The 57671-nt window shown below is 53.7% G+C and carries 49 protein-coding genes, 1 tRNA gene, 1 other RNA gene and 3 pseudogenes (2 of these 54 only partly in view); 31 read left to right on the top strand and 23 right to left on the bottom strand.

What is annotated here, in order from left to right:
- On the top strand, positions 1-495 hold the final stretch of the coding sequence (gene rpoD, locus NR195_RS09975; protein ID WP_010699749.1) for an RNA polymerase sigma factor RpoD. Its footprint begins 1347 nt before the window's first position; only the last 495 of its 1842 coding nucleotides appear in the window; its start codon lies off the left edge, out of view; it ends in the stop codon at positions 493-495.
- Positions 496-569: 74 nt separating this feature from the next.
- Here the strand turns inward: rpoD and mug are convergent, their stop codons facing one another.
- Both mug and NR195_RS09965 read right to left on the bottom strand, forming a co-directional pair.
- On the bottom strand, positions 570-1088 hold the full coding sequence (gene mug / locus NR195_RS09970) for a G/U mismatch-specific DNA glycosylase (protein WP_033758840.1): 519 nt from the start codon (positions 1086-1088) through the stop codon (positions 570-572).
- Complete coding sequence (locus tag NR195_RS09965) at positions 1085-1669, bottom strand: TetR/AcrR family transcriptional regulator (RefSeq protein WP_256844476.1); 585 nt, start codon at positions 1667-1669, stop codon at positions 1085-1087. The genes mug and NR195_RS09965 overlap by 4 nt, the downstream gene beginning before the upstream one ends.
- Before the next feature lie 138 nt (positions 1670-1807).
- Here NR195_RS09965 and NR195_RS09960 point away from each other — a divergent pair, with 138 nt between their 5' ends.
- Positions 1808-2599: an SDR family oxidoreductase gene (locus NR195_RS09960; protein WP_256844475.1), complete on the top strand. Its 792-nt coding sequence runs from the start codon at positions 1808-1810 to the stop codon at positions 2597-2599.
- A gap of 202 nt (positions 2600-2801) precedes the next feature.
- A tRNA-Ile gene (locus NR195_RS09955) sits at positions 2802-2877 on the top strand.
- A 152-nt stretch (positions 2878-3029) separates the two neighbouring features.
- On the opposite strand, the gene NR195_RS09950 is transcribed toward NR195_RS09955, so the two are convergent.
- The gene (locus tag NR195_RS09950; protein ID WP_256844474.1) at positions 3030-3341 is read right to left on the bottom strand and encodes a hypothetical protein; all 312 of its coding nucleotides are present in this window, start codon (positions 3339-3341) and stop codon (positions 3030-3032) included.
- Between the two features lie 395 nt (positions 3342-3736).
- Here NR195_RS09950 and NR195_RS09945 point away from each other — a divergent pair, with 395 nt between their 5' ends.
- Entirely contained in the window at positions 3737-4096 is a 360-nt protein-coding gene (locus NR195_RS09945; RefSeq protein WP_256844473.1) for a hypothetical protein, read from the top strand.
- A gap of 38 nt (positions 4097-4134) precedes the next feature.
- On the opposite strand, the gene NR195_RS09940 is transcribed toward NR195_RS09945, so the two are convergent.
- Together NR195_RS09940 and NR195_RS09935 are read right to left on the bottom strand one after the other, a co-directional pair.
- Positions 4135-4413 carry a hypothetical protein gene (locus NR195_RS09940; protein WP_256844472.1) on the bottom strand — a complete coding sequence of 93 codons (279 nt, stop codon included), beginning with the start codon at positions 4411-4413 and terminating at the stop codon, positions 4135-4137.
- Positions 4414-4978: 565 nt separating this feature from the next.
- Positions 4979-6103, bottom strand: a pseudogene (locus NR195_RS09935) (hypothetical protein); the annotation flags it as partial.
- 5 nt (positions 6104-6108) lie between these two features.
- On the opposite strand from NR195_RS09935, the pseudogene NR195_RS09930 reads away from it, so the two are divergent.
- Together NR195_RS09930 and NR195_RS09925 are read left to right on the top strand one after the other, a co-directional pair.
- Positions 6109-6744 (top strand): annotated as a pseudogene (locus tag NR195_RS09930) (tyrosine-type recombinase/integrase); the annotation flags it as partial.
- A gap of 2 nt (positions 6745-6746) precedes the next feature.
- Positions 6747-8525: a KAP family NTPase gene (locus NR195_RS09925; protein WP_256844471.1), complete on the top strand. Its 1779-nt coding sequence runs from the start codon at positions 6747-6749 to the stop codon at positions 8523-8525.
- A gap of 1357 nt (positions 8526-9882) precedes the next feature.
- On the opposite strand, the gene NR195_RS09920 is transcribed toward NR195_RS09925, so the two are convergent.
- The 4 genes and pseudogenes from NR195_RS09920 to NR195_RS09905 all read right to left on the bottom strand — a co-directional run bounded on the left by NR195_RS09920 (position 9883) and on the right by NR195_RS09905 (position 11595).
- On the bottom strand, positions 9883-10194 hold the full coding sequence (locus NR195_RS09920) for a DUF1493 family protein (RefSeq protein ID WP_115758046.1): 312 nt from the start codon (positions 10192-10194) through the stop codon (positions 9883-9885).
- A gap of 8 nt (positions 10195-10202) precedes the next feature.
- Positions 10203-10439 (bottom strand): annotated as a pseudogene (locus NR195_RS09915) (STM2901 family protein); the annotation flags it as partial.
- 327 nt (positions 10440-10766) lie between these two features.
- Complete coding sequence (locus tag NR195_RS09910; RefSeq protein WP_050541948.1) at positions 10767-10988, bottom strand: hypothetical protein; 222 nt, start codon at positions 10986-10988, stop codon at positions 10767-10769.
- Positions 10960-11595: a hypothetical protein gene (locus tag NR195_RS09905; protein WP_163799464.1), complete on the bottom strand. Its 636-nt coding sequence runs from the start codon at positions 11593-11595 to the stop codon at positions 10960-10962. Before NR195_RS09905 ends, NR195_RS09910 begins: the two co-directional genes overlap by 29 nt.
- A 530-nt stretch (positions 11596-12125) precedes the next feature.
- Between NR195_RS09905 and NR195_RS09900 the strand changes: the two genes are divergently transcribed.
- Entirely contained in the window at positions 12126-12353 is a 228-nt protein-coding gene (locus NR195_RS09900; RefSeq protein ID WP_134161569.1) for a hypothetical protein, read from the top strand.
- Positions 12354-12519: 166 nt separating this feature from the next.
- Here the strand turns inward: NR195_RS09900 and NR195_RS09895 are convergent, their stop codons facing one another.
- Positions 12520-12678 carry a hypothetical protein gene (locus tag NR195_RS09895; protein ID WP_256844470.1) on the bottom strand — a complete coding sequence of 53 codons (159 nt, stop codon included), beginning with the start codon at positions 12676-12678 and terminating at the stop codon, positions 12520-12522.
- A gap of 297 nt (positions 12679-12975) precedes the next feature.
- On the opposite strand from NR195_RS09895, the gene NR195_RS09890 reads away from it, so the two are divergent.
- Positions 12976-13248 (top strand): hypothetical protein, encoded by a 273-nt coding sequence (locus NR195_RS09890; protein WP_256844469.1) that lies wholly within the window; start codon positions 12976-12978, stop codon positions 13246-13248.
- 118 nt (positions 13249-13366) lie between these two features.
- On the opposite strand, the gene NR195_RS09885 is transcribed toward NR195_RS09890, so the two are convergent.
- Entirely contained in the window at positions 13367-13522 is a 156-nt protein-coding gene (locus NR195_RS09885; protein ID WP_216844881.1) for a YnfU family zinc-binding protein, read from the bottom strand.
- Between the two features lie 307 nt (positions 13523-13829).
- Between NR195_RS09885 and NR195_RS09880 the strand changes: the two genes are divergently transcribed.
- The gene (locus tag NR195_RS09880) at positions 13830-22415 is read left to right on the top strand and encodes a GH36-type glycosyl hydrolase domain-containing protein (protein ID WP_256844468.1); all 8586 of its coding nucleotides are present in this window, start codon (positions 13830-13832) and stop codon (positions 22413-22415) included.
- Positions 22416-22640: 225 nt separating this feature from the next.
- Positions 22641-23738 (top strand): D-alanine--D-alanine ligase, encoded by a 1098-nt coding sequence (gene ddlA, locus NR195_RS09875; RefSeq protein WP_033785579.1) that lies wholly within the window; start codon positions 22641-22643, stop codon positions 23736-23738.
- Positions 23739-23758: 20 nt separating this feature from the next.
- Here ddlA and NR195_RS09870 read toward each other — a convergent pair whose 3' ends face one another.
- The 4 genes from NR195_RS09870 to NR195_RS09855 form a co-directional block, all read right to left on the bottom strand.
- Complete coding sequence (locus NR195_RS09870) at positions 23759-25180, bottom strand: GGDEF domain-containing protein (protein ID WP_022623912.1); 1422 nt, start codon at positions 25178-25180, stop codon at positions 23759-23761.
- Positions 25181-25449: 269 nt separating this feature from the next.
- Positions 25450-26925 (bottom strand): SulP family inorganic anion transporter, encoded by a 1476-nt coding sequence (locus tag NR195_RS09865; RefSeq protein WP_115387158.1) that lies wholly within the window; start codon positions 26923-26925, stop codon positions 25450-25452.
- Positions 26922-27557 carry a carbonic anhydrase gene (locus tag NR195_RS09860; RefSeq protein WP_029519418.1) on the bottom strand — a complete coding sequence of 212 codons (636 nt, stop codon included), beginning with the start codon at positions 27555-27557 and terminating at the stop codon, positions 26922-26924. Before NR195_RS09860 ends, NR195_RS09865 begins: the two co-directional genes overlap by 4 nt.
- A 580-nt stretch (positions 27558-28137) precedes the next feature.
- Positions 28138-28947, bottom strand: coding sequence for a 5'-nucleotidase, lipoprotein e(P4) family (locus tag NR195_RS09855; protein ID WP_010699771.1), 810 nt, complete (start codon positions 28945-28947; stop codon positions 28138-28140).
- 106 nt (positions 28948-29053) lie between these two features.
- Here NR195_RS09855 and NR195_RS09850 point away from each other — a divergent pair, with 106 nt between their 5' ends.
- Both NR195_RS09850 and NR195_RS09845 read left to right on the top strand, forming a co-directional pair.
- On the top strand, positions 29054-29761 hold the full coding sequence (locus NR195_RS09850) for a polyphenol oxidase family protein (RefSeq protein ID WP_124890346.1): 708 nt from the start codon (positions 29054-29056) through the stop codon (positions 29759-29761).
- A gap of 267 nt (positions 29762-30028) precedes the next feature.
- Positions 30029-32047: an NADPH-dependent 2,4-dienoyl-CoA reductase gene (locus tag NR195_RS09845; RefSeq protein ID WP_256844467.1), complete on the top strand. Its 2019-nt coding sequence runs from the start codon at positions 30029-30031 to the stop codon at positions 32045-32047.
- Here NR195_RS09845 and rlmG read toward each other — a convergent pair whose 3' ends face one another.
- Positions 32048-33166: a 23S rRNA (guanine(1835)-N(2))-methyltransferase RlmG gene (rlmG, locus tag NR195_RS09840; RefSeq protein ID WP_256844466.1), complete on the bottom strand. Its 1119-nt coding sequence runs from the start codon at positions 33164-33166 to the stop codon at positions 32048-32050.
- Positions 33167-33249: 83 nt separating this feature from the next.
- Here rlmG and NR195_RS09835 point away from each other — a divergent pair, with 83 nt between their 5' ends.
- Positions 33250-33753 carry a M48 family metallopeptidase gene (locus tag NR195_RS09835; RefSeq protein ID WP_010256568.1) on the top strand — a complete coding sequence of 168 codons (504 nt, stop codon included), beginning with the start codon at positions 33250-33252 and terminating at the stop codon, positions 33751-33753.
- On the opposite strand, the gene NR195_RS09830 is transcribed toward NR195_RS09835, so the two are convergent.
- Positions 33750-35438: a chloride channel protein gene (locus tag NR195_RS09830; RefSeq protein WP_256844465.1), complete on the bottom strand. Its 1689-nt coding sequence runs from the start codon at positions 35436-35438 to the stop codon at positions 33750-33752. The two genes, NR195_RS09835 and NR195_RS09830, sit on opposite strands and share 4 nt — an antisense overlap.
- A 146-nt stretch (positions 35439-35584) precedes the next feature.
- Here NR195_RS09830 and NR195_RS09825 point away from each other — a divergent pair, with 146 nt between their 5' ends.
- The 3 genes from NR195_RS09825 to sstT all read left to right on the top strand — a co-directional run bounded on the left by NR195_RS09825 (position 35585) and on the right by sstT (position 39264).
- Positions 35585-36571: a Gfo/Idh/MocA family oxidoreductase gene (locus NR195_RS09825; protein ID WP_250488776.1), complete on the top strand. Its 987-nt coding sequence runs from the start codon at positions 35585-35587 to the stop codon at positions 36569-36571.
- Positions 36572-36827: 256 nt separating this feature from the next.
- Entirely contained in the window at positions 36828-37796 is a 969-nt protein-coding gene (locus NR195_RS09820) for a TerC family protein (protein ID WP_033785572.1), read from the top strand.
- Between the two features lie 235 nt (positions 37797-38031).
- On the top strand, positions 38032-39264 hold the full coding sequence (sstT, locus tag NR195_RS09815) for a serine/threonine transporter SstT (RefSeq protein ID WP_033785571.1): 1233 nt from the start codon (positions 38032-38034) through the stop codon (positions 39262-39264).
- A 196-nt stretch (positions 39265-39460) separates the two neighbouring features.
- Here the strand turns inward: sstT and NR195_RS09810 are convergent, their stop codons facing one another.
- From NR195_RS09810 to uxaC, 3 genes are read right to left on the bottom strand one after another with little or no spacing between them, the layout of a single operon-like run.
- Positions 39461-40951: a UxaA family hydrolase gene (locus NR195_RS09810; RefSeq protein WP_010256556.1), complete on the bottom strand. Its 1491-nt coding sequence runs from the start codon at positions 40949-40951 to the stop codon at positions 39461-39463.
- Positions 40952-40955: 4 nt separating this feature from the next.
- Positions 40956-42404 (bottom strand): tagaturonate reductase, encoded by a 1449-nt coding sequence (locus tag NR195_RS09805; RefSeq protein WP_256844464.1) that lies wholly within the window; start codon positions 42402-42404, stop codon positions 40956-40958.
- A 2-nt stretch (positions 42405-42406) separates the two neighbouring features.
- Positions 42407-43822, bottom strand: a complete 1416-nt coding sequence (gene uxaC, locus NR195_RS09800) for a glucuronate isomerase (RefSeq protein ID WP_010256553.1) — start codon at positions 43820-43822, stop codon at positions 42407-42409.
- 399 nt (positions 43823-44221) lie between these two features.
- Here uxaC and NR195_RS09795 point away from each other — a divergent pair, with 399 nt between their 5' ends.
- From NR195_RS09795 to NR195_RS09750, 10 genes are all read left to right on the top strand, one after another.
- Entirely contained in the window at positions 44222-45526 is a 1305-nt protein-coding gene (locus NR195_RS09795; RefSeq protein WP_010699779.1) for an MFS transporter, read from the top strand.
- An 86-nt stretch (positions 45527-45612) separates the two neighbouring features.
- Positions 45613-46389 carry a transcriptional regulator ExuR gene (exuR, locus tag NR195_RS09790; protein ID WP_022623920.1) on the top strand — a complete coding sequence of 259 codons (777 nt, stop codon included), beginning with the start codon at positions 45613-45615 and terminating at the stop codon, positions 46387-46389.
- A 324-nt stretch (positions 46390-46713) separates the two neighbouring features.
- Entirely contained in the window at positions 46714-47388 is a 675-nt protein-coding gene (locus NR195_RS09785; protein ID WP_010699781.1) for a DedA family protein, read from the top strand.
- Positions 47388-47735 carry an EnvZ/OmpR regulon moderator MzrA gene (gene mzrA, locus NR195_RS09780; protein ID WP_010256540.1) on the top strand — a complete coding sequence of 116 codons (348 nt, stop codon included), beginning with the start codon at positions 47388-47390 and terminating at the stop codon, positions 47733-47735. Before NR195_RS09785 ends, mzrA begins: the two co-directional genes overlap by 1 nt.
- Before the next feature lie 194 nt (positions 47736-47929).
- On the top strand, positions 47930-48304 hold the full coding sequence (locus NR195_RS09775; RefSeq protein WP_010256536.1) for a DUF1090 domain-containing protein: 375 nt from the start codon (positions 47930-47932) through the stop codon (positions 48302-48304).
- 35 nt (positions 48305-48339) lie between these two features.
- Positions 48340-48645: a YqjD family protein gene (locus tag NR195_RS09770; protein ID WP_010256532.1), complete on the top strand. Its 306-nt coding sequence runs from the start codon at positions 48340-48342 to the stop codon at positions 48643-48645.
- A 2-nt stretch (positions 48646-48647) separates the two neighbouring features.
- On the top strand, positions 48648-49043 hold the full coding sequence (locus NR195_RS09765) for a phage holin family protein (protein ID WP_010256529.1): 396 nt from the start codon (positions 48648-48650) through the stop codon (positions 49041-49043).
- On the top strand, positions 49043-49327 hold the full coding sequence (locus NR195_RS09760; protein WP_010256526.1) for a YqjK-like family protein: 285 nt from the start codon (positions 49043-49045) through the stop codon (positions 49325-49327). Before NR195_RS09765 ends, NR195_RS09760 begins: the two co-directional genes overlap by 1 nt.
- Positions 49328-49529: 202 nt before the next feature.
- Positions 49530-49943 carry a DoxX family protein gene (locus NR195_RS09755; RefSeq protein ID WP_010256522.1) on the top strand — a complete coding sequence of 138 codons (414 nt, stop codon included), beginning with the start codon at positions 49530-49532 and terminating at the stop codon, positions 49941-49943.
- Between the two features lie 76 nt (positions 49944-50019).
- On the top strand, positions 50020-50994 hold the full coding sequence (locus tag NR195_RS09750) for a glutathione S-transferase family protein (protein ID WP_010256519.1): 975 nt from the start codon (positions 50020-50022) through the stop codon (positions 50992-50994).
- A 294-nt stretch (positions 50995-51288) separates the two neighbouring features.
- Here NR195_RS09750 and rnpB read toward each other — a convergent pair.
- Both rnpB and rsmI read right to left on the bottom strand, forming a co-directional pair.
- An RNA gene (gene rnpB, locus NR195_RS09745) (RNase P RNA component class A) lies at positions 51289-51667 on the bottom strand.
- A gap of 33 nt (positions 51668-51700) precedes the next feature.
- Positions 51701-52567, bottom strand: coding sequence for a 16S rRNA (cytidine(1402)-2'-O)-methyltransferase (gene rsmI / locus NR195_RS09740; RefSeq protein WP_045139595.1), 867 nt, complete (start codon positions 52565-52567; stop codon positions 51701-51703).
- Between the two features lie 62 nt (positions 52568-52629).
- On the opposite strand from rsmI, the gene NR195_RS09735 reads away from it, so the two are divergent.
- From NR195_RS09735 to dolP, 4 genes are read left to right on the top strand one after another with little or no spacing between them, the layout of a single operon-like run.
- Positions 52630-54654, top strand: a complete 2025-nt coding sequence (locus NR195_RS09735) for a penicillin-binding protein activator (RefSeq protein WP_045139594.1) — start codon at positions 52630-52632, stop codon at positions 54652-54654.
- Positions 54612-55007, top strand: coding sequence for a YraN family protein (locus NR195_RS09730; RefSeq protein ID WP_010256511.1), 396 nt, complete (start codon positions 54612-54614; stop codon positions 55005-55007). The genes NR195_RS09735 and NR195_RS09730 overlap by 43 nt, the downstream gene beginning before the upstream one ends.
- Positions 55008-55021: 14 nt before the next feature.
- The gene (diaA, locus tag NR195_RS09725) at positions 55022-55609 is read left to right on the top strand and encodes a DnaA initiator-associating protein DiaA (protein ID WP_010256507.1); all 588 of its coding nucleotides are present in this window, start codon (positions 55022-55024) and stop codon (positions 55607-55609) included.
- 14 nt (positions 55610-55623) lie between these two features.
- Positions 55624-56196 carry a division/outer membrane stress-associated lipid-binding lipoprotein gene (gene dolP, locus NR195_RS09720; protein ID WP_022623923.1) on the top strand — a complete coding sequence of 191 codons (573 nt, stop codon included), beginning with the start codon at positions 55624-55626 and terminating at the stop codon, positions 56194-56196.
- 52 nt (positions 56197-56248) lie between these two features.
- Here dolP and NR195_RS09715 read toward each other — a convergent pair whose 3' ends face one another.
- Positions 56249-56953 carry a pirin family protein gene (locus NR195_RS09715; protein ID WP_060681136.1) on the bottom strand — a complete coding sequence of 235 codons (705 nt, stop codon included), beginning with the start codon at positions 56951-56953 and terminating at the stop codon, positions 56249-56251.
- A gap of 129 nt (positions 56954-57082) precedes the next feature.
- Between NR195_RS09715 and NR195_RS09710 the strand changes: the two genes are divergently transcribed.
- Positions 57083-57671 carry the 5' portion of a LysR family transcriptional regulator gene (locus NR195_RS09710; RefSeq protein WP_010256496.1) on the top strand. The gene runs 311 nt beyond the window's last position, so only the first 589 of its 900 coding nucleotides appear in the window; the start codon lies at positions 57083-57085; the stop codon falls past the right edge of the window.

The following is a 57671-nucleotide window of genomic DNA, read 5'->3' as shown; positions in this document are numbered from 1 at the left end:
ATCCGTATTCCGGTGCATATGATTGAGACCATCAACAAGCTCAACCGTATTTCACGCCAGATGCTGCAGGAGATGGGCCGCGAACCTACGCCGGAAGAGCTGGCTGAACGTATGCTGATGCCAGAAGATAAAATCCGCAAAGTGCTGAAAATCGCTAAAGAGCCGATCTCTATGGAGACGCCGATTGGTGATGATGAAGATTCACATCTGGGCGATTTTATCGAAGACACCACTCTGGAGCTGCCGCTGGATTCTGCTACCTCAGAGAGCCTGCGTTCTGCGACCCATGACGTGCTGGCTGGCCTGACCGCGCGCGAAGCGAAAGTGCTGCGCATGCGTTTCGGTATCGATATGAACACTGACCATACGCTGGAAGAAGTGGGCAAACAGTTCGACGTTACGCGTGAGCGTATTCGTCAGATTGAAGCCAAAGCTCTGCGTAAACTGCGCCATCCGAGCCGTTCGGAAGTGCTGCGCAGCTTCCTCGACGATTAAGTCAGACAAAAACCCCGGTTCGCCGGGGTTTTTTATGCCTGCCTGTTACCGCCTCTCCCCTGCCCTGCGCAGATTCATTCGTTCCCCGCATGCAGTTCCACATAGAGCTGACGATAAGCCTCTACCATCTCGTCCAGGGATGCGCGATTAAGGCCGCTGGGATTCGGCAACACCCACACCTGCGTTTTTCCCATACATATCGGCTGTTTGCCCCATTCGACTTTACTCTGCTTAAAAGCACGACGAAACGCATCCTTACCCAGGATAGCCAGCGCAGCCGGCTGGTAATCCAGTACCTTTTCCATCAGCCGTTTGCCGCCATCGCGCAGCTCATCAGGCGCTAATTCACTCGCCTGCACCGTGGGCCGCTCAACCAGCATGGTGATGCCGCAGCCGGTCTCCGTTAAGCGCTGCTCCTCTTCCGGCTTCAGTTGCTGCTGGGTGAATCCCGCCAGATGGATCACTTTCCAGAACCGGTTGCCGGGATGCGCAAAGTGAAACCCCTGATGGGCGGTTGACTGACCCGGATTAATGCCACAGAACAGCACATCAAGACCGGAGGTGATGATGTCGCGGATCGCGTGTTCACTCATGCCGCCACCTCCAGCGTGCGCTGCTTCAGCGCATCGCGACTGCGTTGCAGCATCTGGCTGGCCTGCTCTGCATCCGGACAGGCTCGCGCCAGCGCCAGCGCGCCAACCATCTCTGCGAGCATGCTGGAGGCCAGCGCTTCCGCATCGGGCAACTTCAACTCACGTAATATCTGCGTCAGACTGCCGTGCATCGCATTAAAGCCCTGTGCGAAGATCTGCCGTGTCGGCTGTGGAAGATGAGCTACTTCACTCACCAGAGCGGCTAATGGACAGCCCTGCGCTGGTGCATTGCGATGCGCCTCGGAAAGATAGCTATCAATAAAATCTGCCAGCTGCTGCGCTGGCTGGGTCACGGACTCCGCGGGCTTTAAGGTATCGGCTTCAGCAAACATATGCTTCAGCACCTCCTCAACCAGCTCCTCGCGTGAGGTAAAATGCGCATAAAAACCGCCGTGTGTCAGCCCGACCCGCTTCATCAGCGCCGCTACACCAATTCCTTCGGTGCCGGTTTCACGCATCACGCGCGCCGCCTCATCAAGGATACGTTGCCGCGTATGCGCTTTGCTGCTCTGCTTCTCCATCTCATCTCCTGCGGTGTCTGCTACGTAGCGTCTGGCTATTATAGTAATTATTACGGTCATCATATTCCAGCTTGACGACAGATATGATGATCGTCATATTGATGGCTATTATGACGACCATCATACGAGGAAAAAGAGATGTCACAATCAGGCACAGCTTTAATCACCGGCGCATCCAGCGGTATCGGTGCGACCTATGCAAAACGACTGGCAGCACGTAGTTATGATTTGATTCTGGTCGCACGCGATCAGGGGCGGCTCACCACCCTGGCTGACACACTGGCAAAGCAGCACGATATTCGGGTGACGGTTATGGCGGCTGACTTAACGCATGAGCAGGATCTGCAACGCGTGGAGTCGGAGCTCGCGAACAACGCACAGATTACGCTGCTGCTGAACAACGCGGGCATGGGTGTTGAGGGAGAGTTTCTTGAGGCGGACATCACACGCATTAACAGTATGCTGGCGTTGAATATTCTGGCACCCACCCGTCTGGCACAGGCGGCTGGCCGGGCTTTCAAAGCGCGCGGTAATGGCATCATTATCAATATCGCGTCGGTGCTGTCGCTGGTGCACGAGATGTTCAACGGCGCTTATAACGCCACTAAGTCTTACGTACTGACTCTGACGCGTGCGATGCAGCGTGAACTCGCAGAGAGCGGCGTGCAGGTACAGGCGGTGTTGCCCGGTGCGACCCGTACGGAGATTTTCGACCGCGCAGGCCAGTCTATTAATGACATTCCGGCTGAAATGCTGATGGACGTTGATGAGATGGTGGACGCCGCGCTTGCCGGACTCGACAGCAAGGAGACGGTAACCATTCCGTCGCTGGAAGATCTGCAGATGTGGCACGACTACGATCAGGCTCGTGGCACGATGGTTCCTCATCTTTCGCGGAATCAATCAGCATCCCGTTATCGTCAGCGCTGAGTCAGCTATCAGCCATAATGACTGAAGTCCGGTTTCACTAAAGGCACGGAGAAGCATTATCCGTGCCTGTTTGCGACTTAGGGATCGCGGTTCGCCAGATTTGTTATAGAAATCAGCAGGTAAATCACTGCTGCTTATTTCAGCAACCGGTGGCTGAGTGCTGGATTGCCCTGAAGAGATACTTTATAATCCCCGCTCCGCTGGCCCCTTAGCTCAGTGGTTAGAGCAGGCGACTCATAATCGCTTGGTCGCTGGTTCAAGCCCAGCAGGGGCCACCAAATTTAGTGATGTAAATCATGCATTTAAGCCGCTTAATCAAAGCGGCCTTTTTGTTTCTGACTTGCAACTGTCCCCTTTTCGTCCCCCCTAGCAAAGCCTAACAGCAGTGTGATGGTGGTATTACATAAAGCTGAGGGCTATCATCAGAAGATCACATACCCTTAATGAGCAATTTTTTTATGTGCTTTCTACCTGCATCAACCTGCATTTCCTTCCAACTGCTATAAGAGGTGTTTTGCGTTATGAAATCTTCCCATGCCTGATCCGGTATGGCGGCAAAATCCTCCTTTGTTTCAACGCTGAATCCCGATTTATGAAACATATCTTCAAGAGAAGTAAATGAGGAGCATTCAGCCAAAAACTGCTTATTAAAAAGCTCGCTAAAAGGGATGGATTGCGTTCCTGAAACTGCTTCTAAGTTCTTTTTGAGTTGGTCAATCTGGTCACTAAATTTTTTAACCATATAGCCCCCTGAATCACAGCCACGTTTACCGTAAATAATTTTTTAGCATGTCGGTATTTAATGTGTCTATTTATTTTTCAGATAACTTATAACTCAATCAACTCAGTTCTCATTTTACATATTAAAAACCACCCAACTAGAAAAAAACATAAACGAAATCAATTGATTATTTAATAATTTATTAATTTACACTAGCAAAATTGCGATAGCGATTTTGCTAGTGTTTTATTAGAATTTTACTCATAATCGCTTTGTAGCTGGTTTAGTCCCAGCGGGAGCGCAAAAGTGTCTCACTGATTTTTTTATGCCTTAGCCAGCTTCGTTTTCGCAGGCGGGGATGTAAGTGATAGAACTCCTTTGACTTTGTTCAACTGTTGAGAATTTTTGGGGTAGTTATGAGTGAAGCTGTATACATGTGGATGATTGGTGGATACATAGCACTCATGGCCATATTCACAAAAGTTGCATATTCTGACCCAAACTTTTATTTAGGATTCCTTGAAAAATTAATTTCCAAATTATCTGTTTACTTATCCATTATTACAGGTTCAATTTGGATTGGCTTATATATAAGTTACAAGTATGCAAAGGATAAATTAAACCTTACACCTGAGCAATCAAAACTCTATTTAACTGATTACAATGGATTTATCCTTCCACTATCATTGTTATTTTTTGCTTTCTGCTTTGCTAGTATGTATGGTTCCTTTCTAATCATTGTCGCTGAAAATAAAAAAAGGCCCACACCGCGATAATATGTTTTGTTCTATCAAAGATCACATCAATATAAATATCACTTATACGATTCTAATTGCTTAAGTTTGTGCTCCCAGTCAGCATAAGCGGCCTGCCATGCCTCATTTTCATTATCAAATGGCTTGTCTGCCACAGGAAGCCACTCCAGTTTGTTGTTTTTTATATGCTTGAATCGCACATCCCAATACTCTCCACGTGGCCATAGAACGTATCTGCTACCCGGTCCCCAGCGGACATTCCAGATCGCATCGTCAGTTAGCTTTTCTCCACGCTCCATGAACATAAATAGCGCACCATTGATGGAAAAACGTCGCATTTTTTCGCCCTTTCGCAATAACAATACTGTACATAATAACAGTTCTAAGCTTACTGAATTTTTCAGGTTTGCACATAGCCCTCAACCCTCTACATCCCTTGCCCTGTCTGAGATTGCTGATTGGTCACCAACATCCCTCAGAGATCCGCTTGAGATCCATAAGGCGACCAAAAAAATATCCTTTAATTTCAATTGGATGCATTTTTGGTTGAGATCCATTTCAGATCCAGAAAACTGAAAAACCCTGAAATTCTTTTCGCTCTTTTCAGTTGGCGGGCTCTGGCAGAAACCCAGCAGCCGTGCGGTCTGGCCATACCTTTGCAAAAAAATAAAACTGAAAAATATTTATGATGCAAAACCTGCAGGCGGGTGCGGTGTAGCGCCGATTTTGTCTGCCGGACGATTATTTTGCCGTGCTGACGCGCAGCCAGGGCCGCGCTGTGCGGATGATCTGTTTATGGTTGTGTGCGTGATGGGCGCGCCTTTGCGTGGCGCATCGTGCGTCTGAGGCGTTCTGGTGACGGGCAATTAAAAACCCGCTGCGATAGCGGGTAAGTGTGCTGGCTTACTTGCCTATGACGGGTGAATATTGCGTACTGAGCGCGGCGGCCTGCTGGCTGCTCTTTGCGATATCGCTGCTGTTCGTGGGCTGGCCGGTTGACGGGTGCGTATGGCTGGCCAGCTGGTCAGCCAGCTGCTGAACAAGCGCCACGGTATCGAGCATCAGCTGGGCCACGTTAACCTTCTCTGAACCAATCCACACAACCGGCGCGATAATTTCCTGACGCGTTCCGGCAATGCTCTGGCGCAGCTGGCCGATTTTTTCAGTCAGTGCCTGACCAATATTTATCGTCACGCTGCCGGTGACGTCTGTTTCCGCATTGCCGCCCACTGTAATCAGCTGGCTCTGCTGCGTGGCCACGCTGTAATTGCCTGTCGTCACATGCTGAATTGCTCCGGCCATCAGTGACGCCGTTCCGATCACAGTGGTCCTGTCCGTGGCTTTGACTGTCGTTTCCCTGCTGACCAGATCACGCGTTTCCGTATCGGCTTTAACTTCCCGGCTCATGGACGTTTCACGTATAGCCTGATCGGTCTGGCGCTCCCAGTCTCCCGCCTATGTTACCCGCTGTGATACTTCCGCGCGCTGCTGCTGCAGCTGTTCACCCGGTTTCACGTCCGGCAGGCTGGTCCCGCCCGGCATGGTCTGGCGCACAAACGGCTTGTCCGGGCGTCCGCCGGTAAAACCGACCTCAACCAGCGTTCCCTCTGGCGGAAACTGAAACATGCCGGAATCATTACCGGCCATCGGAACGGGCAGCGGCACAGCAGGATAAACCGGCGTACTGCCGTCCGGATTGCCGTCAGCGTCCAGCAGCTGCAGATCGACGGCATAGCGCGGCCTGAAGGGGTCAGCAAAGTTTCCGCTTTTTACCGCCTCAGTCGGGGCAACAAAGCGCGCCATTTTAGGCAGGTGCAGGCCGCTGGCCAGCTCCGGGTAGTGACTTTCTACCTGCCGCTGTACCGGTGTTTTCTGCAGCGGCTGGCCTGTTGTGCGGTTTCGCGGCGTCCAAGTGATTGTCATGGTATCGCTGTTCAGCTGCACCTTTGTCACGCGCTTGCCGTTAACCTCCACGCCCGGACGCAGTGACTGGATCACAGGTACAGTCATCGTATTGCCACCGGCAGTGGACTACCCAAGTTTCCCCACGTACAATGAATCTAGAACATGCGTACTTCTTGACTGTATTTAATGAAGTTAAAAGATTGGGGGAATGGGCTGGCCCAAACCCTCTTGAATATGTAAGACAGTTTCGTACAGATGAAAGTGAAATGGCCTACTTAACATCTGAGCAAATAGATTTACTCTTGAACGAATGCCGAAAAAGCAGTGCAAAAGATTTGGAACTTATTGTAAAAATCTGCCTCGCTACAGGGGCTAGATGGAGTGAGGCAGAGAATCTTAAAAGAAGCCAGATTATGCCTGGAAAGGTCATATTTGTAAAAACTAAAGGAAAGCGAAATTGCAGCATTCCTGTTTCTTTGGAACTAAGTAGCGAATCACCCAACAAAATTGGCAATCTATTCAAACCATGTTACTACGCTTTTCGCTCAATTATCGAACACGCCGGCATCGAATTACCTGCTGGACAAATGACCCATGTTTTAAGACACACCTTTGCCTGTCACTTTATGATGAAAGGTGGAAACATATTAGTTTTACAAAAAATATTAGGTCATACCGACATTAAAATGACGATGCGTTACGCTCACTTTGCACCAGAACATTTTGAAGAGGCACTAAAATTCAACCCCCTCATTAAGGAATGAACATGGAAGATCTGACTACACAAAATGTTTTAAGTAGTTATATTGATTACTACAGCTCAATCAACTCACCGGGATATGCAGTTTTAGTCACAGGGGCCTGGGGGGTAGGAAAAACATTTCAAGTCAAAAAAGCATTAAATGATAAAATGGTATATGTTAGCTTATTCGGTCTAACTAGTACTGCCGAAATTTTCTCCGCAGTTTACGCAAAATCATATCCTCGAAAAGCATTAACCAAAAAATTCCTCTCGTGGTTTAAAGGTTCAAGTGTAAAAACAGGCGCTGTCACTGTAGCTTCAGGTGACTTAATAGGTAATGTTGGAAATGCAATTTTTAGTGAAAAAGTGGATACTTCAAAGATTATTGTCTTTGATGATCTAGAAAGATGCTCAATAAATTTAAACAATGTATTAGGATGTATAAATAAATATGTTGAGCATCATAAATGTCATGTAATTGTAATTGCTCACGACGGAAAAATAAACAAAACCATTAAAAATAAAAAAGAAAAAATATTTGGCCAAACAATTAACATAGTGCCTGAAACAGACGAAGCATACAAATCTTTCATTAGCGAAAATAAGATAAGAATCACTATTAATGAAATAGCGGGCATTATACTTAGCTCTTATAAAGCATCAGAATGCCAATCGTTAAGAGTCTTGAAGCATGCATTAAATGATTGCACCCGATTATTTTCTTTACTTGAAGAAAAACATATAAACAACAAAACCTTCCTTAATGAACTATTTACTTTCTATAGCGCAATCTCAATTAATGTTAGGGAAGGAGAAATATCTCCTACTGACTTATACTTGAGAGAAGAAATAGCTTGGCTTGCGGGAATAAAAAAAGATGAGGATACAAAAAGCCCGCTAATAAAGATCAGAGATACATATTATAAAAACCGTTGTAGCATATTAATAAACACCAAGACAATAAGTAATCAGGATTTAATTGATAGTTTGATTCATGGTAGATTTAATAAAAAATCGATCATTGAAACCATCAACCTTTCTCGTCATTTTATCAAAGAGCAAACCTCAGAACCTTGGCGAATTATAATAAATTTCGAAACAAACAGCAATCAAGAAACTAATAAAGCCATAGAAAATATATTTAGTGACTTAGATAATTTAAAAATTATAGATCCCGGTAGTATTCTTCATACCTTTAACATTTTATTGATGCTATCTCGTATACATCACATTCCGCTTAACTATGGGCAAATTGAAAAATTAGCATTCAATTACTTTAAAAAACTTCAATCTAATAACATTTTTCCTGTATTAAAATCCCCGCATGATACCCGTCAACCGCATAATGATCACTCGCAAGGTTATGGTTATTGGACCCATGAGGACTACCACAAGGAATCGACTTCAATACAAAATGGTCTTGATAAAAATCTATCAATATCATTCAAAAAAAAATACCCTAGCTTTATTAAAGAAATTTTAGAAGCTCTTAATACAGACTCAGTTAAATTCAAAGATATAATATCTTACAACCGTGGAAATCCTGGAAAATTTTTCTTCGTGGACGTCTTAGCATATATCAAACCATATATTTTCGTAGATAAGTGGCTTTCATTAGATAATGTAGATCAGCAAATAGTCAGAGATGCACTATATTCACGATTCAATTCTGGCCATCTTGATTCCCACTTGTCAGCCGAAAAAAAATGGGTAGACGATGTAGTTATGAATTTAGCACACAGGGCTAGCAAGCTCTCCGGCTTGGACAGATTCCGTATAACACGACTAGTGATCAAAGGATAAATCTTTAAGACAAAAGTGTCGCACCAGCTTAGAGATATAGTTGTTTTTTGGTGGATATTGGGAAATTAACTCTTTGGTGGATATTGGGAAATTAACTCATTGTTTATAATATAATCTATTGACTTATATCACTTTATATAGATTCTCATAATCGCTTGGTCGCTGGTTCAAGCCCAGCAGGGGCTACCAAATTTAGCATTAAATATCATACACTTAATCCGCTCATTGAAGCGGTTTTTTGTATCTAAATTTCTGAGTGGCGGTAAAGTGGCGGTGCATTTTCCTCAACAGCCTTATCATGCCGCTGCTGATTGCTTTAAGCAGGTGGAACAAAACTACTAAACAAAGCAAAAAACCTCAGAAGTATGTAAAGTAACTCGCTTATCAATAGGGAGAAGCTCTGATAGTTTTTTCCAGCCAAATAAAATTACCGTCTGTATCGTAAATCTGCCACAATCCCGGTGTTTGAAATGGTGAATAGTCGATACTCATACCTGTTCACCATCAACGATAGGCTTTATGCCATTTGTATAAATTTTTGGCAGCTTTCAAAGAATTAATCGTATGTTCATAATGGCTGATAAGTGTAGTAGCGATCCGATTCTTCACTTGCTACCAATCTTGTAACAGGGAGCACGTCACTGTAATTCAAGATAATGAATAATATTATCAGGCTAATATAGGTAGGATTCATAAACTGTATAAAATAGAGGGAAAAGTAAATGCATCACATTCTTGAAATACTCTCAAATTTGCTTACCAATTGGCCTTTAACAGCAGGGAGGCGAGAGAAAAAGCCAAGAAAAGACAGAAAGAAGATATCAACTCTTCACTACAAACCTATATGCAAGATCATGACTGATCAAAAAAGTAACGATATACCGCAGAAAGATGAGGCCAACTAAGAAAAACATTTATATTTACAAAATCAGTCTTATTACTTGTAAAAGATTTCAGTGGATATGATTAAGATCATAATAACAGCATCTGCTGCTGACCTCTGCCTGGAAATGACGAGACGTCTTTAGCATTACCAGGCAATGTGATAATTTTGACATCGCCTTATAGAATTTAAAAGTGTAGATATAAAAGGTTTAAAAATGAAAGTTCTGTGGAATACTCCTTCTCATTCAAGTACCTAATGAACACCGGACGAAGATATCAAGCCATTAATGAGTAGTAAGCCCCCAGCAATCCTGCACAAACTCAATGTCATAGCGAGCTATTAGTAGCGCTCATACCAATATCAACCTCTGTTATACTCAGTAGTTTTAACTACTTTCCTTTTGGCTATTTTAATTTCATATCTAATCTTTTTATTTTAAAAAATGAACACTCTTTTCTACTGCATCACATTTTAGTAAAGCCACTCCCCCGCTTCAGCTGAATTAATCAGCATCTGAACAGTTAAAGGCTCAGGTTGATGATGATCGGTGCGCAAATATTTTGGCAAAATAGCGTTCGGCAAAAAAGGGATTCCTGTAGCCGGGAAATAGAGACGAAAATAGAATCGCTTCATATCAACATTAAATAGTTCAGCATACTCTTCAAAAAAATCAAAAGCCTCTTCAGCCAAAACGCAATTTTTACCTGTACTCAGGGATGCATCATCTGGCATTTCCCAAAAGTATTTCTTTATCAGACGATGAACATCTTCAACTTTACTCATAACCAGCCTTATCCTTTTTCACCTGTAATCAGCATATATCGATGAACAACATTGCGGGTAATAATCGCAAGATCATATGCAGTTAACACAGCGCCAATCCAGGGCACCCAACGTCCAACATATGCCCCGATACTTGTTGTATATTCCCATTCACCGCGCAGCATGCTTTTCCATGTAATAGTACGGCGTTTTTTCTGAAAACGTTGGCGAATAAACATTCGGCTTGCGAGAGAAAGCGGTCTGGTTCAATGTGTATTTTTTTGGGGATCTAACTTACCATAGTCTCAGCTTTCCCGATCAAGCTTCTGCAGAGGATAATTTTATGTTTAACGCCTGTACGGCCTATACATACTTTCTCCATTACGTAAGCGATGCTTTTAATCGAAGCAGTAATGATCTACGTAGCCCATGCATAATTCGTTAATAAAAATCTAACTAATGATATGCATCACTCTGACTTTGTTAGTCAGCTTTATAGTTTCATTGCTTTTTTTACAATCACAAAGAAGGCCATAATCTGTGTCACGGCCTTGTTGTTTGATAGCTTAATTACGGATAAAAACACATACCGATCATGCTTCTCCTTTTAGCTTATCCAGCAGGTAAGCAACTAAGTAGGCCAGCATGAAGAACCCGAAGAAACCAATAATTTTCCATAGCCAGCCATCAAGTAAAAACAAAGAGAAAAATGCGGCAAATGAGCAAATACCCGTAGAAATGGCTTCAACAACATTTGTGGTTTGTATACCAATGAACTTAACGAATTTAAGAAGAAATGATTTTGCAGAGTTCATTTTGTATCCTTTCACAAATTAATCTATGGCTGTTGATATAAATCAGATAGGGTTCGAGTGGCCTCTCTACGAGGAAATAGACCATATCCAGATTCATTCGTGAAACCTTTGAATAGGTCATTGGAAATCTATTTTGCATCCGTCTTGATGCGACTGAAGCCTCTTCAATCAATCCTTGCACCATGAGAATGTTCAACGAAAGCGACGAGCCAACTCTGACAAACCGCTTAAAGGCCTCAACTGTCACGATACGAGTTAGTATTCTTTTAGCAATAAATTGGGCCAGGAAAAATTGTGAACCAATCCTTCCCCCCATTCTGCCAGCACCATAACCCAACTTACTATCGATAGCTTGTTTGCTTTCATTATCGAGCTTTGCGTAGAAATCGTTAATCACAATAGTAATCAGTTGCCGGATGGGTTCATGTCTGTCTGCAGTGGCTTTGATTAATCGCATAAACCGTTCAGTTTCTCTTTGATTTCGGTTCTTCAGATCGCTCCCGGCAAGACCGCTTCCCTCCCATGTTCTTACAACTCCCTGATACATGCCTGAAGGGATAGATGACATACCCTCCACGATTCCATAGGCAATTTGCTTTGCATCCATACTTATTCCTTGTAAGCAAATAATGTTCAAGGCTGAGAATATCTAATCTGAAGTAGTAATTCCATTAGCACTCTATTTAAGTTGTTTATGCGTCAGTCATTCTTTTTATCTACTGATTACTAGCGTTATTTATTGATTCAATTAATAAGTACATCAAATGTTCACGATCTATCCAAAAAATTCATGATTAAGGTTATTTTCAATAATAACAATAAGTTAGATTCTTTTTCAGACCATTCTTTAAGATTAAATCACTAAAACTCTTTTTAATTTTTTTAGTTTGGTTTTCCGATAAAAGCCCAATGGCGGTGCGGACTGTCGATGTAGTTTGTAGCAAAATGAAACTGAAAATTTTTATGTTCAGAATTGCACTGCCGGGAGCAGTGTAGCCGCCGTTTTTGTCTTCAGGACGATTATTTGCCGGTGTTGACCCGCAGTCAGTGCCAGACTATGCGGATACTCTCTTTGTGGTTATCGTGCTCGTAGTGGCCACGCATTAGCGTGGTGCTGCGTACGTTTGGTGCTCTCTGGTGATGGATAATCAAAAACCCGCTGCAATAGCGAGTTATCAGTGTGGATTATTTGCCAATCACGGGCAAATGTCTGGCATTAAGCACGGCGGCCTTCTGGCCAATCTACGCAATGTCGCTGCTATTAACTGGCTGGCCGCGGATCAAAGGGCTCGTCTTGCTGGCCAGCAAACTGCTGCACAAGCTCCAGGATATCGTTATCAACTGAGCCACGCTATTCTTTGCTAAACCAATCCATTAGCGCACTTATCTTCTGCCACGTCCCGACAATGCTCTTACTAACCAGGCCGATTTTTTCAGTCAGCGCATGCCAGACCGTAATCACCGCGCTGCCGTCACTCATCTTAAGCATCTGCACGCCTTGGTGAAAATCACTCAGCCGGTTACTCCGTGGTTAGTCCGACTCAGCCAGACGTGCAATCTTGTCATCAGCTGCAATGCTGATATCAACCGCACCCTGCAGCAGCGTGGTGGTCCGGTTTGCCTCATCGGTCGCGGCGGCGAGTCTGGTGATAGCTTTCAGCACTGCATTTTCAGCTTCCAGTACCTGCACTAAGGTTTCACCACTCCCTTTCCCTGATTAACCTGACACTCTCTTACCCACTATTTTCCCTGTAAAAGACACCACTCATGCTCACTCTGATAACCCGACTAATACTCCAGACTCAGTTTTTAACCCTGCAGAGGGTGTATCAGATTATTTTCATAAACCCGCTATATTTACGGATATGAACAAATGCAGTCCAGACGGGCCAATTGAAATCTGCACAACGTGTGCGCTGAGGTCAGATTCACAATTATGCAGATTAATTTATTGAACAGAAGAGTATGAATAGATTAGAGGTTTATCATGAAAAGTTCATCGAGTGCTGAACTCTGCTGCCGGGTAATTCATGGAAGAACCATCATGCCGCTGAAGAACGTTGCGTTGTATCAGGTCGAATTTGAAAATGGCAGATTTGCTGTGTTACGCATTAATAACCTTCTGACGCTTCAGGAAGGCGATATTATCTCAAGAGTTAATGAAGTGTGGTCTGCAGGACCAGATATTATTCAACTTTCACCATTCGAATTTCTCGACCAGAGTGAATCAAAGCGTTATTTCACCGAGTACGAAAGATAATGCAGAGTTATCAGCACATTGAAATTAATGTTACGAAGATATTGCCTCAATGAGGGATAAGGTTAAACAGTATGACTTGCTGCTGCCTGGTGATCGCAACATAAAAAGACGACGGACTTCATATAACATACAATGACTTACAGTGAGGGCATAAGACTGCCTGTCCTTTATTCTTTTTAGCTACAGACTGTCTGGAAAACTTTTTACACACCGGACACTGTGTATTGGTTTCGCTGCTGTGTAGCGCGTCGAAGAGAAAGCTCAACCAGGTCATGTCGTTATCCTCTGAAATGTTGCCATCAGCGTAACACAGTGCAGGTAAATTAATTTTTTTATCTGTCGGCTCTGATGTTAAAAAGGGCTAAGGTGAGGAGAAGGCAGCTGTTTATTTTTTTAACTTTATTTTATCGCCATAAGAGAACGCCAGCCGGTTAATCAGGATAGCTACGAATAACGGAAACAGGACTATAATCAATATCATCTACACCTGTTTATCACCTCCAGCCCTTCTTTTGGCTCCTTTTTTGTCATCCTTTCTTTTTTTCCGGATCCAGCTGCTGCGCAAGCGCAAGGAAATGAGTGTGAAAATAAAACTGACGACGTGGTTCAGCCGGGAAAGTGAATTACCCGATGAGCATTTTCCTTTGTTCCCGACTGAAGGTATTTATCAGGCCCACCGGCCAGATATTTTTTCGGCTGAACAAATGGATAACTACGGCGAAAAATTAGCGAAAACGCATAATCTGTCGGGTGGAAAATGGTCCTACCGACTGTTGCAGCAGCTGGCAGATAATGAACTGTCATTGACGCGCAGCGCAGAAATCCTGAGTGAAGGCGATAAGCGCAGCCAGACACCAGCGGCCGTCTGGATACTGGATAATTTTTACATCATTGAAGAGCAGATCCGCCTGGTCCGGCACCTGTTACCGGCAAAATTTGGTAAAGGACTGCCCATGCTGGAGGAGTCGGCTCATTACCTGCGCATCCAGGCTATCGCCGAGGAGATGATTAAGCACAGTGATGGCCGACTGGAAACCAGCGTCCTGCATCCTTTTATCGCTGCCTACCAGCGCGTTACGCCCCTGCTGCTCGGCGAACTGTGGGCCATGCCTGCCATGTTACGGTTTGCGCTTATCAACAATCTGGCCCGGATTGCGGCTGACGTCGCCAGGGTACATCAGGAACGTAATAAAGCGGAGCAGTGGATCAGCGATATCCTCTCCACTGCCGCCGAAGATGCGTCAAAAGTTATTCTGGTCATCGCTGATATGGCCCGCCAGAACCCGCAGGTTTCCGGCGCTTTCGTTGCTGAACTTGAACGGCGATTAAGTGGCCAGAACAATACCCTGGCGTTAACCTGGGTCGAACAACAGCTGGAAAATACCGGCCGGAAAACCTCGGAAGTCATTGAGCAGTTCAACCGGCAGCTGGCCCTGAGTCAGCTCTCTGTCAGCAACAGTATTACCGGCCTGCGGCAACTCGGCGAAATTGACTGGCAGGCCTTTGTCGAATCCGTCAGCCTGGTTGAGAAAGTCCTGCAGCAGGATCCCACCGGGACATACCCGCTGATGCATTTTGACAGTCGCGATGACTACCGCCACGTGATTGAACGTCTGGCACGGAACAGTCGCTTTGATGAACGTGAAGTCGCCCAGGCTGTGCTGACGCTGGCCAGCCAGCCTGATCTTCCCCTGCGTCAGCAGCATGTCGGCTATTACCTGCTGGATAAAGGATTTCTGCAACTGGAACAGCAGCTTGACGTTAAGGTGACGTGGCTGAACAGGAGCCGGCAGCATCTGAGCCAGACTCCTTTACTCTCCTGGTTAGGCAGCCTTTTACTGCTGACAACCGCGTTTACCGCCGAGATGCTCTACAGCACCCATCAGGCGGGCATGGCGTCATTACTGTGGTTGCTGGTGCTGCCCGCCATCATTGTCAGCAGCCAGCTAGCCTTGCAGTTGCTGAGCGAGTTAACCACCCGCAGCCGCCATCCCCTTCCCCTGCCCCGACTCGATTATGCTCAGGCGGTACCGGAGCATGACCGCACACTGGTGGTTATCCCCTGTTTACTCAGCAGCAATGAGGGAACAGACGCCCTGTTGCGCTCTCTGGAAATCTGCTATCTCGGTAACGCCTTAGCGAATATCAGTTTTGCGTTACTGACCGACTTTACCGATAGCGCCGAACAGGACCATCATCATGACGCCGCGCTTATCCGTTACGCCGTGCTGAAAACGGAAGCGCTGAATCGGCGCTACAGCGGGGGTAAATCGGACATTGCGCTCTTCTCCCTGTTACACCGTGACCGCACCCATAATATTTCTCAGGGCGTCTGGATGGGGTATGAACGCAAGCGCGGTAAGATCCATGCCCTGAATCGCTGGCTTCAGGGTGAAGAAAACGCCTTTAGCGTCACGGTAGGTGCCACGCAGGCGCAGCTGCACAGCGTTAAATATGTGATTACTCTCGACAGCGACACAATACTGCCGCGTGAGACTGCGCATAAGCTGATTGGCGTCATGGCCCACCCGCTCAATGCGCCGGTATTCGACGATGTCATAAATCGGGTAGTTGAAGGCTATGCCATCCTGCAGCCTCGTCTGGCTGAAGAGATACCGGTTAACGGTCAGAGCCGCTATGCCCGGCTGTGCAGCAGCATTCCGGGGAATGATGCTTACTCCTCACTCTCATCCGATATTTATCAGGATCTGTTTGGTGAAGGCTCATTTGTCGGCAAGGGTATTTACGATGTCGCTGCCTTTAGCCGGGCGATACGCAATACCTGTCCGGAAAATCTGGTGCTGAGCCATGACCTGCTTGAGGGGTGCTATGCCCGCTCCGGTGTGGTCAGTAACGTCGTCCTGTATGAACAATATCCGGATAGTTACCTGAGCGATGTTGCCCGACGATTTCGCTGGGTGCGGGGCGACTGGCAGCTCCTTAACTGGCTACGGCTGCAGGTGCGGCAGGAAGATTGCAGTCGTCAAAAAAACCCGCTCAGTGCGCTTTCCCGCTGGAAATTAACAGACAATCTGCGCCGCAGCCTGGTGGCACCAGCCCTGCTGATGCTGGTATTTATGCTGTGTACGATAGTACCGAACCCGGTATTCTGGGTCGGGTGCATCATGCTCTTTCTGCTGCTTCCGGGACTGCCAGCGTTGGTGATCGATGGGGTGACGAAAAGTAAAACGCGTGCCTGGCGGCATCATCTATCCATGCTGGTCACCGATGCCTTTAACCGCCTCTCCCGCGCTGGCCTGGCGCTGGCCATTCTGCCTCACGAGAGTTACTGGTCGCTGAAGGCGATTATCGTGACCTTATGGCGCCTGACTATCAGCCATCGCTATCTGAACGAGTGGAAAAGCGCTTCATCACAGAAACCTGTCGAGCCTGATGTGCGCCATTTCTACCGCCGCATGTGGATTAATCCGGTAGCAGGCGCGGTTCTGGTATTCCTGACCAGCCTGAGCATGCCGTCGATGACGCATGTCGCACTGGCGCTCGCTTTATTGTGGGCGGTCGCCCCCGCGTTACTGAGCCGCATGAGCCAGCCTAAACGCGCTCAGCCGGGCAGCCTTTCAGCGGAACAGCGCCTCTTTTTGCGTCGCACCGCGCGTAAAACCTGGGCCTGGTTTAACGAATTTGCCAGCAGTGACAACAACCATTTGCCGCCTGACAATCTGCAGGAGATTCCGGAGTCGAGGGTGGCCCACCGGACCTCACCGACCAACATTGGCCTGTCGCTGCTGGCAAACCTGACGGCATGGGATTTTGGTTATATCAGCCAGAATCGGGTCATCAGCCGGACTCTCGACACCCTCGATACCCTTGATCGAATGGAGCATTTCAGAGGACATCTTTACAACTGGTATGACACCCAGACGTTAAAACCGCTGAACCCACGCTACGTCTCAACCGTAGACAGCGGTAATATGGCGGCTCACCTTGTGACCCTTCAGGCTGGCCTGGCGCAGTGGAAATACCAGCCGGTGATGTCTCTTCCCTGTATCCTGGAAGGTCTCTCCGATACCTTCTCACTGCTTAAAGACCAGCTGAGCGACACCCGCAGCGACATTGTGGAACAAATCGCAGCTAAGCTAAGCCTGATGCAGCGCGCTTCACCCGCCGATTTTCACGCCGGGATGCAGGCTCTGCTGGCATTAAGCGTATTGGCAGAACAGGCTTATCTTCCGACAACGCAGGTGAACTGGCCGGCGCTTTTCCACCAGCAGCTGGTCGATTTTACTCAGGAGTGGTCCCTCCTTTTCAGCTGGGTTAGCCCGGATGCGCCACTGCCTGCCGACATTCCGTCATTGCTGTGGCTCGCTGAGTTGAACCTGAACCGCCCCGGACTCCCGGAAAAACAGGCAGAGACGGTGATATGGGCCGCCCGCGAACGAATGGCTGCCCTGCTGGAGCTGGACAGCCGCCTTAGCGATCACGCCAGTATGGACTTCCGCTTTCTCTATTATCCGGCCACGTCTTTACTCAGCGTGGGCTATAACATGGACAGCGGTCTGCTGGACGCCAGCAAATATGACCTTTTCCCTTCAGAAGTCCGCCTGACGCACTACTTTGCTATCTCCACCAGCCAGCTTCCGGCCAAGAGCTGGTTTGTGCTGGGTCGCTTATTTACTCAGCTGAATAACCAGCCCGCCGTGATGTCATGGAGCGGCTCAATGTTTGAATACCTGATGCCGCACCTGGTCATGCCGGTTTACCCCGACACGCTACTGGAAAAGATGGCGTTATCGGCGGTCAGGCAACAAATTGTCTCGGGTAACAGCACCGATACGCCCTGGGGCGTTTCGGAATCGGGTTACGCTGCGTTTGACGTCAATCATAACTACCAGTATCGGGCATTTGGTACGCCAGAACTGGGTCTGAAACGCGGCCTGAATGACAATCATGTTGTTGCGCCCTATGCGACGCTGCTGGCGCTGATGGTGCTGCCGCAGGAGGCGACGGCTAATCTGATAAGACTTAAAAAAATGGGTGCCAGCGGTGACTACGGTTATTACGAAGCGCTGGATTTCACTGCGGACCGACTGGCTCCCGGTCAGCCATTTGCGATCGTCAAATCGTATATGGCCCATCACCAGGCGATGGGATTGCTAGCACTCTCTCACCAGCTGCTGGATGCGCCCATGGTCGCGCGGTTTATGTCCAGCGCACTGTTTCAGTCGTCGCGTTTGCTGCTGCAGGAAAAAGTGCCTGATGATATTGAGCTCTATACCCCACGCCGCAGTTTTGTCGAAAACAGTGACCCTAAACAGCAGCGCAGCATTCCCGACCAGCGTGAATTCAGTGGTTCAGATCCGCGCCAGCCACAACTTCAGCTGCTTTCCAATGCAGATTATCATCTGATGGTGACGCACGCGGGGACAGGCTACAGCCAGTGGAAGGGGCTGGCACTCACCCGCTGGCGTGCGGATAGCACCAGCAACAACTACGGAACGTTCTGCTACGTTACCGATCAGCAATCCGCCGAAGTGATTGCTCATAGCTATCAGCCGACCTGCTGCGAGCGTCCGCATTATAAAACCCGTTTCAATGATGCCGGGATTGAGTTTGACGCTTCAGGCACTACCTTCAGCATTCACACGCATATCGTGGTCTCCCCGGAAGATGATGTGGAGATCAGACGCATCACGGTCACTAACCGTTCCCGTCAGACCCGCCCGTTTGATATCACCAGCTACACCGAAGTGGTGCTGGCACCAGCAGCCAGCGACATGGCCCACCCTGCGTTCAGTAATCTGTTCGTCCAGACTGAAATCGTTGACAGGCTGGAAGCAATTCTGGCTCACCGTCGGCCACGTGAAGAGAATGAAGTGACGGCATGGATGTTTCACGCGATGGCGATACATGGCAATACCGGCCGCCAGACCTCTTTTGAAACCGACCGGGCTCGTTTTCTCGGGCGCGGCAGGACACCAGCCGATGCTCAGGCGCTGATGCCGGGCAGTGAATTAACGGGTCAGCAGGGGGCAGTGTTAGATCCCGTGTTATCAATTCGCCAGTCAGTGACGTTAAAAGCGGGAGAGGCCGTCACCATCGATATGCTTTACGGTGTGACACTTCAGCGTGACACCACTATTGCGCTGATTGAGAAGTACCGTAACCACATCAGCGCCGATCGGGTGTTTGAACTGGCATGGTCCCACAGTCAGGTCGCTTTGCGTCAGTTGAACATCCGCACCGAAGATACCAGCCTGTTTAATCAGCTGGCCAGTGCCGTACTGTTTTCCAGTGCCGAAATGCGTGGCGAATCAGACGCGCTGATGCAGAACCGGCTGGGCCAGGAGTCATTGTGGCGTCATGCGATTTCGGGTGATCTGCCGATTCTTTTGGTTCGGATAGAAAACATTAATCAGCTCGACCTGGTCACCACCCTCATTCAGGCGCATCAGTACTGGCGACAAAAAGGACTGACGGTCGATCTGCTTATCCTGAACAGCGACCAGGGCGGCTACCAGCAGAACCTGTTCAATCAGCTCACGACCCTGATCCCTGCCGGAGATGAACGGCAGCAGGCGGACAAACCTGGCGGCATATTTATCCGCAAAAGCGAAAGTTTTTCCGCTGACGATCTGCAACTGTTGCTGAGCGTCGCGGCGGTCGTGCTGGAAGGCCGGAACGGCAGCCTCGCCGATCAGCTCAGCACGCTGTTAAAACCGGTGCGCACCCCGCCTGCTTTTGCATTTCCATCGGTCAGTAAGACGCCGCCGCCTGCAGCCGTCACCTTTTCGCCGGAGCGGTTGCAGTTTTTTAATGGCACCGGTGGCTTCAACGAAGATGGTAGCGAATATCACATCATTCTTTCCGGCCAGCAGCAGACGCCTGCGCCGTGGTGCAATGTGCTGGCCAACAGCCAGTTGGGCACCGTCATTTCCGAGAGTGGCCAGGGCTATAGCTGGTATGAAAACGCGCATGAATATCGTCTGACGCCCTGGCACAACGATCCCGTCAGTGACAGCTCTGGCGAAGCGCTTTATCTGCGTGATGAAGAGACGGGTGATGTCTGGTCGCCCACGCCGCTTCCGGTTCGCGGCAAGGGGGATTATCTGACCCGTCATGGCTTCGGTTACAGCACGTTTGAACACACGGAGTATGGCATCAGCAGCACGTTAACGGTGTTCGTGGCAGAAGAGGCGCCGGTCAGACTTTCCCTGCTGACGCTGAGTAACCTCTCTGGCAAAACGCGTAATCTGTCCATTACCGGATACGTCGAATGGGTTCTGGGTGAGCTGGCGAGCCGATCTGCAAGGCATGTGGTGACATCCCCTGCCGTTATCGCGACAGGCAGCGCGGTTCTGGCCAGAAACTTTTATAACAGCACGGGCTCTGCACGGACCGCTTTTTTTGCCGTCACAGGTAACCGGATTGCGTACAGCGGCAACCGGCTTGAGTGTCTGGGCCGTAACGGCACCACACGGCAGCCCGCGATGATGAATGTTCGTGGTCTGTCGGGCAACACCGGGGCAGGAATGGATCCCTGCGCCGCGCTGCAGACGCTGACGACACTGATTGACGGCGACAGCCGCAGCTTTGTTTTTGCCCTTGGCGTGGGGGAAGATGAGAGTGCAGTGACAGCGCTAATGCAGCAGTTCCTCTCCACCGGGGAGGCTCAGAACGAGCTGTCCAAAGTTAAACAGCACTGGCACCAGCTACTGACTAAAGTGCAAATCCAGACACCGGCAACGGAGGTCGATTTACTGGCAAACGGCTGGCTGCTGTACCAGACGCTGGCCAGCCGTTTGCTGGCACGCAGCGGATATTACCAATCCGGTGGTGCCTTTGGTTTCCGCGATCAGTTGCAGGATACGCTGGCGCTGACCCACGCTGCCCCTCAGCGCCTGCGCGATCAGCTGTTGTTGTGTGCATCCCGCCAGTTTATCGAGGGAGATGTACAGCACTGGTGGCATCCGCCTGCTGGCCGTGGCGTCAGAACCCGCTGCTCCGACGACTACCTGTGGCTGCCCTATGCGCTGTGCCGCTATGTGCAGGCAACCGATGATATGGCGCTGCTGTCACAGCCCGTCAGCTACCTTGAAGGTCGCCTGCTGGCAGAGGACGAAGAGTCTGTCTATGAGCTTCCGGGCGTCAGTAAGATTAATGAACCGCTATGGCAGCACTGCGTTCGCGCGGTTAACCACGCCCTTAATTACGGTCAGCACGGCCTTCCGCTGATGGGCTCCGGGGACTGGAACGATGGTATGAGTACCGTCGGGATTGCCGGCAAGGGTGAAAGCGTCTGGCTCGGCTTCTTCCTCTATACGGTTCTGGACCGCTTTGCCGCGCTGGCTGTGCGGTTCGGCGATACAGATACCGCCCGCCACTGTCAGGAGCACGCGCAGACGCTCAAAACCGCGCTTAACCATGCGGCCTGGGATGGCGAATGGTATCTGCGCGGCTTTTTTGACAGTGGCCAGACGCTCGGTTCACATGCTGACAGTGAGTGCCGGATAGACGCCATTGCCCAGAGCTGGTCGGTACTCTCTGGCGCAGGCGAGGACGCCAGATGCCGGTCAGCGATGGCGGCGCTTTATCAGCATCTGGTTGATAAGGATAACCGGCTGATTAAATTACTCACTCCGCCTTTCGATGGTGCAGGGCCAAATCCGGGCTACATTCGCGGTTATTTACCGGGCGTCAGGGAAAATGGCGGTCAGTACACCCATGGGGCTCTGTGGGCGATTATGGCCTTTGCGGCGATGGGGGAGACAGAGCGCGCCTGGTCCCTGCTCTCTATGATTAATCCGGTTAATCATAGTGGCAATCAACAGGATATGGCGATCTACAAAGCGGAACCTTATGTGATGGCTGCGGATGTGTATGCGGCCGAAGGCCACAGCGGGCGCGGCGGCTGGACCTGGTATACCGGCTCATCAGGCTGGGCCTATCAGCTTATCAGTGAGAGTCTGCTTGGGATAAGCCGGCGCGGCAACGCGCTGTCTCTTCGCCCACAGCTTCCCGCTGACTGGCCAGAGATAAAAATAGTCTACCGTGAGGGAGAAGGGATCTACAACATCCGGGTTACTCGCGGTGACAGCACCTATCAGCTGTGGCTGGATGGCAAACGGTGTGACGGCGACGAAATAGCGCTGGAAAGCCATCGCCAGGAACATCAGGTTGAAGTCTGGCTGGGCTCTGCGTCAGATTAAGTTAAACCAGACACCCCGCCTGCATCAGCTTAAAGAGGAGATTCAGTGACCTTTGCGAGCGGGCCGTTGAGCTGCCACCCGCGCCACCACGGGCAGCGCAACGGCAGCGTTCTGTTGAATGGCGAGGGTTAATCGCCTGCTCACAATTATCTGTTGCCCTGACCTGTTTTCCCTCGCGAAGCCCATGCTATCTTGTGGTTTTGATTTTTTCAGTGGGCAAAATTGATGACAAAGTTGCGGGTAGGGATCGTGTTTGGTGGGAAATCGGCTGAGCATGAGGTGTCGTTACAGTCGGCCAAAAATATCCTTGAGGCGATCGACAAAACCAGGTTTGACGTGGTGTTGCTGGGCATTGATAAGCAGGGACACTGGCGTCTTAACGATGCTTCAAACTTCTTACTTAACGCTGAAAATCCGGCGCTGATCGCGCTGAATCACGCCGCTGAAGATGTGGCGCTGGTGCCCGGCACAACTCAGCAGCAGATCATCACCCGTCATAACGCCCATCCGCTGTCGCAGATCGACGTTATCTTCCCGATCGTGCACGGTACGCTGGGTGAAGATGGCTCCCTGCAGGGCCTGCTGCGTATGGCCTCGTTACCCTTCGTCGGTTCCGACGTGCTGGGCTCTGCGGTCAGCATGGATAAAGATTTTACCAAACGCCTGCTGCGCGACGCCGGCCTCAACGTCGCGCCGTGGGTGAGCGTCACCCAGGCCCAGCGTGCACAGCTGGACGCCAGCGCAGTCATTGCCCGCTTTGGTCTGCCGCTGTTTATCAAACCCGCCAACCAGGGTTCATCCGTGGGCGTCAGCAAAGTGGACAGCATTGAAGAATTTGATGCCGCGCTGGCGCTGGCCTTCTCCTTTGACCGCAAGGTGCTGATTGAGCAGGGTATCAAAGGTCGCGAGATCGAGTGTGCGGTGCTGGGCAACGATGCCCCCGAAGCCAGCCCCTGCGGTGAAGTGGTGGTGCATGACGCCTTCTACTCGTATGACACCAAATATATCTCTGAGAGCGGTGCACAGACGGTGGTCCCGGCAGCCATTTCATCGGAAACCAGCGATGCGATACGTGAGGTTGCCATCAAAGCCTTTACCGCGCTGGAGTGCTTTGGCATGGCGCGCGTCGATGTGTTTTTAACTGCCGATGGCGAAATTATCGTCAACGAAGTGAATACCCTGCCCGGCTTCACCAATATCAGCATGTATCCGAAACTGTGGCAGGCAGCCGGACTCAGCTATCAGGATCTGATCAGTCGCCTGATTGACCTGGCGATTGAACGCCACCAGCAGGCCAGTACCCTGAAAAGCAGCGTCAGCTGACACAACCCGGCGGCGTGGCCTTATGCCACGTCGCTGGTGATGGCACGGTAGTTAACCGGCGAGGTCTGATTGCGGCCATTGCGTTTCGACAGATAGAGATTTTTATCGGCTGCGGAAATCAGCCGGTTGATCACGCGGTGCCACTCCGTCGCCTCACCGGCACTGCCATGCGCCAGCCCCAGACTGACAGTTACCGTGGCCGTACTGCCCTGCAGCCAGAACTTCTCTTTCGCCATCTTCTGCCGGATGCTCTCAGCAAGAAAGTAGAGCTTTTCCGGATTCTGGTCGAACAGCACCACCGCAAACTCTTCGCCGCCAAAACGGCAGATGCGCCCCTCTTTACCCACAACGCGCTGCATACGGCGGGCGATCTCTTCCAGCACGCTGTCACCCGCATCATGACCAAAATTGTCGTTAATCGCTTTGAAGTAGTCGACATCCAGCAGGATCACGCCCGCCCGGCGGTCCGGGAAGATCGGCTCAGCACGCAGACTTTCATAGAGGCCGGAACGCGACAGCAGCCGGGTCAGGAAGTCATAGTTGGCGCGCAGCGCCAGACGCTGGTTGAGCTGGCGAATCGCATCCATGCTCACCGCCACAATCAGCGGGCTGATCGCAATGGTCGCCACGCCCAGCCGTGCCGAGGTCAGATGGGTGATCGGCAGCATATTGTCATCGCCCTGGATATTCATCACACCGTGCGAAACCAGAATGATTTCGCTAATGCCGGTGAGCAAAATCACCAGACTGGTGAGCGGCATCGGCAGCACGATGGCGCACCAGACCAGCGCCGGAACCGGGAACGTCAGGCTGCCTGCGCCGCCCATCATCGCGCCAATCATCAGCGAAAAAATCACGGCGACAACCGGTGCCAGCTTGCGCATCTGCATAAACTGCCGGGGCGACAGCGACGCCCAGTCGCGCGTCAGCAAAAAGGGCAGCAGCATCAGCCCGGTTGAGAACTGTTCGCTGAACCATTCGCCCCAGGCCGTCACCAGCCCGCTGTTAAAATCGGCCTGCTGCGCCAGCGCCCCCCAGCTGGCGCAGGCCAGTCCGGCCAGCAGACAGGCCGGAAAAATGCGCAGCACGCTGGTTATACGCTCGCTGCCGGAGTCGTGCTGAAGATGTTTTACCAGCAGCGTCACCGCCACCAGCACAAACAGAAGATTCGCCATGTTGAGGGTAAAAGCAGAGAGCGCCCAGCCTGAAAAAACGATGTCGTTAAACACCATCGCGGCAAAGGTGGCCAGGTAATAACGGGTCTGATGCAGAAAAGGATTCCGGACGATCACGCCAGTGACGATCGCATTGACCGGCCAGAACAGCGACAGCTCCTGTGGAAAGCGCAGGTGTCCGCCGATAAAGCAAAACAGCAACGTGATTAAAAACAGTGAAAATGCGTTCTTTTTAACGTTGTGCTCTTCAAACAGCTGTATGCGCATACATCCGGACCTTGTCACAGAGAGGCTGGCTGTCCACGCCAGCCTGGACAGGCGCGTGGTGTCAGAATGATTAAATCCTGAATTTCCTCAATGTCATCCGGCGATAAAACCTCGTTTCATAGGCTAACTCAGAAAAGTTACCGTTTTGAGGCTAAACCCATCAGATGACAGCAAAAACTGGGGCTCTATTATGCATCGCAAATAAAAAAATCGGATATCCGAGATATCCGATTTTTGCTGTTCTGACGACTTTACCGTTGCGCTAAACGCTATTTTACGGCAACCGGCCATTGACTCAGGCGAATGCCGCGTTTGTCGGCGTTATCGCCAAAATCTTTCAGCACCGCTTTGACGTCGGGATCGATATATTCCGCATTGTCGTTATCGACGATGACTACGCTGTTCTCCGGGATCTCATCCAGCAATCCCTGCAGCTTTGGATTGTGCATAAAGGTCAGGTTCTGCTGAAAGCGCAGCACGTAGTGGTCGTCATAGCGGGTGAGCTGCAGCGCGTTGCGATGGCTTTTATAGATGCTATAGAGGATCTGCGTGGCGATGCCGATACCAATCCCGACCAGCATGCCCAGCGTGATAATACCGACGATGGTGGCCAGAAACGGAACGTACTGCTGGGCGCCCATCCGGAACTGCTCAACAAACAGTTTGGGTGTCGCCAGCTTGTAGCCGGTATAGAGCAGCACGGCAGCGAGGCTGGCCAGCGGAATGGCGTTCAGCATCTCACTGAACCACATACCACAAATCAGCAGCAGCACACCGTGAATGAAGATCGACAGTTTGGTCTGCGCGCCCGCACTGACGTTAACCGAACTGCGCACGATCACCGCCGTTATCGGCATCGCGCCAAGAAAACCGGCCGCCAGGTTACCGATGCCCTGCGCGAACATCTCTTTGTTAGGCGATGGCGCGGGCGTCTGAGGACGCAGTTTTTTCAGCGCCTCCTGACTCAGCAGCGTTTCCAGACTGGCGACCAGGGCTAAGGTCACCGCAACGACCCAGACCTGCGGATTCTGCCAGGCCATCCAGTCGGGCGTTTCCAGCTCTGCTACCAGCGCGGAAATGCTGTCAAAAGCGGGCAACGAAATGCGCGCCAGACCGCTGGTCATCTCCGGGAACAGCCGTCCACCCACGACGGTAGCAAGGCAGCCTATCAGCACGGCAATCAGCGGCCCAGGGATCCAGGCCAGCGCTTTGATCCGTTTCACCGGTGCGGTGGTCCAGAGACATAAAATGGCCAGGCCGACACCTGCTACTGCTACCGCGGGCAGCGAGAAGGTCATCTCACCGGTCACCAGTGAAACCAGCTCCGCATCGCCCGCGGCACCCAGCGCCACCGGGATCTGCTGCATGATCAGCAGCAAACCGATCGCCGCCAGCATCCCTTTAATGACGCTGCCCGGCACCAGCGAAATAAACCGTCCGGCACGCAGCAGACCAAACAGGCATTGCAGTGCTCCGGCAATAATCAGCGCGGTGAGAAAGGCGGAAAAACTGCCCAGAGACGCCATTGAGGCAACGACGATGGTGACCAGGCCTGCCGCCGGGCCGCTGACGGCAAACCGGGACGGACTCAGTGATGTGACCACCAGGCCGCCAATCACACCGGTCAGCAGACCGGCAAACGGCGGTAATCCGCTGGCCTGTGCGATGCCAAGACAGAGCGGTAAGGCGACCAGAAACACCACCAGACCCGCAGGAATGTCGCGACGCAGGGTATCGAGGTTCATAATGAAGGTTCCTCTGCAGATTGATGAATCAGCTCTTTAAGATGGCCGGAGCGCAGGTCATACACACAACCAAACACCTCCAGTTCCTGGCCCGATTGCCAGATTTGCCGGACCGGTTCAGATTTCACCAGTCTGGCGAATTGCGCCTTAACGTTGGCCTCAACCAGCCGATCGAGCTGTTCACCCGGCTCCGCGTCTGAAGGGGGGCTTTCCGCCAGACCATGCTGAATGTCATGACGCAACGTCTGAATGCGTCTCGCCAGCGCGCTCTCCTGCCCGTCCAGCACGCTACCCGGCAGATTCTGCGCGGCTTCCACCCCACCGCAGCCATAGTGGCCGCTTAATACAATGCGTTTTACACCGAGAAAGAAGAGCGCGTATTGCAGCACGCTCAGTAAATTGTCATCGTCCTCAATCACCATGTTGGCGATATTACGATGCACAAAGAGTTCGCCAGGATGGGAGCCAGTTAAGACTTCTGCCGGAACGCGACTATCAGAACAACCTATCCAGAGTGAGTGCGGCTTTTGCTGATGAAGGAATTTTTTAAAGTAGTCTGGATTACGCTGGCGGCGCTGTAATGCCCAACTGCGATTTTTCGCTAATAAGGGTTTAAGTGTCGTCACAATCATCTTCTCTCTACTACCGGGATGTCGCATCCTGGCTAACCACAAAGTGTATCGGCTCACAAATAAAGCGTGAGCCGCCAGGTAAATAAGAACTGAGTCACAGAAAAAGGTTATAGCCGCTAACCATTACCAATGCACGAGCAATATTTCACAGCACTTTAACATCATGCTATTTGTCAATCCGGCGTCAGTAAGAGTCAGGGGTAAGTAAATTTAATTAAGCAGCAGAGAAGTGAAATAATTAGCGGAAACCATTTTAAGATCAATAATATCAATAGATTAAAATATAAAAGATAATAAACTAAAGTTATTGCTGACAAAAAAATACAATCATTAACCAAGGGGATATTCACTGCCATACCAACCGGCCTGCTTTTTACCAGGAATACTCTTAATTAAAAAATTAACCATTAGCACGATCAACCGGCTTAATTGCTGATAGCCAGTCAGATATGCCTGATTTTAGATAAGAATGAAGCAAGAGATAATTAATTTAATTTGCAGCAAAATAGTGACGGGAGAAAGTAAATCAGGACCATGTTTTAACAGAGCCTGACCCGGTCAGGCTCTTTTTCTTGACGAATTATTTACCGTTCCAGCTTTGCAGGCGCGATTCCCGCACAGACAGCTGCTGTTCGGGCGTCAGTTTATTGTAGTTTTCCGCCATTCCGCTCTCCCAGTCGCCGTAGAGCGGATTCGGCAGCACGATGAACTGCGTTCCAAACTGCTGATGGTTAAGATTCACAAAATCACGACGCGTCTGATTACCCTGATGCCAGGTCGCGCCACCAAAATCGTTGAGGTTATCGCCAACGTAGAGCACCACGTTATAGCCGGCATTTTTAATGGCATCGAAACGCGCCTGCTTATTGGAGCTGTCAGTATTCAGACGTACCGTTTTATCGCTAACGTTGGGGAAGCCAAGCTGCTGCATGTTAGCGACCGTGGCCGCGTAATCTTTCTGATCCCGGTTCGAGACATAGAACAGCGTGCCGCCATTCTGTGTGACATGACGCGCAAACTCTATCGCGCCCGGCACCGCTTTCGCCTGCCGCGCCTGTGTCCAGGCTGACCAGGTTTTGCTGCTGAACGGCTGGCCGTTCTTCGCCTGCCACGCGCTGTAGGCACTGTTATCCAGCATCGTCTCATCCAGATCGACAATCACCGCTTTGGGTTTGCCAGTCAGCGAGGGGGCCTGATCAAACGCCATACGCGCGGTATTAAATGCCTGCCAGGTCAGCGCCTGATATTCACCAGACTGCTGGAACCAGTTTACCGCCAGCACCGATTGCTGGCCGAGTTGCTGTTGCGCGGTCTGATGTGTCGACGAGGCGCAGCCGGTAAGCAGCAGCGCGACCAGTCCGGATGCAGCCAGTTTTGCGGAGGTTTTCATCATTTCATCCTTAAGGTGAGAAAGGTCTGAGGAGAAGCTTCAAAAATGTAGCAGTTAACGTAAGCTGTGGGCAGCCCAACGCACGCTGTTATAACAGGAGATTCCTATGGCCGTGATCCCGCGCTCGCCATTGCTCGATTCGCTGGAGTGGCTCGAATATGCGTTTCAGCCAGCCGGAGAGCCACCACCCGCTGAGGCCGCCTATGGACATCAGCGCCACAGCGCGACCGTGGTCACCGATATCGAGAACATCCCACCCAAAAGCTGCGAGTCTGATGGCGTGATCGGCAGCGGGACGCGCCCGGTGGCGGTCTACACCGCCGACTGCCTGCCAGTGCTGTTCGCCGATCGCCAGCAGCGGATCGTGGCCGCGGTTCATGCCGGACTCAAAGGTACGCTGGCGGGTGTGCTGACCCGCGCGGTTGAAAAACTGTGCGAGCAGGGCTGCGAGCCGCAGAACCTGATGGTGGCGATCGGTCCGGCGATGGGCCCCTGCTGTTATGAACTGGCCGAACCGCAGCTGGCGGAGATTGCGCAGAACCCGGCATTGGCCAGCGGGCTGCGCTGGCACCAGAACCAGCCGGTTAATCCTCTGGCGCAACGTCCACAGGCCGCTGCCCGCCAGCAGGGTGTCTGGTTCGATCTGCCTGCGCTGGCAACGCATTTACTGGTGCAGGCGGGTGTGCCGGCTGCGCAGATCGATAACGTCAATGTCTGCACCTACTGCATGGCCGAAAGCGGTTCAAGCTACCGCTTCAATACCCACCACGGCAGCGGCTATCACTCCCGCTATTCGTGGATCCGTCGACGTTAATGGGTTTTCTGGCACCGCGCTGACAGCAGTTAGCGTGATCTTAACAGCGACGGGCGCTGACGCCTGTCGCAAAGCTACGCGGGCCACGGATGGCGGTCTTAACCTCTTTGCGCAAGGCACGGGCTAGCTCCGCCCACTCTTTGTTACTCACCTCACTCCCCTGCCGTTGTTTATGATTTCACTCACACCCTGACATTCTTTCACTTTTTTTTAACGCAGAAGTGGCTAGAGTGAACTCATCCGACCACTTTACCGTGAGTGACTATCATGTCCGTCAATCCTGACTATCCTGCGCTGTTTACGCCGCTGGACCTTGGCTTTACCCGACTGAAAAACCGCTTTCTGATGGGGTCGATGCACACCGGACTGGAAGAACACCCGGATGGCGCAGCCCGGCTGGCGGCTTTCTACGGCGAGCGGGCGCGTGAAGGCGTCGCGCTGATCGTCACCGGCGGCATCGCTCCCAATGCCCAGGGTGTCACCACCGCGCATGGCGCGATGCTCACCGACGAGACGCAATGTGACTGGCACCGGCAGATCACGGAGGCGGTGCATCAGCATCAGGGCAAAATCGCCCTGCAGATCCTGCATACCGGTCGTTACAGCTATCAGCCCGATCTGGTTGCGCCCTCGGCACGCCAGGCGCCGATTAACCCGTTTACGCCACAGGCGATGAGCGAGGCGGCGATTGAACAGACCATTGATGACTTTGCCCGCTGCGCCCGACTGGCACAGCAGGCGGGCTACGATGGCGTGGAGATCATGGGTTCCGAAGGCTACCTGATTAATCAGTTTCTGGTGAAGCACACCAATCAGCGCACCGATCGCTGGGGTGGCGACTTCCGGCAGCGGATGCAGTTCGCACTGGCGATTACCCGCGCCGTTCGCGCCGCGACCGGTGACGCCTTTATCATCATCTTCCGGTTGTCGATGCTCGACCTGATCGAAGAGGGCAGTACGCTGGAGGAGACGCTGTTGCTGGCGGGCGAGCTGGAGCAGTGCGGCGTCACGCTGTTCAATACCGGTATTGGCTGGCATGAGGCGCGCATCCCGACCATCGCCACCTGCGTGCCGCGTGCGGCCTTTGCGTGGGTGACGCAGCGCCTGCGTGAACAGGTGAAGGTGCCGGTCATCGCCACCAATCGCATCAACCATCCCGCCGTCGCCGAGCAGCTGTTGCAGTCCGGCTGCGCCGATATGGTGTCGATGGCGCGCCCTTTTCTCGCCGATCCCGCCTTTGTCACTAAAGCACAGCGCGGTGAACCGGACAGCATCAACACCTGCATTGCCTGTAATCAGGCCTGCCTCGATCAGGTGTTCGCCGGTAAAATCACCTCCTGCCTGGTCAATCCGCGCGCCTGCCATGAGTCGCTGATGCCGGTCATCGCCAGCACCGCCCCGCGCAGGCTGGCCGTAGTGGGTGCCGGTCCGGCCGGCATGGCGTTTGCGCTGCAGGCGGCGCAGCGCGGCCATCAGGTAACCCTCTATGAGGCCGCGCCGGAGATAGGCGGCCAGTTCAATATTGCCCGGCTGATCCCTGGCAAATCGGAGTTCAGCGAAACGCTGCGCTATTTCCGGCATGAGCTGGCGGCCGCAGGCGTGACGGTTCAGACGGGCTGGCGGGTGACGGCGGATCAGCTGAGTGACGCCGATGAAGTGGTTCTGGCGACCGGCATTCAGCCGCGTACGCCCGATATTCCGGGCATCGACCACCCCAGCGTGCTGAGCTACCTGGAGGTGCTGCGCGATAAGCGCCCGGTAGGTAAACGGGTAGCGATTATCGGCGCCGGCGGTATTGGCTTTGATGTGGCGGAGTATCTGTCACAGCCATCCCATGACGAAGAGCTGGCGGCGTTTTATGCCGAATGGGGCATCGACCACAGCCTGACGCAGCGTGGCGGTGTGATGAAACCCGAGCCGCCTGCCGCGCTACGGCAAATCTGGCTGCTGCAACGCCGATCGGGAAAACCGGGTGCCGGGCTGGCAAAAACCACCGGCTGGATCCATCGCGCCAGTCTGCAGGCGCAGGGCGTTGAGATGTGGGGCAGCGTTGAGTATCTGGCGATTGATGACAGCGGCCTGCATCTGCGGCGCAACGGCGAAACGCTGTTGCTGGAGGTCGATAATGTGATTATCTGTGCCGGACAGGAGCCGCAGCGCGAACTGGAAGCCGCGCTGCGTGCAAAAGGACAGAGGGTGACAGTCATCGGCGGTGCAGATGTGGCGCAGGAGCTGGATGCGCGCCGTGCGATTGCGCAGGCGACGCAACTGGCATTAACCGTCTGACTAGCGCATTTTCACCGCGCGCAGCACCACGAACTTCTGGTTAGAGGCGATCAGCGTACAGTTACCAAACAGCTTCTTCAGCTTGTGGTGATAATCGAGGTGGCGGTTGCCGACAATGCGCAACTCGCCGCCATACTGAAGGCAGCGTTTGGCATCACGGAACATCTGCCATGCCAGGTGATCGGTCACCGCGTGCTGCTGGTGGAACGGCGGGTTGCACAGCACCGCGTGCAGCCGATCTGACGGATAGCCGCTCAGCACGTTGTTCACCAGGAACTGACAGCGTGACAGATCCTCAGGACGGTTCACTTCCACATTAAGCTTGCTGGAAGCGACCGCCATGTAAGACTCATCAAGGAAATGCACCTCGGCCTGCGGGTTCTGCTCCAGCGCCACCAGCCCCACCACGCCGTTACCACAGCCGAGATCGACAATCTCGCCCTCAATGTTTTCCGGCAGATGCTGCACAAAGAGCCGTGCGCCGATATCCAGCGAAGCGCGCGAGAAGACGTTGGCGTAGTTGTGAATCTGATAAGGGGTGCCATCCAGCGGCCAGACCAGCGTCGGCGTGGCCTCACGCAGTTCAGGCTTGCTGAACTGGCTGTAGATCAGACGCGCTTTTTTCCACGCCAGTGAGGTTTTGGTTTCACCAATGATCTGTTCGAACAGCTGCAGGGTAGAGTTATGGATCTCTTTGGCGCGCGCCGCCGCCAGAATCACCGTATCAGGCGTGACAACTTCGCGAATGGCGCGCAGCTGGTGCTCCAGCAGCGCCAGGGTTTTAGGCACCTTGATCAGCACAGCCGCAGGTGAAGCAGGCAGGTCAGCCAGGCTATCAACAAAGTGAACGTCGCTGTCATCCAGCCCATTAAAGGTCAGATTCTGACGGGCGGCCTGCTGGCTCAGCCATGAGTCGCTGACGTGCCAGACGGTACGCGAATTCAGGGCGCAGGTTAAGGCCCCGAAACTGTCGTTGAAGACCAGCACCGGCCCTTCTGGCAGCGTCTGCTGTAACAGATATTCATCAGCCGCATCCCAGGCTTGTAATGGACTTTCGTCACGCATCTGCGGGAAGCGATGCAGGATCAGTGTGCGATCGTTCAGTTCAAGTTGGCTCATGAATTCTCCGGCGTGGTACACTTTGGTTGATTTTCGCCCCAAAATCGGGGGCGCAGTATACTGTCTTTCGCCTGGAATCCCTAATGTCCTCACTGATCTACCTTCAGGGTTATCCTGCCCCCCTTCTTGAGCAGGTTCAGTCGCTGATCGCCCATCAGCGCTTAGGTGCGTTTCTGCAGGAACGTTATCCCGACACCCACGACGTGATGAGTGATAAAGCGCTGTATGACTACACGCAGGCGCTGAAAAATCGCTATATGCGCAATGCGCCGCCGATCAGCAAAGTGATGTGGGATAACAAGATTAAGGTGATGAAGCATGCACTCGGGCTGCACACAGCCATCTCACGGATTCAGGGCGGTAAGCTTAAGGCGAAAGCGGAAATCCGTATCTCGACCTTTTTCCGCCTCGCGCCAGAGCCGTTTCTGCGGATGATCGTGGTGCATGAGCTGGCACACCTTAAAGAGAAAGATCACGATAAGGCGTTCTACCAGCTCTGCTGCCATATGGAGCCGGATTATCACCAGCTCGAATTTGATGCGCGACTGTGGATGACGGACCAGGCGATGCGCGGCAACGCGGCTTAAAGAAACTCCTGCGCTTTCTGAATCAGACTGGTTTTGGTCAGCGCGCCCAGAAAGCGCCGTTCCTGCGGATTGTTGAGCACCGGCAGCCGCTCCAGCGTCACCGCCGCAAAGGCTTCCCATCCCTCACGCATACTCTGATTCTGATACACCACCGGGAAATCCTGATCCATCACGCACTGCACCGGTGAGTCGAGGGTGATCTCCTGGGCCAGCACCCGGCGCGAAATCTCATGAATCGAGACCACACCGAGGAAAGCGCCCGCGGCGTTGATCACATAAACATAGCGTTCACGCTTCAGGGAGCTGACCGCCAGCGCCTGCCCCACCGACTCCTCCGGCTGCAACGCCGCACCCGCAATAATCAGCTCGGCAATGCGCATGTTATCGAAATCATATTTCGCTTCTGAACGGCTGAAGTGATGACTCACGACCGGATAAGTACTGGCGGATTGCAGGCGATAGACCACCATCGACGCCAGCACCGTGGCGATCATCAGCGGAAACAGCAGGCTGCTGTTGAGTGTCATCTCCAGCACCATCAGCATCGCCATCAACGGCGCCTGACTGACCGCCGCCAGCACCGCCGCCATACCAATCGCGGCATAGAGCAGCACATTGCCGAGCGGCAGATGCAGCGCCGCACCCACCGTCGCGATGATCACCCCCAGCAGCGCGCCAATCAGCAGCGAAGGGGTAAAGAGTCCGCCGACGGCGTTCGACCCTACCGACAGGCTGGTAGCAAGGGTTTTCAGCACCAGCAACAGCAGCAGACCCGGCAGCAGGTAGTGCCCTGCCATCACTTTGACGATCACCTCGTAGCCGTTGCCGAGGATATCAGTGGAGATCAGCGCCAGTAAGCCGACCGCAAAGCCGCCCGCCCCGAGGCGCAGCGGCAGGGAGGCGACCCGGCTGAACAGCACTTTGCTGCGGGCGATGCATTTAATCACGATCCAGCCCGCCAGACCGGCCCACAGACCAATCACCACCGTCATCAGCAGGCTGCTGAGATCCATAGCGAAGTTCGCGTCTGCCAGCGGATAGAGCGCGCTGCGAAAACCCAGCGTCCACATGGTCATCACCGCCGTGGCGGCAGCGATGATCAGGGGAATCAGCCGCTGCAACGCAGAAATGCCGAAGGCGATTTCCGCCACAAAAATCGCCGACGCCAGTGGCGCATGGTAAACCGACGCGAGGCCCGCCGCCGCGGCCATCGCCACCACGTCACTGTTTTTCAGGTTAAGTGAGGCCGGTAACAGGCGACCAATCGCACTGCCGCACAGTGCCGAGAGCTGCACCATCGGCCCCTCTTTACCTATCGAGGCGCCGCTGCCGATACTGGCAATCGACGATAAGGCGCGGAACAGTGAGGTCCGGGTCGGCACCGCATCCAGCCGGGCGTTGATCACTTCAAGGTAATCCGTTTTCACCGTCTGCTGCTGCTCAATGGCAACGGCATAACGCAGAAAATAGCCCGCCAGTACGCCGCCCGCCCCCACCAGCAGCGGCCAGAAGATCCACGGCCAGAGATGCAGGGATTCGGTTATTTCGCCACTGCGGGCAAACAGCAGATGGTTGATCAGTTCAATCACGCCGCGGAAAGCCAGCGTCACCAGCGACGCCGCACACCCGACCGGAATGGCGATCAGAAGTGTGGTCCAGTTTAATGCGTGCTTACTTGCTTTCACCTGCGCTCCCTGGTTGGTACATAAACATCATCGCTTCCGCATATTATTGGAATGCGGATCGCAGGATCAATCCCTGCCCGCCCGGCACCATTGCACAGCGTGGGTGAGATGTTACTCTGCCGCTTTACAGCTGCCGGAGAGATGACGTGATTCGTTTTGCCATTGTGGGAACAAACTGGATTACACGCCAGTTTATTGATGCCGCTCATGAAACCGGAGCGATGAAGCTCTGTGCGGTCTATTCACGCAGTCAGCAGCAGGCTGAGGCCTTTATCGCCGATTATCCCTGCAGACAGACCTTTACCTCACTGGAAGCGCTGGCCGCCAGCCCGGAGATCGATGCGGTCTATCTGGCCAGCCCCAACGCCCTGCACTGCCAGCAGGCGCTGCTGTTTATGTCGCACGGCAAGCATGTGATTTGCGAAAAACCGCTGGCCTCTAACCTGGCAGAAGTGGAACAGATGATCGCCTGCGCCCGTGAGCATCAGGTGGTGCTGTTTGAGGCGTTTAAAACTGCCAGCCTGCCTAATTTCCTGCGGCTGCAGCAGGCACTGCCTGACGTGGGTAAACTGCGAAAAGCGCTGCTGAATTACTGCCAGTACTCCTCACGCTACCCACGCTATCTCAACGGTGAGAACCCCAATACCTTTGATCCGCGCTGGTCGAATGGCTCAATTATGGATATCGGTTATTACTGTCTGGCCTCGGCGGTGACGCTGTGGGGCGAGCCAGATCGTGTGCAGGCCAGCGCGACTTTGCTTGCGAGCGGCGTGGACGCGCACGGCGTGGTGGTGCTGAGTTACGCTGATTTCGATGTGACGATCCTGCATTCGAAGGTGAGTGATTCCAGCCTGCCCAGCGAGATTCAGGGTGAAGCGGGCGCGCTGGTGATAGAGAAGTTATCGGAGTGCCAGCAGCTGACTTTTGTGCCGCGGGGCGCGGAAAAGCAGACGCTGAGCCAGCCGCAGCATATCAACACCATGCTGTATGAAGCCGCCGCTTTTGCCCGGCTGGTTGAGCAGCGCCAGGTGGACCACCCTTCGCTTGAGGTTTCGCGGATTACTGCATCGCTGCTGACTGAGATACGCCGCCAGACCGGCGTGATCTTCCCGGCCGACCAGGCTGCTGTGTAAATATTTCTAAATATGTCTGAGAGGTGTTGCTTCCTGTGCGGCTAAACCGTAACTTACCCTCCTGCAAAGGGGAGTAACTTGTAAGCTGATTGATCGTCATTACGATGCGAAAGCATCCGGTCATCAGGCAACCCGGAATCAATTTCTGTGTTGTAAGTGAGACCTTGCCGGAAGGCGAGGTTTGCTTACACAAAAATAAGCGGCTGACGTCTTCTGACTTCAGCCGTTTTTTTTATTTTTCGGACAGGATACGAATATGCAAACTGTGGGTACGCCTTTACTGTGGGGCAGCTTTGCGGTTGTTGTGCTTATCATGCTGGCTATCGACCTGCTGTTGCAGGGACGCCGTGGCGCGCAGACCATGTCTTTCAAGCAGGCGGCCATCTGGTCGCTGATCTGGGTTTCAGTCTCACTGCTGTTCAGCGCCGCCTTCTGGTGGTATCTGGAGGGCAGCGCGGGACGTGAAGTCGCTAACACGCAGACGCTCGCCTTCCTGACCGGTTACGTGCTGGAAAAAGCGCTGGCGGTGGATAACGTCTTCGTCTGGCTGATGCTGTTCAGTTACTTCTCTATTCCGGCCAATCTGCAGCGCCGGGTGCTGATCTATGGGGTATTAGGCGCTATCGTGCTGCGTACCATCATGATCTTCGCCGGTAGCTGGCTGGTCACGCAGTTCAGCTGGATCCTCTATGTGTTCGGTGCCTTCCTGCTGTTCACCGGTGTGAAAATGGCGCTGGCGAAAGAGGATGACAGCGCGGTGGGCGAAAAACCTGTGGTGCGCTGGCTGCGTAAGCATCTGCGCATGACTGACGATCTCGACGGCGAGAAGTTCTTCACCCGCAAAAACGGCGTGCTGTTTGCGACGCCACTGCTGCTGGTGCTGATCATGGTAGAAATCAGCGACGTGATCTTTGCGGTCGACAGTATCCCGGCGATCTTCGCCGTGACCACTGACCCGTTTATCGTACTGACCTCAAACCTGTTCGCTATCCTGGGTTTGCGTGCCATGTACTTCCTGCTGGCAAACGTGGCGGAACGGTTCTCGATGCTGAAGTATGGCCTGGCGATTGTGCTGGTGTTCATCGGCTTTAAGATGCTGATTGTCGACATCTACCATATCCCGGTCGGTATCTCGCTGGGTGTGGTCGGTGCCATTCTGGCATCAACCCTGCTGATTAATGCCTGGGTTAACCGCAAAAGAGACCAGAAAAAGCTCGCACCATAATTACCTGCAGGGGCAGCCGATGCCCCTGTTTTATTTTGTGGCAGCCTGTCACGCCATTTCATCCCTCTGTCACACTTCCACTATCCAGCATAATAAAAATCTGACCTGCTCCACAGTGACAGAACTTTCTCTTTTCTCGTCCGATCTTTTCCTTATACTCCGCCGGGCAAACCGTTTTAGCCGATGCAAAACATCGCGTCTGAAACTACATCCGCGACAAAATATAGAAAATATTATGCAGAAAACTCTCTCCGCACGTCTGGGCACGCTGCTCGCCGGAAGCCTGGTGAAGCAAATCATGATTGGGCTGATCGCCGGTGTGGCGCTTGCCTGGATTTCACACGATGCCGCTATCGCGGTCGGTCTGCTGGGTGAACTGTTTGTCAGTGCGCTGAAAGCAGTCGCGCCATTGCTGGTACTGATGCTGGTGATCGCCTCGATTGCCAACCACCAGCAGGGCCAGAAGAGCAATATCCGGCCGATTATTATGCTTTATCTGCTGAGCACCTTTTTCGCGGCGGTCGTCGCGGTGGTCTTCAGCCATCTGATCCCGCAGACGCTGACGCTGGCGGTGGGCACTACGGAAATCACACCACCATCCGGCATTACCGAAGTGTTACGCGGACTGCTGATGAGCATGGTGTCGAATCCAATCACGGCCCTGATGAACGCCAACTACATCGGCATTCTGGTGTGGGCAATTGGTCTCGGGCTGGCGTTCCGTCACAGCAGTGACACTACCCGCGCCTTTCTCAATGATGCCTCTCATGCGGTGACCTGGCTGGTACGCTGCGTGATTCGCTGCGCGCCGATTGGTATTTTCGGTCTGGTGGCCTCGATCCTCGCGTCTACCGGCTTTGGCGCGCTGTGGCAATATGCGCATCTGCTGGCGCTGCTGCTGGGCTGTATGCTGCTGATGGCGCTGGTGGTGAACCCGCTGCTGGTGTTCTATAAAATCCGTCGCAACCCCTATCCACTGGTCTTCACCTGCCTGCGCGAAAGCGGCGTGACCGCCTTCTTTACCCGCAGTTCTGCCGCCAACATTCCGGTGAATATGGCGCTGGCGAAACGTCTGGATCTGGATGAGGATACCTATTCGGTGTCGATTCCGCTGGGCGCAACCATCAGTATGGCGGGGGCATCGATTACCATTACCGTACTGACGCTGGCGGCGGTGCATACGCTGGGGATCAGCATTGATGTGCCGACGGCGATTCTGCTGAGTCTGGTGGCGTCACTCTGTGCCTGTGGTGCATCTGGCGTGGCGGGCGGTTCGCTGCTGCTGATCCCGGTGGCCTGTAACATGTTCGGCATTCCGAATGATCTGGCAATGCAGGTGGTGGCGGTCGGCTTTATTATCGGCGTCTTGCAGGATTCAGCGGAAACCGCGCTGAACTCCTCAACCGATATTCTGTTTACCGCCGCCGTCTGTCAGGCAGAAGCGGAGCGCGAAACCAGCCGGGCTTAACCTTTCAGATAGCTCAAAAGCTCAAAGAGTGGGTGGCAGAGTCCGAAGAGCAAAGCGTCCCGCGCCAGGGAAGGCGCGGGCCGAGCGAGCAGGGATGCTTTAAGCGACTTTGCGATCGGACTCTGCCACCCACGAAGGGCACAGGATTAACCGACGGTAATGACAATATCAGGATCGCCATTGTTTGCCTGACAAACTATAGCGTCACACCACTTTTGAAAATCGCCAGCTCGCGGAAATCGTTCTTCTCGTTGTTGGTCGGCTGACCACTGGCAATCGCCACAATGCTGTCGACAAAGTCTTCCAGCATCGCATCCATACTCATTCCCTCGATCAACCGTCCGGCATTAAAGTCGATCCAGTGCGGTTTCTTCTCCGCCAGCGGCGTATTGGTGGCCAGCTTCACCGTCGGCACAAAACCGCCATAAGGTGTGCCGCGTCCGGTACTGAACAGCACCATGTGGCAACCAGCTCCCGCCAGCGCACTGGTGGCGACCGCATCATTGCCCGGCGCACTCAGCAGATTCAGCCCCGGCGTTTTTAACCGTTCGCCATACTTCAGCACATCGACCACCTGGCTCTGCCCCGCTTTCTGGGTACAGCCCAGCGACTTCTCCTCCAGCGTGGTGATACCGCCCGCCTTGTTACCTGGCGACGGGTTTTCGTAGATCGGCTGCTGGTGATCGATAAAATACTGTTTGAAATCGTTGATCATCGCCACCGTTTTACTGAAGGTCTCCTCGTCGCGACAGCGACTCATCAGAATCCGTTCTGCGCCAAACATTTCCGGCACTTCGGTCAGTACGGTGGTGCCGCCATTGGCGATCATCTGGTCCGAGAAACGTCCCAGCAACGGATTGGCGGTGATGCCAGACAAACCATCCGAACCGCCGCACTCCAGACCAAACTTCAGCTCGCTGAGTTTGCCCGGCTCGCGCTGGTCGTGACGCATTTTTTCATACAATGCGTGCAGCCGCTCCAGCCCGGCTTCCACCTCATCGTCATGCTGCTGGCACACCATAAACTCGACCCGGTCGCTTTCAAACGCGCCGAGGGTATCACGGAAGGCATCAACCTGATTGTTTTCGCAGCCGAGACCAATCACCAGCACCGCGCCAGCATTAGGATGGCGCACCATGTTCTGCAGCATGGTGCGGGTGTTTTCGTGATCCTGCCCCAGCTGCGAACAACCGAAGGTATGGCTGAACAGGAACGCGCCATCGATATCTTCTGCCTCCTGCGTCTCTTTCAGGAAACGCTGCAGGATCTGACGCGCAATGCCGTTGACGCAGCCGACGGTCGGCAGGATCCACAGCTCATTGCGGATGCCAACCTCGCCGTTAGCACGACGGTAGATCTGCACCTCACGGTCACCCGGCTGCGGCGGCAGCGTCACAAACTCGGGCTGATACGCATATTGATCCAGATCGCTGAGATTGGTGCGGGCGTTCTGCGAATGGATTAACTCACCGGCGGCCACAGGCTGCGTGGCATGGGCAATCGGCAGCCCATATTTGATCACCAGCTCATCCTGCGCGATAGGCTGCAGGGCAAATTTATGCCCGCGTCCGACCGCCTGTTGCACCGCCACACTCAGTGGCGGCAGCTCTATCATGGCGCCCGCGTCTAAATCACGTAACGCCACGGCGACATTGTCGCGGGGATCAATTTTAATTGCGTCTTGCATAGCGTTATCTCAGTTGGCTCAGCGCCTCACGCATTCCGTGGGCGATGATATTTTGCAGGTGTTGGGTGACAGCCGCAGCCAGTCCGGGCTGACGGGTTAAATCTTCACCCCAGTGTTGCGCGTCGCTGAGTACGCCGTTCACCAGCTGTTGCGGTGACAGCTGATCCGCATCAAGTGCTTTCCAGGCGTCGGCGTAGCGCTGTAACCACTGCGGCTCGTCCTGCAATGGCCAGCTTTTGCCGGCTGACTCGCCGCGATAAAAAGCGATCAGCGCGGCCAGCGCAAAGGTGATGTGTGTCGGCCACTCGCCGGTTTGCTGATGCGCGGCAAGGAGTGGCGTCAGCAGACGGGTGCGGAATTTGGTCATGCCATTAAGGGCAATCGACAGCAGCGCGTGGCGAATAAAAGGATTGCGGAAACGACGCTGTACCGCATCGGCAAACGCGTGCAGTTCATCGGCAGGCAGATCCAGCGTCGGGATCACTTCGTGACGCAGCAGGCTATCCACAAATCCGGCGATAGCCGGATCGGCCATCGCCTCTCCCACACTCTCAATACCGGCCAGAAACGCGACCGGTACCATCGCAGTGTGTGCGCCATTGAGAATGGCCACTTTCTGCGCTTTATAGGGCGCAATGTCATCCACATGCCGAACCTGCGGCGACAGCGCCGCCAGCTTCAGTTCATTAAACAGCGCCGACGGCCCCTGAATCACAAACTGATAGTAGACTTCGCCCGCCACCAGATAGCGATCTTCATAACCCAGCTCGCGTTGCAGCTGCTCGCTTTCCGCCGGGAAGCCGGTGACGATGCGGTCGACCAGGGTGTTATAGAACGCGCAGTGCTGATGAACCCAGGTTTTAAATTCGGAGGGCAGATGCCACTGATCGGCGTAGCGCAGCACCAGATCGCGCAGCGTGTCGCCGTTATGGTCAATCAGCTCGCACGGCACCACCAGCCAGCCCCGGTCGCTGGCGCCGTTGAAGAAGGAATAGCGCGCCCACAGCAGCTGCGTCAGTTTGCCAGGGAAACTGCTGGCAGGCTGATCGGTAAGCTGATCCGTGCCGACAAAGGCGATGCCCGCTTCGGTGGTATTGGAGAAGACCATGCGCAGATCCGGATTACGGGCCAGCGCCATAAACTCGCCGAACTGCTGCCAGGGCTGGATTTCACGGTTGAGGCTGCGGATCAGCCGGGTTTCGCTGACCTGCTCGCCCTGATCGTTCAGCCCGCGGATCAGTGTGGTATAGAGTCCATCCTGCTGATTCAGGCTGTCGCTGACTTCACGGTTGCGCGGCCGCACCACCACGATCCCGGCATCGGTGCCCTGATGTTCATTCAGCCAGTCGATCTGCCAGTCAATAAAGGCGCGCAGGAAGTTGCCTTCGCCGAACTGGATCACCCGGTCGCGATAGACGGCGCCCGGAAAGTCGTGACGGTTTAGCCTTTTCATTATCAGGCTCCCAGCTCGATGCCGAAGTAATCGCGGGCATTGTTGAAGCAGATGTTCTGTACCATCTGACCTAACAGCGCTTCATCGGCTGGCGCTTCACCCTGTTCCACCCAGCGGCCTATCATCTGGCACAGTAGCCGGCGGAAATATTCGTGGCGGGTGTAGGAGAGGAAGCTGCGGCTATCGGTCAGCATGCCGACGAAACGGCTCAGCAGACCAATCTGCGCCAGCTGCGTCATCTGACGCTGCATACCATCCAGCTGGTCGTTGAACCACCAGGCTGAACCGAATTGCATCTTGCCCGCCTGACCTTCGCCCTGGAAGTTGCCCGCCATGGTGGCCAGCACTTCGTTGTCGCGCGGGTTCAGGCAGTAGAGAATGGTTTTAGGCAGCGCATTATTGAGATTCTGCGCGCCCAGCAGGCGTGCCAGCGGTTCGGCCAGCGGCTGGTCGTTGATTGAATCGAAGCCGACATCAGGCCCCAGCAGCTGGTACTGGCGCGGATTGGTGTTGCGCAGTGCGCCAATATGATACTGCTGCACCCAGCCACGGCGGGCATATTCGCTGCCCAGCCAGACCAGCACCGCCGTTTTAAACTGTGCCGTTTCCTGCGGGTTGGGCGCGGCACCGCTGCGACGACGCGCCAGAATCGCATCCAGCGTAGCGTCATCCGCCTCAGCGTAGCAGACCACATCCAGCGCGTGATCGGAGACTTTACAGCCGTGCGCCGCGAAGTGATCCAGCCTCTGATGCAGTGCGCTGCGCAGATCGTCAAAACGCTGCACGCTGATATCCGTCAGCTGCTCCAGCGTCTCGATCCACGGCAGGAAGGTTTCCGCTTCGATATTAAACGCTTTGTCCGGACGCCAGCTCGGCAGCACTTTAACGCTGAAACTGGCATCGTCTGCCAGCGCGCGGTGATGGCGCAGGTCATCCAGCGGATCGTCAGTGGTGCCCACCATCTTCACCTTCATCTGCTGCATGATGCCGCGCGTGGTAAAGCTATCCTGCGCCAGCAGTTCATTGCAGCGATGCCAGATGCTGTCAGCCGTTTTCTCAGAAAGCAGCGTATCGGTAATACCGAAAGGCCGGCGTAACTCCAGGTGGGTCCAGTGATAGAGCGGGTTGCCGATAGTGTGCGGCACGGTACGCGCCCAGGCGTCAAATTTTTCACGATCGCTGGCGTTACCGGTACAGAACGCCTCAGCCACACCGTTGGCGCGCATGGCCCGCCACTTATAGTGATCGCCCTTCAGCCAGATGTCATAAAGGTTGGCGAAGCGATAATTTTCGGCAATCTGCTGCGGCGGTAAGTGGCAGTGATAGTCGAAAATCGGCTGATCCTTTGCATAGTCGTGATAGAGACGACGGGCGAATTCGGTATCCAGCAAAAAATCTTCGGTCATGAAACGTGACATACATGCTTCCTCATCGACTGAACCACGGATGGCCCAAAGTTATCATACCAATTTTAGTCCGTTATGGATTTATTTGCGATCCTGCTCACATAAACGGCGGTAGCTGGCTGCCGTTATGGACGTTTTTGTCGCCCGTATCGCGCTAAATGGCTGTCATTATGCAGGTTTCCAGTATCCCACAGTGCAGAAAGGGTTTTTGTGATGGCTCTCAACTTTTAAAGTTGTATAACAAGTTAGGCTCTCGCCCCATCGTGAGGTCGTTAGGGACTCACAAATGGCAAGGTCATAACAGGGTTGCTCATACAGAACCTGCGGGCGTGAGCAGAGCTGCATCACGTGCTGTCCCGCTCCAGATAACAACAGCGGCAAGACCGCATACAGAACTGGAAGAGGTAGAGGATGCGTAAGATCAAAGGGTTACGCTGGTACATGATTGGACTGGTGACGCTCGGTACGGTGTTAGGGTATCTGACCCGTAACACCATTGCCGTGGCGGCCCCGACATTAATGTCAGAGCTGCATATCACCACGCAGCAGTACTCCTACATAATTGCGGCCTATTCAGCCTGCTACACGCTGATGCAACCGGTGGCAGGTTATGTACTGGATCTGCTCGGCACCAAAGTCGGCTACGCGGTGTTTGCTATTATGTGGGCGATTTTCTGTGCCGCTACGGCGATGGCGGGCAGCTGGGGCGGACTGGCGCTGGCACGTGGCGCAGTCGGTGCGGCTGAAGCGGCGATGATCCCGGCCGGACTGAAAGCGAGCAGCGAATGGTTCCCGGCTAAAGAGCGTTCGGTCGCCGTGGGCTACTTTAACGTGGGTTCGTCTATCGGTGCGATGCTGGCTCCGCCGCTGGTGGTCTGGGCGATCGTGGCGCACAGCTGGCAGATGGCATTTATCATGACCGGTGTGCTGAGCATGGCCTGGGCACTCAGCTGGCTGGTGTTTTACAAGCACCCGAAACAGCAGAAGAAGCTGAGCGATGAAGAGCGCGACTACATTATCTCCGGCCAGGAAGCGCAGCATCAGACCGGCAACACCCGCAAAATGTCAGCACTGGAGATTATCCGTAACCGCCAGTTCTGGGGTATTGCCCTGCCGCGCTTTCTGGCAGAACCGGCCTGGGGAACGTTCAACGCCTGGATTCCGCTGTTTATGTTTAAGGTTTACGGCTTCAATCTGAAAGAGATTGCGATGTTCGCCTGGATGCCGATGCTGTTCGCGGACTTCGGCTGCATACTCGGTGGCTATCTGCCGCCGCTGTTTCAGCGCTGGTTCGGCGTTAACCTGATCGTCTCCCGTAAGATGGTCGTGACGATGGGAGCGGTATTAATGATTGCGCCGGGCACCATCGGCCTGTTCACCAGCCCCTACGTCGCTATTGGTCTGCTGTGCATCGGCGGGTTTGCGCATCAGGCCCTCTCTGGCGCGCTGATCACCCTCTCCTCAGACGTTTTCGGCCGCAATGAAGTTGCCACGGCTAACGGCCTGACCGGCATGGCAGCCTGGACCGCCAGCACCATGTTTGCGCTGGTGGTCGGTGCACTGGCCGATACGCTGGGCTTCAGCCCACTGTTTGCCGCGCTGGCGGTGTTTGATCTGCTGGGTGCCGTCGTTATCTGGACGGTTCTGAAAAATAAACCCATTTCAGAGCTGAATGCCGAAGCCGTTATTCCGCAGGCCAGCGCCGTTCGCAGTTAATCTGCCGGGCTGGCGCAAGCCAGCCCATTTCCTCGCACCTCCTGAAGTGGTATAACAACTTATCTGTCTGCTACCAGGATTGTGCTATGGACTTCACTGAATCCCGTCGACTTTATCAACAGCTGGCCAGCGAGCTGAAAAGCCGCATTGAAACCGGAATCTATCCGGTGGGTGACAAACTGCCTGCTGAGCGCCTGATTGCCGAAGAGATGGAAGTGAGCCGCACCGTCGTACGTGAAGCGATCATCATGCTGGAAGTTGAAGGCTATGTTGAGGTCCGCAAAGGCTCGGGCATCCACGTCATTGCCAGCCAGCAGCAGAACCGCATCGCCTCCACCAGCAGTCAGCTGGAGTTCGCCACGTTTGGCCCCTTCGAACTGCTCCAGGCTCGTCAGCTGATTGAGAGTAATGTGGCCGAGTTCGCTGCAACGCAGGTAACGCGTCAGGACATTATCGACCTGATGGCGATTCAGGAAAAAGCCCGCCAGGAGGATCACTTCCGCGACTCCGAGTGGGATATGCAGTTTCATGTACGTATCGCGCAATCCACCCAGAACAGTGCCTTAGCCGCCATCGTTGAAAAAATGTGGCTGCATCGCCTGCACAATCCCTACTGGCTCAAACTTCACGAACACATCGACCAGCGCAGCATTCTCAGCTGGTGCGACGACCACGATCAGATTCTTAAAGCTCTGATGCGCAAAGATCCCGCCGCCAGCAAACTCGCGATGTGGCAACATCTGGAAAATACTAAACAGATGCTGTTTAACGCGACGGCGGATGATTTTGAATTTAACGTGGATCGATACATGTTTGGTGAGAATCCGGTCATCCTGCCTGATGGGTCCAATAACGCCCGCTAAAAGTGCCTGAAAATGCCCTGAGATGGTCAGTTAATCTGCAATAGTGTCAGGTCATGTAAAGCTCCTTTTTACACGCCGTTTCACAAGGTAAAACTCCTGTTCGCCAGAGAGTTTTCCTGTCTCAGCCAGGCGATTTTTGTTACAGTTATCGCCCTTTTATTACCCTTTGCGACTGGGGGTTATAAAGTCGCTGATTTAACAATCAATTCTGGAAGGATCCGGAAAATCCCGCCCAGGCTGCGCTCCTAAAATTTATAACGAAATGCCGGTCTGCGTTTAAGTCCCTGTGGGACATGTTTAACAATGATGTTCAGGAATGAATTGATGGATATTTTGCAATCGTTGCTGCATGCCCTCTGGCAGCAGGACTACGAAACCCTCTCCGATCCCACGCTGGTATGGGCCATTTACGGCGTGCTGTTTATGATTTTGTTTTTAGAAAATGGCCTTCTTCCCGCTGCATTTCTGCCGGGTGACAGTCTGCTGATTCTGGTCGGCGTACTGATTGCCAAAGGCACCATGAGCTTCCCCCTGACGATTCTGGTGTTAACGACCGGTGCCAGTCTTGGCTGCTGGGTGAGCTACTTACAGGGCCGCTGGCTGGGTAACACGCCCACGGTACAGAAATGGCTCTCCCATCTTCCCGCCCAGTATCATCTGCGCGCGCACAGCATGTTCCATCGTCACGGCTTATCTGCCCTGCTGATTGGTCGCTTTATCGCGTTTGTGCGGACTCTGCTGCCTACTATCGCCGGATTGTCAGGCCTCAGTAATGCCCGCTTTCAGTTCTTCAACTGGGTAAGTGCGTTCCTGTGGGTGGTGATTCTGACCGTTATCGGCTTCGCGCTGGGTAAAACCCCGATTTTCCGTCGTTATGAAGATGAGATGATGTTCTTCCTGATGATGCTGCCGCTGGCGCTGCTGGTGTTTGGTCTGGTGGGATCGCTGGTGGTGATATGGCGTAAGCGTCAGGCGAATCAGAACGGGAAAGCCGAGTAATGAAACTGCTGCAGGCTATTCCTAAACGGTGGTTACCGTGGTTGATCGCTGGCGTCTTTGCGCTGGTCGCGCTTTGTGTGGTCCCCGGTCTGATGAAGCACGAGACGGTGGTGCAGATTCGGGTTTCCCATGCTGGCGCCACCCTGCCCGATGGTTTTTATCTCTACCAGCAATTAAGTGCGCAGGGTATTCGTATCAAAAGCATTACGCCTGCGGGTGATGCACTGATCATCCATTTTGATAGCGAAGAGCAGAGCCTGGCGGCCCAGAAGGTGTTACGCCGTCTGCTGCCACAGGGCTTTATTGTGGCGCAGCACGATCACTCTCAGCACCTCTCACTGGCGTAATCTCCCGACTCCCCTCTCCTTTTCAGACCGTCGCGCCATCGCTCGGCGGTCTGAAAGGCGCTCTATCTCCCGGTCTTCTTTGAACTTTTTACTATGGGTGTCTATGCTTAAGCGAGAGTCGATTCTTAGCACCCGCAGCCATATGATTACGCGGGTGATGACGGATCAGGTCGCAATGGAAGGGTCCAGGACCAATGAAATATCAAGTATTACTGGGAGTCGCGCTGTTTTCGCTGTCGGGTTCGCTGCTGGCAGCGGAATCGCTGTGTGAGCAGAAAGAGCAGGATATTCAGCGTGAAATCGGGATGGCGCAGAAGCATAACAACCAGCGCCGGGTTAACGGTCTGGAGCGCGCGCTGACCGAAGTCCGGGCCGATTGCAGCGACAAAAAGCTCGAGGCCGCCCATCTGGAAAGAATTAACGCTCAGAAGCAGAAAGTTGCTGAGCGTGAGCACGCACTCAGGGAAGAGCGTGAAGAGGGCCATGACAAGGAGAAGATTGCTAAGCGACAACAAAAACTGGATGAAGCGCGCCGGGAGCTGAAAAAGTTACAGGCGGAGCCCTATTAATCGGAACTAACCAACTGATGTTAAAGGAGTATTTTATGTCTAAAGACACATCATCGGAACATTTGCGTGCTGAACTGAAAAACCTGGCCGATACCCTGGAAGAGGTGCTGAGCAGCAGCACTGAAAAATCCAAAGGCGAGCTGGATAAACTTCGCAATAAAGCGCGTGTGGCGCTGGATAGCTCACGTGAACGTCTGGGCGAATCAAGCGAGCGCATTGCTGCGACCACCCGCGAAGCGGCGCAAAAAGCCGAAGGCTACGTGCGTGAAAATCCATGGCATGGTGTGGGTATCGGTGCAGCGATTGGCGTCGCACTGGGCATGCTCATTTCGCGTCGATAATTATGGCTGACTCACAGCATAACCACGGCCCGGCTAAAGGGGTCATTAACATCGGCCAGCGCATTGTTACCACGCTGGTTGGCATGGTCGAGACACGCGTTCGTCTGGCAGTGGTGGAACTGGAGCACGAGAAAGCTAACCTGATTCAGCTGCTGTTGATGGTTGGCCTGACAATGCTGTTCACTGCATTTGGTCTGATGAGCCTGATGGTTCTGATTATCTGGGCAGTGGATGCGCAGTACCGTCTGATGGCCATTGGCATCACGACCGGCACGCTGCTATTGCTGGCGGTTATTCTGGGGCTCTGGACGCTTCACAAATCACGTCAGTCCACGCTGTTGCGCCACACGCGCAAGGAGCTGGAAACAGACCGGGATTTACTTGAGGACCAGCGCTGATGAGCCGCCGCGAGCGTGAAGAACGCATCCATGAACTGCTTAAGCATGTGCAGCAGCAGCGGCTGGATTTAAGCGCTGCGCGGCGTGACTGGCTGGAAGGCACCGCCCATTACGATCGCGGCTGGTTCACCTTCCTCAGCTTGCGCCGCTACCTGGCCATTGGCAGCAGTGCGCTGGCTATCTACTCCGTTCGCAGTCCCAACATGCTGTTACGCTGGGTAAAACGGGGATTCGGCGCCTGGAGTACCTGGCGCATGATCAAGTCCGCTCTGCCACCGCGTTAATTTTGCTAAAAGCCGGTCCTGAAAAGGCCGGCTTTTCTTCATCAGAATTTCTGAAAAACACTGACAGTATATCTCGCTTACAACCTTTCCACTCCGCGACTATCATCTCCAGCTATCAACCCAATGAACGCAATACTGCTTTCAGCGGGCATAAACCTTGCGGGCAGCTTGCCCTGCATCCCTGATAGCGCTGGAGTAAATGATGAAAAAATTCGAAGACGTTGGTTTGTTACTGGCTCGCATCCTGATGCCAATCCTGTTCATTACGGCTGGCTGGGGCAAAATCACCGGTTATGCAGGTACTCAGCAATATATGGAAGCAATGGGCGTCCCGGGCTTTATGCTGCCGCTGGTTATCCTGCTGGAGTTTGGCGGCGGTCTGGCTATCCTGTTTGGTTTCCTGACCCGTTTCACTGCCCTGTTTACTGCAGGCTTCACCATCCTGACCGCGTTTCTGTTCCACAGTAACTTTGCCGAAGGCGTGAACCAGCTGATGTTCATGAAGAACCTCTCTATCGCCGGGGGTTTCCTGGTGTTAGGTCTGGTGGGTCCTGGTGCATACAGCATTGATCGCCTGATCAGCAAAAGAAAAACACAGCCAGCGATTGCGCGCTAATCTCACATAAAGCGTAATGCCACATATACTTAGCAGGGCGGGGACATTTCCCCGCCCTGTTTGCATTGGAGCCATTATGGGACAGTTAATTGACGGTGTCTGGCATGACACCTGGTACGACACCAAATCTACCGGCGGACGCTTCAAGCGTTCAGAGTCGGCTTTCCGCAACTGGGTTACCGCGGATGGCAGTGCTGGCCCGGTGGGTAAAGCGGGATTTGTCGCCGAACGCGACCGCTATCATCTTTATGTCTCGCTGGCCTGCCCCTGGGCGCACCGCACGCTGCTGATGCGTCAGCTGAAGGGCCTTGATAGCATGATCGATGTCTCCGTAGTGCATCCGCTGATGCTGGAGAATGGCTGGACGTTCGATGATAGTTTTCAGGATGCGACCGGCGATAAGCTCTACCAGAATGAGTTCCTCTATCAGCTCTATCTGCACGCCGATCCGCAATACAGTGGCCGCGTAACCGTGCCGGTATTGTGGGACAAGCAGCAGAACACCATCGTCAGCAATGAGTCTGCCGATATCATCCGCATGTTCAACAGTGCGTTTGATGCTGTCGGTGCCCGTGCCGGGGATTATTATCCTGTTGCACTGCACGAAAAGATTGATGAACTGAATAGCTGGATCTACGACACCGTGAACAACGGCGTTTACAAAGCAGGCTTTGCCACTTCTCAGTCCGCTTACGACGAGGCAGTCACTGCGCTGTTCCATTCGCTGTCGCGGCTGGAGCAGATTTTAGGCCAGCATCGCTATCTCACCGGCGATCAACTGACCGAAGCGGATCTGCGGTTATGGACCACGCTGGTGCGATTTGATCCGGTCTATGTGACCCACTTTAAATGCGATCGCCATCGCATTAGTGACTACAGAAACCTGAGTGGTTTCCTGCGTGATATCTATCAGATGCCTGGTATCGCAGAGACGGTTAATCTGCCGCATATTCGTCATCACTACTATTGCAGCCATAAGACCATCAACCCGAACGGCGTCATTTCACTGGGCCCGGCGTTTGACTGGGACGAGCCGCACGGCCGCGGTTAAGCTGCCTGCATATCGCGCAGGGAGCAGATACAATCTGACCGCAATGACAATCTAAACGCGAAGGGAACAGGGTCAGAAGAGGAAAGCGTCCCGCGCCAGGGATGGCGCGGGCCGAGCATGTCAGGGATGACGGATTTTGCGACTTTCCGATCTGACCCTGTTTCCTGCGCAGGCGCGATCTCCCAGCCAATCATTAACCGCACTCTTTCAGGAATAAGCGTCGTGGGCAGTCATTCATCCTGTCACCGCGCAACACAAAGCAAAAACCCCGCCGAAGCGGGGTTTTTGATAAAAAGTCGAAGCTGACCGTTAAGCCGGGTTCTGTCGTGGACAGTCATTCATCTAGGCCAGCAATCGCTCACTGGCTCAAGCAGCCTACCCGGGTTCAGTACGGGCCGTACCTTGTGAACCCCTATTTGGCCTTGCTCCGGGTGGAGTTTACCGTGCCACGAACTGTTGCCAGTCGCGCGGTGCGCTCTTACCGCACCCTTTCACCCTTACCTGATCCCATTTCTGGGCCATCGGCGGTTTGCTCTCTGTTGCACTGGTCGTAGGCTTGCGCCTCCCAGGCGTTACCTGGCACCCTGCCCTATGGAGCCCGGACTTTCCTCCCCTCTGCCCGTCTCCCCACAAGTGAGGACGACGACAAAGCGGCGACTGTCTGGTCAGCTTCGGCGCGGGATAATAGGACATTCGCCGGCGTTTGTCACGCCTCTTGCTGCTCCAGCGCATACTTATAAAGCGCATTTTTCTTCACGCTGTGGATCTCAGCGGTCAGCGCAGCCGCACGTTTCAACGGCAGCTCTTTTTGCAGCAGCGCCAGCGTACGCAGCGCATCGGCCGGTAACGCATCTTCATCATCAACTTTGTACCCTTCGACAATCAGCACCATCTCGCCTTTGCGACGATTCTCATCTTCTTTTACCCACGCCAGCAGCTCGCCAACCGGTGCACCGTAGATCGACTCCCAGGTTTTGGTCAGCTCGCGCGCCAGCACCACGTAGCGTTCGGCACCCAGCTCACTCACCATATCCTGCAGGCTGTCGATCAGACGGTGGGTCGACTCATAGAAAATCAGCGTGCGCGGCTCCTGCACCAGCGCCCGCAGGGCGTCGCAACGGCCTTTGGTTTTGGCGGGCAGAAACCCTTCGTAACAGAAACGATCGGATGGCAGCCCTGCGGCACTTAATGCAGCAATGGCAGCACAGGCGCCCGGCAGCGGCACCACACGGATGCCCGCTTCACGACAGCGGCGCACCAGATGGTAGCCCGGATCGTTGATAAGCGGCGTGCCAGCATCAGAAACTAAGGCTATGCTTTGACCCTCCTGCAGCTTCGTCAGCAGCAGTTCAGCCTTGTGCTGCTCGTTGTGGTCATGAAGTGAGAAGAGTCGCGCATTGATGGCGAAATGTTGTAGCAACAGTCCGGTATGACGTGTATCTTCCGCAGCGACCAGATCGACGCTCGAAAGCACCGTCAGCGCCCGCTGGGTGATATCACCCAAATTACCAATCGGGGTTGGAACGATGTAGAGCGTGCTGGCAGAAATCTCTGCCCGATCGAGTTGTTTCATTGTTTCATCCGAATTGCCGATTTAATATTGAGCATCTTGAAAAAAACATCACTGGATACAGTATGCTTCCTTCAAAAGTCGTTCGTCATAAAGCAGGACGCTTTCTGCCTGTCATTCTTGCTGGGCTGATTTTAGCCGCATGTAGCGGTCAGGGGCCGCAAACCTCAACCGTCAATATTCAGGGGCCCGTTACAGCCAGCTCCGCTTACTATCTGCAGCAAGCGCAGCAAAGCAGCGATGATAGCAAGACCGACTGGCAATTACTTGCAATCCGCGCCCTGTTGAAGGAAGGAAAGTATCCTGAGGCGACTCAGCAACTGAGCCAGTTGCCGCAGCAGCTCTCTGAGACGCAGCAACAGGAATCCCTTCTGCTGAAAGCGCAATTGCTGATTGCACAGCAGAAGATCAAAGACGCCGAACCGCTGTTAGCGGCAGTGAAAACCGGCGCACTGTCGCAGGATCAGCTGGCGCGTTACTACAGCCTGCAGATCGCCAGCGCACAGGGTCGCCCTTCACTCTCGCTGCTGCGCAACTATATTGCCCAAGAGCCGCTGCTGAAAGGCACCGATCATCAGGGCAATATCGACGCCACCTGGCAGACACTGACCCAGATGTCGCCGCAGGAAGTCAGCAACCTGGTCATCAATGCCGATGAAAATGTGCTGCAGGGCTGGCTGGATCTGCTCGCGGTCTGGCGCGCCAACACGCAGGATGCCGAGATGCTCAAGTCAGGCATCAAAGACTGGCAGACCCGCTATCCGCAGAACCCGGCGGCCAAAACGCTGCCGACGCAGCTGAGCCAGATGCAGAACTACACCAAAGCTTCAACCAGCATTATTGCGCTGCTGCTGCCGCTGAATGGCCAGGCTCAGGTGTTCGCCAACGCGATTCAGAAAGGCTTTAATGATGCGAAGAATGGCATCTCCGCGCCGGTCGCTCAGCCTGCGGCAGCTCAGCCCGCCGCCGCTGATGCAACCGCCAGCACCCAACCCGCTGCCGCTGCTGGTTCTTCCACCGATCCCATCAGCGCGCCGCAGCAGCAACAGCCTGCCGACGCGACGCCACAGCCTCAATCACAGCCTGCTGCCGCAGAACCGGCCAGCAACGCACAGATCAAGGTCTATGACACCAGCAGCCAGCCGATTGAACAGGTGATGCAGCAGGCACAGCAGGATGGTGCCACCATCGTGGTCGGTCCGCTGCTGAAAAGCAACGTTGAGAAGGTCGCCAACAGCCAGACGCCACTGAATGTGCTGGCGCTCAACGAGCCGGAAAAGATCCAGAACCATCCGAATATTTGCTACTTTGCGCTTTCTCCTGAAGACGAAGCGCGCGATGCGGCGCACCATATCTGGGATCAGGGCAAACGCCAGCCGCTGTTGCTGGTTCCGCGTAGTGGACTGGGCGATCGCGTCACCAACGCCTTTGCTCAGGAGTGGCAGACGCTGGGTGGCAGCACCGTGATGCAGCAGCGCTTTGGTTCGACCTCAGAGCTGAAACAGGGCATTAACAGCGGCGCGGGTATCAGCTTATCCGGTACGCCAGTGAACGCTGCACCTGCCGAGCCGCAGGGTGTTACGATTGCGGGCCTGACTATCCCGGCACCGCAGCAGAACACGCCAGATGTGGTCAGCACCAGCAGCGGTGGTGGCGTCGATGCGGTCTACATCGTCTCAACGCAGGACGAACTGCAGCTGATCAAACCGATGATCACCATGCGCACCGGCAGTCGCAGCAATATCTCGCTCTACGCCAGTTCGCGCAGCGCGCAGGCTGGTGCCGGCCCGGACTTCCGTCTGGAAATGGATGGCCTGCAGTTCAGCGATATTCCGCTGCTCTCCGGCAGCAATCCTGGCCTGATGCAGCAGACGTCGAAGTCATTCAATAATGACTATTCGCTGGTGCGTCTCTATGCCATGGGAATGGATGCCTGGACGCTGGCGAATCATTTTAACCAGATGCGTCAGTCACCTGGCTTTACGCTGGACGGCAATACCGGCAAGCTCAGCGCCGACACGGATTGTGTGATCAACAGGAAGTTGACATGGAACCAGTATCGTCGGGGCGAAATCGCACCGGCCAACTAAATCGGCGTCAGACTGGCGCCAGGCATGAAGAAGATGCCCGGCGCTATCTGGAGCAGGCTGGCCTGATATGGGTCGCCAGTAATGTTCACTTTCGCAATGGTGAACTTGACCTGATAATGCGTGACGGGCACTGTTGGGTGTTTGTTGAAGTTCGCTACCGACGCGATGCGCGTTATGGTGGCGCGCTCGCCAGCGTAACCCGGAATAAACAACAAAAGCTGCTGCGCGCTGCCGCTCTCTGGCTGGCGCAACGCGGCGGCAGTTTTGAAACAGTGAATTGCCGTTTCGACATCATCGCCATTACCGGCACGGCGCTCGAGTGGCTGCCGAATGCCTTTAATGCAGACGTTTAGAACCAGGTGGTCGTGTGCAGGACAGAATTAAAGCGTGTTTTACCGAAAGTATTCAAACTCAGATTGCCGCAGCCGAAGCGTTGCCCGATGCCATCTCCCGCGCCGCTATGACGCTGGTGCAGTCGTTACTGAATGGCAATAAAATCCTGAGCTGTGGCAACGGTGCCTCATCCGCCAATGCACAGCACTTCGCCGCCAGCATGATCAACCGTTTCGAGACCGAACGCCCAAGCTTACCGGCGCTGGCGTTGAGCGCCGACAACGTGATGCTGACCGCGATTGGTAATGACCGCCTGCACGATGAAATCTATGCCAAGCAGGTGCGCGCTCTGGGACACGCAGGCGATGTGTTACTGGCTATCTCAACCCGTGGCAACACCCGTGACATCGTTAAGGCCGTGGAAGCGGCGGTAACACGCGATATGACTATCGTTGCGCTTACCGGGTATGATGGCGGAGAGCTCGCCGGACTGCTGGGTCCGCAGGATGTGGAGATCCGCATTCCGTCGCATCGCAGCGCCCGTATTCAGGAGATGCATATGCTCACCGTTAATTGCTTATGCGATCTGATCGATAACACTCTCTTTCCCCATCAGGAATGACCGAAGGAGCACGAATGAAAGCATTGAATGCTATAGCTATTCTGTTAACCGCCATGCTGCTGCAGGGCTGCGTTGCGGTTGTGGCGGGTGGCGCAGCGGTTGCCACTAAAACGGCCACCGATCCACGCTCGGTGGGTACGCAGGTTGATGACAGCACGCTGGAGCTACGCGTGACTAACGCGCTGGCTAAAGATCAGCAGATTAAAACCGATGCCCGCATTATCGCCACGGCCTATCAGGGCAAAGTGTTGCTGACCGGTCAGGCGCCTTCGCAGGAGATCGCCAATCGTGCCAAACAGATCACCATGGGCGTTGATGGCGCAACCGAGGTCTATAACGAGATTCGTATCGGCCAGAAAGTGACGCTGGGCACCACATCGTCAGACACCTGGATTACCACCAAAATCCGCTCGCAGCTGCTGGGCAGCGATCAGGTGAAATCCTCCAACGTGAAGGTGACGACGGAGAATGGCGAAGTGTTCCTGCTGGGTCTGGTGACACCGCAGGAAGCGCAGGCAGCGGCTGATGTCGCCAGCCGCGTCAGTGGCGTGAAGCACGTCACCACGGCCTTCACCATGCTGAAGTAATACGCAAAACGCAAAAAAGGCGGCCATGGCCGCCTTTTTTATTGCCCGATGTTCAGACCGGAATGTCGATGACCAGTGCGCGGGTCGCCGTTTTCGCCGTCAGTTGCAACAGCTTCTCTTCCTGCAAAAAGGCACCATCGCCACAGCCCAGCTTCTCCTGATGATCCGTGCCGGACATCGCTTCCAGCGAACCGTGAATCGACTGCAGATAGGCTCGCGGCCCCTGTAACTGCAGCGAATGCTTTTCGCCTGGTGCCAGCTCGACCTGATGAATCCACACCTGCTGACGCAGTTGCAGACTGTCGTCCATGCCATCCGGCGAGGCGATCAGCTGGGACAACCGGCCATCCGTCAGGGCAATTTTCTGCATCCGCGGATTTTCGCGCTCCGGACAGGCGGCCAGCCAGAGCTGCATGCGTGTCAGCGGTCGATCTTTGCTCAGGTTCATTTCGGTGTAACTCACACCCGGCTGGGCAGAGAGCAGCAGCGCCTCCCCTTCCCGCACGCTGATCGTGTTGCCTTCGCTGTCGCGGTATTCAGCTTCACCCTGCAGCACGATGTTCAGGACATCAACCTGTGGATAGGTGCGCGGCTGAAAAGCGGCACCCGGCGCCAGCACTTCCTGGTTCAGTACGCGCAGCGACGCGTACCCCATCAGTTTGGGATCAAAATAGTGGCCAAAAGAGAAACTGTAGCGCGCCTGTAACCAGCCGAAATCGGCCTGACCACATGCGGACGCACTGCGTGTCGTTATCATTGTTTACCTCCAGCATCCGGTGACGAGGATCGGCCACGGACTATATGCTCCCATGGTAAAAGTCTGGACGCCGGATTGTTAGCCAGTTAATCTGCCGGGCATGTTCAAATTTCCTGACAGAGAACCGGGATGGCTAAAGAGCGTGCGTTAACCCTTGAATCTTTACGCGTTATGGATGCGATTGATCGGCGTGGCAGTTTTGCCGCGGCGGCGGATGAACTGGGGCGCGTTCCTTCCGCCCTCAGCTACACCATGCAAAAGCTGGAAGAGGAGCTGGATGTGGTGCTGTTTGACCGTTCCGGTCACCGTACCAAATTTACTAACGTGGGACGCATGCTGCTGGAGCGTGGCCGGGTGCTGCTGGAAGCGGCCGATAAGCTCACCACCGATGCTGAAGCGCTGGCACGTGGCTGGGAAACCCATCTGACCATCGTCACCGAAGCACTGGTACCTGTTGATGCGCTGTTTCCGCTGGTGACGCGGCTGGCCGACAAGGCCAACACACAATTTTCGCTGGTGACGGAAGTGCTGGCGGGCGCGTGGGAACGGCTGGAACAGGGCCGGGCCGATATCGTGATCGCCCCCGATATGCACTTCCGCGCCTCCACCGAGATCAATACGCGCAAGCTCTACACCATGATGAGCGTCTACGTCGCCAGTGCCGACCATCCGATTCATAACGAGCCTGAACCCCAGTCTGAAGTGACGCGGGTGAAAT

The organism is Pantoea sp. Ft-CA_14 (assembly GCF_024520875.1).
Lineage (GTDB): Bacteria > Pseudomonadota > Gammaproteobacteria > Enterobacterales > Enterobacteriaceae > Pantoea > Pantoea agglomerans.
Note: the sequence above shows the minus strand (reverse complement) of the source record. Positions and strands in the feature narration are given on the sequence as shown.

Coding starts and splice junctions, on each gene's coding strand:
- mug (WP_033758840.1), bottom strand. CDS start 1,088: ATGAGTGAACACGCGATCCGCGACATCATCACCTCCGGTCTTGATGTG.
- NR195_RS09965 (WP_256844476.1), bottom strand. CDS start 1,669: ATGGAGAAGCAGAGCAGCAAAGCGCATACGCGGCAACGTATCCTTGAT.
- NR195_RS09960 (WP_256844475.1), top strand. CDS start 1,808: ATGTCACAATCAGGCACAGCTTTAATCACCGGCGCATCCAGCGGTATC.
- NR195_RS09950 (WP_256844474.1), bottom strand. CDS start 3,341: ATGGTTAAAAAATTTAGTGACCAGATTGACCAACTCAAAAAGAACTTA.
- NR195_RS09945 (WP_256844473.1), top strand. CDS start 3,737: ATGAGTGAAGCTGTATACATGTGGATGATTGGTGGATACATAGCACTC.
- NR195_RS09940 (WP_256844472.1), bottom strand. CDS start 4,413: ATGCGACGTTTTTCCATCAATGGTGCGCTATTTATGTTCATGGAGCGT.
- NR195_RS09925 (WP_256844471.1), top strand. CDS start 6,747: ATGGAAGATCTGACTACACAAAATGTTTTAAGTAGTTATATTGATTAC.
- NR195_RS09920 (WP_115758046.1), bottom strand. CDS start 10,194: ATGAGTAAAGTTGAAGATGTTCATCGTCTGATAAAGAAATACTTTTGG.
- NR195_RS09910 (WP_050541948.1), bottom strand. CDS start 10,988: ATGAACTCTGCAAAATCATTTCTTCTTAAATTCGTTAAGTTCATTGGT.
- NR195_RS09905 (WP_163799464.1), bottom strand. CDS start 11,595: ATGGATGCAAAGCAAATTGCCTATGGAATCGTGGAGGGTATGTCATCT.
- NR195_RS09890 (WP_256844469.1), top strand. CDS start 12,976: ATGAAAAGTTCATCGAGTGCTGAACTCTGCTGCCGGGTAATTCATGGA.
- NR195_RS09885 (WP_216844881.1), bottom strand. CDS start 13,522: ATGACCTGGTTGAGCTTTCTCTTCGACGCGCTACACAGCAGCGAAACC.
- ddlA (WP_033785579.1), top strand. CDS start 22,641: ATGACAAAGTTGCGGGTAGGGATCGTGTTTGGTGGGAAATCGGCTGAG.
- NR195_RS09870 (WP_022623912.1), bottom strand. CDS start 25,180: ATGCGCATACAGCTGTTTGAAGAGCACAACGTTAAAAAGAACGCATTT.
- NR195_RS09865 (WP_115387158.1), bottom strand. CDS start 26,925: ATGAACCTCGATACCCTGCGTCGCGACATTCCTGCGGGTCTGGTGGTG.
- NR195_RS09860 (WP_029519418.1), bottom strand. CDS start 27,557: ATGATTGTGACGACACTTAAACCCTTATTAGCGAAAAATCGCAGTTGG.
- NR195_RS09855 (WP_010699771.1), bottom strand. CDS start 28,947: ATGAAAACCTCCGCAAAACTGGCTGCATCCGGACTGGTCGCGCTGCTG.
- NR195_RS09850 (WP_124890346.1), top strand. CDS start 29,054: ATGGCCGTGATCCCGCGCTCGCCATTGCTCGATTCGCTGGAGTGGCTC.
- NR195_RS09845 (WP_256844467.1), top strand. CDS start 30,029: ATGTCCGTCAATCCTGACTATCCTGCGCTGTTTACGCCGCTGGACCTT.
- rlmG (WP_256844466.1), bottom strand. CDS start 33,166: ATGAGCCAACTTGAACTGAACGATCGCACACTGATCCTGCATCGCTTC.
- NR195_RS09835 (WP_010256568.1), top strand. CDS start 33,250: ATGTCCTCACTGATCTACCTTCAGGGTTATCCTGCCCCCCTTCTTGAG.
- NR195_RS09820 (WP_033785572.1), top strand. CDS start 36,828: ATGCAAACTGTGGGTACGCCTTTACTGTGGGGCAGCTTTGCGGTTGTT.
- sstT (WP_033785571.1), top strand. CDS start 38,032: ATGCAGAAAACTCTCTCCGCACGTCTGGGCACGCTGCTCGCCGGAAGC.
- NR195_RS09810 (WP_010256556.1), bottom strand. CDS start 40,951: ATGCAAGACGCAATTAAAATTGATCCCCGCGACAATGTCGCCGTGGCG.
- NR195_RS09805 (WP_256844464.1), bottom strand. CDS start 42,404: ATGAAAAGGCTAAACCGTCACGACTTTCCGGGCGCCGTCTATCGCGAC.
- uxaC (WP_010256553.1), bottom strand. CDS start 43,822: ATGTCACGTTTCATGACCGAAGATTTTTTGCTGGATACCGAATTCGCC.
- NR195_RS09795 (WP_010699779.1), top strand. CDS start 44,222: ATGCGTAAGATCAAAGGGTTACGCTGGTACATGATTGGACTGGTGACG.
- exuR (WP_022623920.1), top strand. CDS start 45,613: ATGGACTTCACTGAATCCCGTCGACTTTATCAACAGCTGGCCAGCGAG.
- NR195_RS09785 (WP_010699781.1), top strand. CDS start 46,714: ATGGATATTTTGCAATCGTTGCTGCATGCCCTCTGGCAGCAGGACTAC.
- mzrA (WP_010256540.1), top strand. CDS start 47,388: ATGAAACTGCTGCAGGCTATTCCTAAACGGTGGTTACCGTGGTTGATC.
- NR195_RS09775 (WP_010256536.1), top strand. CDS start 47,930: ATGAAATATCAAGTATTACTGGGAGTCGCGCTGTTTTCGCTGTCGGGT.
- NR195_RS09770 (WP_010256532.1), top strand. CDS start 48,340: ATGTCTAAAGACACATCATCGGAACATTTGCGTGCTGAACTGAAAAAC.
- NR195_RS09765 (WP_010256529.1), top strand. CDS start 48,648: ATGGCTGACTCACAGCATAACCACGGCCCGGCTAAAGGGGTCATTAAC.
- NR195_RS09760 (WP_010256526.1), top strand. CDS start 49,043: ATGAGCCGCCGCGAGCGTGAAGAACGCATCCATGAACTGCTTAAGCAT.
- NR195_RS09755 (WP_010256522.1), top strand. CDS start 49,530: ATGAAAAAATTCGAAGACGTTGGTTTGTTACTGGCTCGCATCCTGATG.
- NR195_RS09750 (WP_010256519.1), top strand. CDS start 50,020: ATGGGACAGTTAATTGACGGTGTCTGGCATGACACCTGGTACGACACC.
- rsmI (WP_045139595.1), bottom strand. CDS start 52,567: ATGAAACAACTCGATCGGGCAGAGATTTCTGCCAGCACGCTCTACATC.
- NR195_RS09735 (WP_045139594.1), top strand. CDS start 52,630: ATGCTTCCTTCAAAAGTCGTTCGTCATAAAGCAGGACGCTTTCTGCCT.
- NR195_RS09730 (WP_010256511.1), top strand. CDS start 54,612: ATGGAACCAGTATCGTCGGGGCGAAATCGCACCGGCCAACTAAATCGG.
- dolP (WP_022623923.1), top strand. CDS start 55,624: ATGAAAGCATTGAATGCTATAGCTATTCTGTTAACCGCCATGCTGCTG.
- NR195_RS09715 (WP_060681136.1), bottom strand. CDS start 56,953: ATGATAACGACACGCAGTGCGTCCGCATGTGGTCAGGCCGATTTCGGC.